Source organism: Pseudomonas sp. Soil_N_39, from assembly GCF_057655955.1.
On sequence record NZ_JBDGLI010000012.1, the window covers coordinates 1 to 56,430 of the forward strand.

Here is a 56,430-nt window from a genome sequence, read left to right on the forward strand (position 1 = left end):
TGGGAGCAAAGCTTGCTCGCGATAGCGTCAGGTCAGCCAACATTGAGGTGACTGACACGACGCCTTCGCGAGCAAGCTCGCTCCCACAGGGGTATCTGCGGTGGCATGCCGATCTGGTGAACACCCCAAAACAACTGTGGGAGCGAGCTTGCTCGCGATGGCGTCAGTTCAGCCAACATTGAAGTGACTGACACTACGCCTTCGCGAGCAAGCCCGCTCCCACAGAGGGTTTGCGGTGGAATTCCGACCTTGCTCCCACAGACTCCTACAGACTCCCACAGGTTCAATGCAGGGTTTCAGAGTTCGCCGAGGGCGTCGATCAGGGCCTGGTTCTGCTCCGGTGTACCGATGCTGATCCGCAGGAACTGGGCAATCCGCTCCTGCTTGAAGTGCCGCACGATCACACCCTGTTCCCGCAGTTTTGCCGCCAACCCTGCCGCATCGTGGCGGGGGTGGCGGGCGAAGATGAAGTTGGCCGCTGAGGGCAGGACTTCAAAACCCTTGGCTTGCAACTGGGCCACCACCCATTCACGGTGCTCGATGACTAACCGGCAGGTCTGGTCGAAATGCTCACGATCATCGAACGCCGCCGCGCCGCCGACGTTCGCCAGGCGATCCAGCGGGTAGGAGTTGAAGCTGTTCTTGATCCGCTCCAGCGCTTCGATCAGGTCCGGATGGCCCACCGCCAGGCCCGCGCGCAGCCCCGCCAGCGAGCGGGACTTGGACAATGTCTGGGTCACCAGCAGGTTCGGATAACGGTCCACCAGGCTGATGGCCGTTTCACCGCCGAAGTCGATGTAGGCCTCGTCGACCACCACTACCGAATCCGGGCTGGCCTTGAGGATCTGTTCGACCTCGTCCAGCGCCAGCAGGCAGCCAGTCGGTGCGTTCGGGTTGGGGAAGATGATCCCGCCGTTGGGTTTGGCGTAGTCGGCCGGGTCGATCTGGAATTGCTCATCCAGCGGCACCGCCTCGAACTGGATGCCGTACAACCCGCAATACACCGGATAGAAGCTGTAGCTGATGTCCGGAAACAACAGCGGCTGGTCGTGCTGCAACAGGCCGTGAAAAATGTGCGCCAGCACTTCATCCGAACCGTTACCCAGGAACACCTGGTTGCTCTGCACGCCGTAGTAGCGGGCCACGGCGCCTTTGAGCAGGTCGCTGTTAGGGTCCGGATACAGGCGCAGGTTGTCGTTCAGTTCGGTCTGCATCGCCGCCAGGGCCTTGGGCGATGGGCCGTAGGGGTTCTCGTTGGTGTTGAGCTTGACCAACCGGGTCAGCTTCGGCTGTTCGCCCGGCACGTAGGGCACCAGGTTCTTGACGAACGGGCTCCAGAATTTACTCATTTCAGTTCCCCTGCCCTTTAATGGAATTCTCGTCAAGAATACGGTACTCGGCGCTGCGGGCGTGGGCGCTCAGCGATTCGCCACGGGCCAGCACCGAGGCGGTCTTGCCCAGTTCGGAAGCACCCTGCTCGGAGCAGAAAATGATCGACGAACGTTTCTGGAAGTCATACACCCCCAGCGGCGACGAGAAGCGCGCGGTGCCGGAAGTCGGCAACACGTGGTTGGGACCTGCGCAGTAGTCACCCAGGGCTTCGCTGGTGTGGCGGCCCATGAAGATCGCACCGGCGTGGCGGATCTGCGGCAACCAGGCCTGCGGATCGGCGACCGACAATTCCAGGTGCTCCGGCGCGATGCGGTTGGCGACCTCGATGGCCTGCGCCATGTCGTCGACCTTGATCAGCGCCCCACGACCATTGATCGAGGTGTTGATGATCTCGGCGCGGTCCATGGTCGGCAGCAGCTTGTCGATGCTGGCGGCGACCTTGTCGAGGAACTCGGCGTCCGGGCTGACCAGGATCGCCTGGGCGTCTTCGTCGTGCTCGGCCTGGGAAAACAGGTCCATGGCGATCCAGTCCGGATCGGTCTGGCCGTCGCACACCACGAGAATTTCCGACGGGCCGGCGATCATGTCGATACCGACCTGGCCGAACACGTGGCGCTTGGCAGTGGCGACATAGATGTTGCCCGGGCCGACCACTTTGTCGACCCTCGGCACGCTTTCCGTGCCATAAGCCAGCGCGGCAACGGCCTGGGCGCCACCGATGGTGAACACCCGGTCCACGCCAGCGATGCAGGCGGCGGCCAGCACCAGTTCGTTGATTTCACCCCGCGGGGTCGGGACGACCATGACCACCTCGGTCACGCCAGCAACCTTGGCCGGGATGGCGTTCATCAGCACCGAGGACGGATAGGACGCCTTGCCGCCCGGTACGTACAGACCGGCGCGGTCCAGCGGTGTGACTTTCTGGCCCAGCACCGTGCCGTCGGCCTCGGTGTAGCTCCAGGAATCCTGTTTCTGCCTTTCGTGATAATCACGCACCCGCGACGCGGCCTTTTCCAGGGCTTCGCGCTGGGGTACGGTGATCCGGGTCAGGGCCAGTTCCAGGCGCTCGCGCGGCAGGATCAGATCGGCCATGGACGCCACTTGCAGGCCATCGAATTTCTGGGTGAATTCCACCAGGGCGGCGTCGCCACGCTCGCGCACGGCCTTGATGATGTCCAGCACCCGCTGATTGACCGAGTCGTCAGACACACTTTCCCAGCTCAGCAGATGATCCAGATGATGTGCGAAATCCGGGTCGGCAGCGTTGAGTCGGCGAATCGAAGTGGGAGCGGTCATAGCGAGGGCCTCATTAATGGCAAATGCTCAGGCGCCCTAAGCTACCAGTCCATTCGCGTGGGCACCTGAGAAAATTGGCTATGACACGGATAGACGGGCGCGACTCAAGGTCGCGCAGGTGGATCAGCCGCGGTGTCGCGATTCCACTGCCTTGCGCAGGGTATCGATCAAAGCCTGGATACGGGCATGCTGCATTTTCATCGACGCCTTGTTGACGACCAGCCGGGAGGTGATGTCAGCGATGAAATCCTGGGGCTCCAGGCCGTTGGCCCGCAGGGTGTTGCCGGTGTCGACCACGTCGATGATCTTGTCCGCCAGGCCGATCAGCGGCGCCAGCTCCATCGAACCGTACAACTTGATGATGTCGACCTGACGGCCCTGCTCGGCGTAATAACGCTTGGCAATGTTGACGAACTTGGTCGCCACCCGCAGACGCCCCTTGGGCTCCGGCGCGCCGACTTTACCGGCGGTCATCAGCTTGCAGCGGGCGATCCGCAGGTCCAGGGGCTCGTACAGGCCCTGGCCGCCGTATTCCATCAGCACGTCTTTACCGGCGACGCCCAGGTCGGCGGCGCCATGTTCCACGTAGGTCGGCACGTCGGTGGCACGCACGATCAGCAAGCGCACGTCGGCCTGGGTCGTGGGGATGATCAGCTTGCGGCTCTTGTCCGGATTCTCGGTCGGCACGATGCCCGCTTCAGCCAGAAGCGGCAGGGTGTCGTCAAGGATGCGGCCCTTGGACAGTGCGATGGTCAACATGGGAAACGTCAGTCCTTATCAAGGTACTCATGCCCGGTCGCAAGCGGCGCCGGACACACATCGAGGGCACAAACACCCTCGACCTGAAACGAAATCAACGGGCACATCCTTATGCCCATGCAGCCGGAACTAGCCCGGCACGCGGCGGATCTTGGCGCCGAGCATCTGCAGTTTTTCTTCGATGCACTCGTAACCACGGTCGATGTGGTAGATGCGGTCGATGAGGGTATCGCCTTCGGCAACCAGGGCCGAGATCACCAGGCTGGCCGAAGCCCGCAGGTCGGTGGCCATCACTGGCGCGCCCTTGAGCTTCTCGGTGCCGGTGACGATGGCTGTGTTGCCTTCGACCTGGATCTTGGCGCCCATGCGGTGCAGTTCGTAGACGTGCATGAAGCGGTTTTCAAAGATCGTCTCGATCACTGCGCCGGTGCCTTCGGCAATGGCGTTGAGGGAGATGAACTGCGCCTGCATGTCGGTCGGGAACGCCGGGTACGGAGCGGTCCGCACGTTGACGGCCTTGGGCCGTTTGCCGTGCATGTTCACTTCGATCCAGTCTTCGCCACAGGTGACTTCGGCACCGGCTTCCTTGAGTTTTTCCAGGACGGCTTCGAGGATGGTCGGATCGGTGTCCTTGACCTTGACGCGGCCACCGGTGACGGCAGCAGCCACCAGGTAGGTGCCGGTTTCGATCCGGTCCGGCATCACTTTGTAGGTGGCCGAGTGCAGGCGCTCGACGCCATCGATGGTGATGGTGTCGGTGCCGGCGCCGCTGATCTTGGCACCCATGGCGATCAGGAAGTTCGCCAGGTCGACCACTTCAGGCTCGCGGGCGGCGTTTTGCAGCACGCTGCGGCCCTTGGCCAGTGCAGCGGCCATCATGATGTTCTCGGTACCGGTCACGCTGACGGTATCGAAGAAGAAGTGCGCGCCGCGCAAGCCGCCTTTCGGCGCCTTGGCCTTGATGTAGCCGCCTTCGACGTCGATTACCGCGCCCATGGCTTCCAGGCCGCGGATGTGCAGGTCCACCGGACGCGAGCCAATGGCGCAACCGCCAGGCAAGGCGACTTCGGCTTCACCGAAACGGGCGACCATCGGGCCCAGTACCAGGATCGACGCACGCATGGTCTTCACCAGCTCGTACGGGGCGATCAGGGTCTTGATGGTGCGTGGGTCGATTTCGACGCTGAGCTTCTCGTCGATCACAGGCTCAATGCCCATGCGGCCGAACAGCTCAATCATCGTGGTGATGTCGTGCAGGTGCGGCAGGTTGGCCACGGTCACAGGACCATCGCACAGCAGGGTCGCAGCCAGGATGGGCAGGGCGGAGTTCTTTGCCCCGGAAATACGGATTTCGCCATCAAGACGAACGCCGCCGGTAATAATCAGTTTATCCATAAGAATCTCGAGGCCCTTGGGCTCAGGTGCGCTCGGCCCAGGCCGCGCTGCTGAAAAATTTCATCGTGACCGCGTGGATGCTGCCATCGGCAATCCATGGGTTCAAATGGGCATAGATGCTCTGCTGACGCTTCACTGGGCTCAATGCCGCCAGTTCATCGCTGATTACGTTCAGCTGGAAGTTGCAGCCTTCGCCTTCAACTTCCACCTGCGTACCAGGCAGCTTTCCTTCAAGGAAGCTCTTCACTTCTACAGCCTGCATGCTCAACCTCAATCGGCGCCCTGTGCGCGCGGGTCGCACATCATACAAAAAAGCCCCGCGCCTGCGAACCCCGCGAAGCAGGACTCTGACGGGGGGACTTTTCCAACGATGTGGGTCAGGAGTGCGCCAACAGCTCGGTCAGCTCGCTGACCTGGGCTATTTCGCGCATGTCTTCGGGCATCCCACGGATGCTCCACGTTTTGCCGGCCGCCTTGGCGTCCCGCATGAAGCACAGCAGCAGCGACAAGCCGACACTGCTGGACTTGCGCACCGCCGAGCAGTCAATGACCACCTCGGCGGCGCCGACGGACTTGATCAGCGCCTGGCCCTGCTTGCGCAAGGCCGGGCCGGTGCGGTAGTCCAGCACGCCACTGAGCAGCAGCTCACCGGTCCCGCCCAGACGAACGGCCGACTCACTCACCGACTCGATCATTGTTCCTGGTTCTCTTTGGCTTCTTCGGTCACTTCCTTGGCCTTGGCGACCTCACCGGCCCAACCGTTGATGGTCTTGTCCAGGTCGTTGCCGTTGCGCTGCATCGCGTCGGCGAACTGATCGCGGAACAGCTTGCCAATGTTGATGCCATTGATGATCACGTTGCGCACCTTCCACTCGCCGTTGATTTTCTCGAGTGTGTAGGACACAGGGTAGACCGCGCCGTTGTTGCCCTTGACCTGCATGTCGACGCTGGTGCGGGTGCCGCTTTCGTCCTTGGCCGGGGAAACGGTGATGCCCTGGTTGTTGTATTCCAGCAAGGCGTTGCCATAGAACTGCATCAGGCTGCGTTTGAAGTTCTCCTGGAAGCGGGTCATCTGCGCCGGGCTTGCCTTGCGCGAGTACTTGACGGTCATGATGCTCTTGGAGATGCCATCGGCGTCCACCACCGGGCCGACGATGCCGTTCAGCGCGTCATAGAAGGCGCTGGGGTCCTGCTTGTATTTCTCTTTATTGGCGGCAAGGTCCGCCAACAACCGGGTGGTCGTGTCCTGGATGATGTCATGGGCCGAAGGCGCGGCCACGGCGTTGGCCATCAACGGCAGCGCCGCGAGCAGCACCAACAGGCTACGTCGCAAGATAGAGATCATTCAAAAGCTCCTCATTTGGCGTCTTTGCTAACGGTATTGAGCAGGAATTTACCGATCAGGTCCTCGAGCACCAGGGACGACTGCGTGTCATGGATGACGCCGCCGTCCTTGAGCACGGTGTCTTCCCCACCCACGCTGATGCCAATGTATTTCTCGCCCAGCAGCCCGGCCGTGAGGATAGATGCAGTGGAGTCAGTCGGCAGGTTGTCCACGCGCTTTTCCAGCTGCAGCGTCACCCGACCGGTGAAGTCCTCGCGGTTAAGATCGATTGCCGTGACCTTGCCGATGGTCACACCGGCCATGGTCACCTTGGCTCTGACCGTCAAACCGGCGATATTGTCAAAGTTTGCATAAAGTTTATAAGTATCGGTGCTTGCCGTCGGCGCCAATCCACTGACCCGCAGGGCCAGCAGCAGCAAAGCCAGGATGCCAGCCAGCAAGAAAAGGCCGACACCGATTTCCAGGGTGCGGTTTTGCATCAGAAATCTCCAAACATCAAGGCGGTCAGAATAAAGTCGAGGCCCAGGACCGCCAGCGAGGCGTACACCACGGTCTTGGTTGTGGCACGGCTGATCCCCTCTGAAGTGGGCTCACAGTCATAGCCTTGAAACACGGCGATCCAGGTCACGACGAACGCGAACACGGCACTTTTGATCACGCCATTGAGGACATCGTCGAGGAAATCGACGCTGTTTTGCATGTTGGCCCAATAGGAACCCTCATAGACCCCCAGCCAGTCGACGGCCACCCAGGAGCCGCCCCAGATCCCCACGACGCTGAAAATCATCGCCAGCACCGGCAGGGAAATGAAGCCGGCCCACAGGCGCGGGGCAATGATGTACTTGAGCGGGTCGACACCGATCATTTCCAGGCTGGACAGCTGTTCGGTGGACTTCATGTTACCGATTTCAGCCGTCAGCGCCGAGCCGGCCCGCCCGGCGAACAGCAACGCGGTCACCACGGGGCCGAGCTCGCGCAGCAGTGTCAGGGCAACCATCTGCCCCACCGCCTGCTCCGAACCGTAGCTGGACAAAATGCTGAAGCCCTGCAGCGCCAGCACCATGCCGATGAAAATCCCGGAGACCACGATGATCACCAGGGACATCACGCCCACCGAGTGCAACTGCTTGACCAGCAGGCCAAAACCGCCGCCCGTCGAGTTGCGACCGAGCAAGGCGTGCATCAAAAACAGCGAGGAACGGCCCAGTACTGCCACCACGTCGATGCCGGAGCGGCCGAACAGGCGAATTCTTTCCAATAGTGATTTCTTGCGCATCAGCGCTTCCCCAGCAGATCGGTACGGTAATCCGTGGCCGGAAAATGGAACGCCACTGGCCCGTCCGGATCACCCTTCATGAATTGGCGAATGCGCGGGTTGTCCGAATCCGCCAGCTCCTGCGGTGTGCCCTGCCCCAGCACCTGGCCGTCGCCAACCACATAGATGTAGTCGGCAATGCTGGCGGTTTCGGCCAGGTCGTGGGAGACCACGATACTGGTGATGCCCAGCGCATCGTTGAGCAGGCGGATCAGGCGCACGAGCACGCCCATGGCGATCGGGTCCTGGCCGACGAAGGGCTCGTCGTACATAAGGATCTTCGGATCGAGGGCAATCGCCCGCGCCAAGGCGACGCGACGCTTCATGCCGCCGGACAGTTCGTCCGGCATCAGGTCGATGGCCCCGCGCAGCCCGACGGCCTGCAACTTGAGCAGGACGATGTCGCGAATCATCTCTTCCGGCAGGTCGGTATGGACTCGCAGTGGGAACGCCACGTTCTCGAACACATCAAGGTCGGTAAACAGCGCGCCGCTCTGGAACAGTACGCCCATGTGCTTGCGCGCATCGAACAGGTCGCTGCGAGACAATTGGGGAAGATTCTGGCCATTGACCCAGACTTCGCCGGCGCTGGGGCGCAGTTGTGCCCCCATCAGCCGCAGCAACGTGGTCTTGCCACACCCGGACGGCCCCATGATGCCGGTGACCTTGCCCCGTGGTATGCGAATATCGATGTCATTGAAAATGCTGCGCGTCCCTCGCTTGAAGGACAGTCCCTTCAGCTCGACCGCGTAGGCGTTGTCGGCACTCATCTAAACTCCTTGCGATGCAGCCTCACATTCGAATGCCCCGGGCAGCCGACAAGCGCCGGTACCGCCGGGCACGCGAACCGGCGGCGAACTATATCACTGCAACAGCCAAGCGCCCAAGGCCAACGCCCCGCCCGTTAAGCCTGGCTTAAGGAAAAAGCCACATTTTATGTCAATCGTTGCGGCCCCTCGAACAAAGCATGACGAACTTACGTGAGGGAATTGTTCATTGCCGCTATAATCGCCGCCTTTTCATCGGGCTATACGATTTCTGACATGAGCCAATCCAGCGACCTGATTCAATCGGCACAACGTACCATCCGCCTAGAGCTCGAAGCCGTGCAAGGCTTGCTGCCCCATATCGACGCTGATTTCGTACGCGCCTGCGAGATGATTCTGGCCAGCAAGGGCCGCGTGGTCGTGGTCGGCATGGGTAAGTCCGGGCACATCGGCAACAAGATCGCCGCCACCCTCGCCAGCACCGGCACCACGGCTTTTTTCGTCCATCCGGCCGAAGCCAGCCACGGGGACATGGGCATGATTACCCGGGACGACGTCATCCTGGCCCTGTCCAACTCCGGCTCCACCAATGAGATCATCACCCTGCTGCCGCTGATCAAGCGCCTGGGCATCCAGTTGATCAGCGTGACCGGCAACCCCGCCTCGCCGCTGGCCAAGGCCGCCGAAGTGAACCTCAACGTCCATGTCGAACACGAAGCCTGCCCGCTGAACCTGGCGCCGACCTCCTCCACCACCGCGGCGCTGGTCATGGGCGATGCACTGGCCGTGGCGCTGCTGGAAGCCCGGGGTTTCACCGCCGAAGATTTCGCCTTTTCCCACCCCGGTGGCGCCCTTGGCCGTCGCCTGTTGCTGAAAGTCGAAAACGTGATGCACGCCGGCCAGGAATTGCCACAGGTACTGCGCGGCACGCTGCTCAAGGACGCGTTGATGGAAATGACCCGCAAGGGACTGGGCATGACCGTAGTCCTGGAGACCGACGGCAAGCTCGCCGGGATCTTTACCGACGGCGACCTGCGCCGCACCCTGGACCGCACCATCGACATTCATAGCGCGACCATCGAGCAAGTCATGACGCCTCACGGCAAGACTGCCCGCGCCGAGATGCTCGCCGCCGAGGCCCTGAAAATCATGGAAGACCACAAGATCAGCGCCCTGGTGGTCGTCGACGACGACGACCGTCCGGTGGGCGCCCTGAACATGCACGATTTGCTGCGTGCGGGAGTCATGTAAATGAACACAGACCTGTTGCAACGGGGCAAAGCCATCAAGCTGGCCGTGTTCGATGTGGACGGCGTGCTGACTGACGGTCGCCTGTACTTCCTCGAAGACGGTAGCGAATTCAAGACCTTCAACACCCTCGATGGCCAGGGCATCAAGATGCTGATGGCCGCCGGCGTACAGACCGCTATCATCAGCGGCCGAAAGACCCCGGTGGTCGAGCGGCGCGCGAAGAACCTCGGCATCCCGCACCTTTACCAAGGGCGCGAGGACAAACTGGTGGTGCTGGACGAGCTTCTGGGTCAACTCAACCTAAGCTATGAACAGGTGGCCTACCTCGGTGACGACCTGCCGGACCTGCCGGTAATTCGCCGGGTCGGCCTGGGCATGGCGGTCGCCAATGCGGCCAGCTTCGTCCGCGAGCACGCCCACGGCGTCACCACGGCGCGAGGCGGCGAAGGTGCGGCCCGCGAGTTCTGTGAACTGATCCTGCGCGCCCAGGGCCGCCTCGAAGCGGCCAACGCCGCGTACCTGTGAGCCATTTATGCTGAGCAAAAAGATTCGCACCATTGTGGTGTTTGCCTGTATCGCGGCGATTTTCGCCGCGGTGGGCTATTGGAACATCAGCCCCGAACGGTTTCTCGACCAAACTACACCCCAGGTCGAGGAGCGGATCGACTGGTACGCGACCAACACCCATACCCTGCAGTACCTGCCCGACGGCAAAGTGCAATATGAGATGACGTCCGACAAGGTCGACCACGTAAAGGCCACTGACATTACGCTGGTCACCAAACCGGACCTGAACATGTTCCGCGGCACCGAATTCCCGTGGCATGTGCAGAGCGAGCACGCCGAAGTCAATTCCGGCGGCACCGAAGTGGAACTGATCGACTCGGTACGCGTTGCCCGAACCGACGAGAAAAACCGCACGACCATCATCACCAGCACACGCATGACCGTATTCCCACAGCAAGAATATGCGCAGACCGAGCAACCCGTTAGAATCGACGGCGCCGGGGGTGTATCGACCGGCACGGGAATGAAAGCGTATTTGAAGGAAAGCAGGATACACCTGCTATCGAACGTAAGAGGACAGTATGAAGCTCGCTAAAACCCTCCCTATTTTGCTCAGTCTGGGCGCAGCACTGGGAAGCGCGAGCGCCTGGGCTCTTCCCAACGACCGCGACCAGCCTATCCGCATCCAGGCCGACGACGCCCAACTCGACGACAAGAATGGCGTCGCCACCTATAAAGGTGACGTGATCATCACCCAGGGCTCGATGAAGGTCACCGGCAACACCGTGACCATCACCCGCACCCCGGCTGGCGATATCGATGTGGTGACCTCGGTGGGCAACCTGGCCTATTTCGAGCAGATGCAAACCGTGGGCGACACTAAGCCCGTCCAGGGCTACGGGGTGACCATCCAGTACCACGCCTCCCAGGATCGCGTGGTCCTGATCGACCGCGCCAAGGTCGTCGACAAGGACAACAACGTTACCCAGGGCGAGAAAATCGTCTACGACACGGTCAAGAAGCTGGCCAGTGCCGGTCGCGCCACCGGTAGCAAGGTGACCGAGTCGCGTCCGCGCATCGACATGGTGATCCAGCCGAAAAAGAAAACCGACGAGCAGAAGGCCCAGTAATGGCAACTCTGAAAGCTCAGCACTTGGCCAAGAGCTACAAGAGCCGTCAAGTCGTGCGTGATGTCAGCCTGTCCATCGACAGCGGCCAGATCGTTGGCCTGCTCGGCCCTAACGGCGCGGGCAAGACCACTTGCTTCTACATGATCGTCGGCCTGGTCCAGGCCGATCAGGGGCGCGTGTTGATCGACGACCTGGATGTCAGCCACCAGCCGATGCACGGCCGGGCGAAGGCGGGTATCGGCTATTTGCCGCAAGAAGCGTCGATCTTCCGCAAACTGTCGGTAGCCGACAACATCATGGCGATCCTCGAGACCCGCAAGGAACTCGACAAGGCCGGCCGTCGCCAGGAACTGGAAAGCCTGCTACAGGAATTCCACATCAGCCACATTCGCGACAACCTAGGCATGAGCCTGTCGGGTGGTGAACGGCGTCGTGTGGAAATCGCCCGCGCCCTGGCCACCGCACCGAAGTTCATCCTGCTCGACGAACCGTTCGCCGGCGTGGACCCGATTTCGGTGGGCGACATCAAGCAGATCATCCATCACCTCAAGGCCAAGGGTATCGGTGTGCTGATCACCGACCACAACGTGCGCGAGACCCTGGACATCTGCGAAACCGCCTACATTGTCAATGACGGCCAATTGATCGCCGAAGGTGACTCCGCCGCGATCCTGGCCAATGACCTGGTCAAGGAAGTGTACCTGGGCCATGAGTTCCGCCTGTAAGCACACGTGTCTGGCGAATTGCCCGGGCGTCGTTTAATTTTATTATGGCGACGCTCTAGGCAAACACTTCAGTTTCAGGCATATAATTTGCTTAAGTTTGGCGCTCCGGCGCCCTGTAGTGGATGGCGCATGTGCGCCGGCGAATAAGGTGTTAAGCCCCTGCCATGAAACCATCGCTAGTCTTGAGAATGGGCCAGCAGCTGACGATGACACCGCAGCTGCAACAGGCCATCCGCCTGCTCCAATTGTCGACCCTGGACCTGCAACAGGAAATCCAGGAGGCCCTGGAGTCCAATCCGATGCTCGAACGCCAGGAAGAAGGCGACGACTTCGATAACACAGACCCGCTGGCCGACAACGTCGAGCAGAAGCCCAACACCGAGATCCCGGAACCGTCCTACCAGGAAGCCGCCCCGACGGTGGACAACCTCGAGGATGGCGAATGGAACGAACGCATTCCCAACGAGCTGCCCGTGGACACGGCCTGGGAAGATGTCTACCAGACCAGCGCCAGCAGCCTGCCCAGCAGCGATGACGACGAGTGGGACTTCACCACCCGCACCTCTGCCGGTGAGAGCCTGCAAAGCCACCTGTTGTGGCAACTGAACCTGGCGCCGATGTCCGACACCGATCGCCTGATCGCCGTGACGCTGATCGATTGCATCAACAACCAGGGCTACCTGGACGAGACCCTCGAGGAAATCCTCGAAGCCTTCGACCCCGAGCTCGACATCGAGCTGGACGAGATCGAAGCCGTTCTCCATCGCATCCAGCAATTCGAACCGGCCGGCATCGGCGCCCGCAACCTGGGCGAGTGCCTGTTGCTGCAATTGCGCCAGTTATCCGCCAAGACGCCATGGCTGGCCGAAGCCAAGCGACTGGTCACCGATTACATCGACCTGCTGGGCGGTCGCGACTACAGCCAATTGATGCGTCGCATGAAGCTCAAGGAAGATGAACTGCGCCAGGTCATCGAGCTGGTGCAGAGCCTCAACCCCCGCCCCGGCTCGCAGATCGAATCCACCGAGCCTGAGTACGTGGTCCCCGACGTGATCGTGCGCAAGCACAACGATCGCTGGCTGGTGGAGCTCAACCAGGAGTCGGTGCCCAAGCTGCGGGTCAATGCCCAGTACGCCGGTTTCGTCAAGCGCGCCGACACCAGCGCCGATAACACCTTCATGCGCAACCAGTTGCAGGAAGCCCGCTGGTTCATCAAGAGCCTGCAAAGCCGCAACGAAACCCTGATGAAAGTAGCCACCCAGATCGTCGAGCACCAGCGAGGCTTCCTGGAGTACGGCGATGAAGCGATGAAACCATTGGTCCTGCATGACATTGCCGAAGCGGTGGGCATGCACGAATCGACGATTTCCCGGGTGACCACCCAGAAATTCATGCATACCCCCCGGGGCATCTATGAATTGAAATACTTTTTCTCCAGCCATGTCAGCACCTCCGAAGGCGGCGAATGCTCGTCCACGGCCATCCGCGCGATCATCAAAAAACTGGTGGCCGCGGAAAATCAGAAAAAGCCGTTGAGTGACAGCAAGATCGCTGGTTTACTGGAGGCACAAGGCATTCAGGTGGCCCGCCGTACCGTCGCCAAGTACCGCGAATCCCTCGGGATCGCGCCTTCGAGCGAACGCAAGCGGCTGATGTAACAGGCCACGCCACAGCGTTCCAGTGGCAGGCATTTCTGCCTGCCGCTTTATGCACTGGCAACGAAGGAGAAGCTGTATGCAAGTCAACATCAGTGGACACCAACTGGAAGTGACCGAACCCCTGCGCACCTACATCGGCGAAAAACTCGACCGATTGGAGAGGCATTTCGACAAGATCACCAACGTGCAAGTCACGATGAACGTCGAGAAGCTGCTGCAGAAAATCGAAGCCACGCTGCATATCCCCGGCGGAGAAGTGGTTGCCAACGCAGAGCACACAGACATGTATGCCGCGATTGACCTGCTGACCGACAAGCTGGATCGCCAACTCAAAAAGCATAAGGAAAAGACCCAGAGCCTCCTCCAGGGCGCGACCGGTCGTTAACCCCCCCAATCCATGATCCGACTAGAAACCATCCTGACCCCCGGCCGTTCCCAAGTGAACGCGCCGGGCGGCAGTAAAAAGAAAGCCCTCGAACAAATTGCCAACCTGATCCACCGCGAGGTGCCGGATCTGGGAATGCAAGACGTCTTCGAGGCCCTGGTTGCCCGTGAAAAACTCGGTTCCACCGGTTTTGGCAACGGCATCGCCATTCCTCACTGCCGTCTCAAGGGTTGTGCCGCGCCGATCAGCGCGTTGTTGCACCTTGATACCCCCATAGATTTCGACGCCATCGACGGCGCTCCGGTCGACCTGCTGTTTGTATTGCTGGTTCCGGAAGCGGCGACCGATGCGCATCTTGAGCTGCTGCGCCAGATAGCCAGCATGCTGGACCGCAAGGAAGTGCGCGAAAAACTGCGCAGCGCGCCGAGTAACGAAGCTTTGTACCAGGTGGTCCTGGACGAGCAGAACGGTCATTAAACATGCGCATGATCATCGTCAGTGGCCGCTCCGGCTCCGGTAAAAGCACGGCCCTCAACGTGCTTGAGGACAGCGGCTACTATTGCATCGACAACCTGCCCGCCGGCCTGCTGCCGGAACTGGCCGAACGTGCCCTGATCCACACCGAGCTGGCGCAGCCGCTGGTGGCGGTGTCCATCGATGCGCGCAACCTGCCGAGCCACCTGTCGCGTTTTCCTGAACTGCTCGAAGAAGTGCGCAGCCGGCATATCCAGTGCGACGTGCTGTACCTGGATGCCGATGAGGAGACGCTGCTCAAGCGTTTTTCCGAAACCCGTCGGCGTCACCCCCTGAGCAACGCCAACCGCTCCCTGGCCGAAGCCATCGAGGATGAAAGCCAGCTGTTGGGGCCGATCGCCGACCTGGCGGACCTGAAGGTCAACACCACGCACCTGAACCTGTACCAGTTGCGTGACACGATCAAGCTGCGCCTGCTGAACCAACCGGAGCCGGGCACGGCGTTCCTGGTGGAATCGTTCGGCTTCAAGCGTGGCATGCCGGTAGACGCCGACCTGGTGTTCGATGTGCGTTGCCTGCCCAACCCGTATTGGAAACCGGAATTGCGTGAGCAGTCCGGGCTTGATCAACCGGTGATCGACTACCTGGCCGCACAGCCGGATGTCGAGGAAATGTACCAGGACATCTCCAGCTACCTGCTCAAATGGCTCCCCCGCTTTGCCGCGAGCAACCGCGCCTATGTCACGATCGCCATCGGCTGTACCGGCGGTCATCACCGCTCCGTCTACCTGACCGAACGCCTGGGTCAGCTCCTGCAACAATCCCTGAAGAATGTCCAGGTTCGCCACCGCGACCTCAGCTAAAGGATTCACATCGCGATGCCTGCTCAGGAAATTGAAATCATCAACAAGCTGGGTTTGCATGCCCGGGCGTCGGCAAAATTTGTAGGTGTGGCGGGGAGTTTTCCGGATACCACGATCAGGGTTGGGCGTACGCCAGAGTCCACGGTCGACGGTAAAAGCATCATGGCAATGATGATGCTCGCGGCCGGCAAGGGCACCAAGATTCACCTGAGCACTGAAGGGGAGAAAGCGCAGGAAGCGATGGAGGCCCTGGTTGACCTGATCAACAGATACTTCGACGAAGGCGAATAACGGCCCCAAGACTCGAGTCGAGCCAGTTGTGGCAAAGGGATTTTTTGTGGGAGCAAAGCTTGCTCGCGATGAACGATAACGCGGATAACCTGCACAATCGCGGCGCCTGCATCGCGGGCAAGCCTTGCTCCCACAGATAAATCTCACTACAGGTGTGGATTCGCGCCCTTCGCCGTCAGCCCAACGCCGTATCCAGCACCATCATCAGACAGAACCCCACCAACAACCCCAGGCTCGCCAGTTTCTCGTGACCATTGCGGCGGGATTCGGGAATGACCTCGTGGGTCACCACCAGCAACATCGCCCCGGCCGCCAACGCCAGGCCCAGGGGCAAGAGCATCTCGGCCAGGCTCACCAACCAGGCGCACAACAGCGCGAACACCGGCTCGACCAGCCCTGACGCCGCGCCAATCAGGAACGCCTTGACCCGCGACATGCCCGCCGCGGCCAGCACCAGCGCGATCACCAACCCTTCGGGGACATCCTGCAAAGCGATGCCCATCGCCAGGCTGTCGGCATCCGGCATGCCGCCACCCGCCGATACGCCCACCGCCATGCCTTCCGGAATGTTGTGGGCGATGATGGCAAACACGAACAACCAGATCCGCGGCGCAATGATCGGACGTCCTGGTGCCACCACCATCCTTTCGGGGCTGGCCGAGACCTTGCGGTCCACCAGATACAGCCCGAACGCCCCCGACATAATCCCGACACAGATAAGGCCGCTGGCGGCCCAAGGCGTGAGCCCCAACTGCTCGGCCGCGGCAATGCCCGGCACGATCAACGAAAACGCCGTGGCGGCAAGCATCACCCCGGCACCGAAGCCCAGCAGCGAATCGCTCACGGCCTGGGGCATGCGCCGGATGACCAGCACCGGCACCGCCCCCAACGCGGTGCCCAAGGCACAAAGCCCGCCGCCCTGAAGGGCACGCAACAACCTGGGCTCCAGGTCCAGCCACGCCAGGCCCTGGGCCGCCAACAACGTCATCCCGGCCAACAGCAGCAACGACCCCAAGGCATAGCGGAACATCCGTCCGCTTCCAATCGCCAGTGTTTGAGTATCCATAGTCAGCCTTGGCGGGTGTTCATGAAGGACTCGAAGCCAGCGCCGCCTGATAGCGTCGGGCGACTTCAGGCCAATTGATCACGTTGTAGAACGCATTGATGTATTCCGGACGACGGTTCTGGTAGCGCAGGTAATAGGCGTGCTCCCAGACGTCCAGGCCAAGAATCGGCGTGTTGCCATTCATCAGCGGACTGTCCTGGTTGCCGCTGCTTTCCACCACCAGGGTCTTTTGCGGGGTCACACTCAACCAGGCCCAGCCGCTGCCGAAACGGGTCAGCGCCGCTTTGGTGAAAGCCTCCTTGAAACGCTCGATACCGCCCAGTTGCGCATCGATCGCCGCCGCCAGGGCGCCCTCGGGCAGACCGCCGCCCTGGGGCGTCATCACCTCCCAGAACAACGAATGATTGGCATGGCCACCGCCCTGGTTGATCACCGCAGCCTTCAGGCTTGGCGGCAACTGCTCCACGCTGGACACCAGTTTTTCGACGGGCCACCCGGCGTATTCGGTGCCGTCCACCGCCGCGTTGAGGTTATTGATATAGGTCTGGTGGTGCTTGGTGTAGTGGATCTCCATGGTTTGCGCATCGATGTGCGGTTCCAGGGCATCGTAGGCGTAGGGCAATGCAGGCAAGGTAAAGGCCATGTTCAATGAACTCCATGATGAAGAGGGGCATTGCGCTGCCGGGACGTAGCGGCATTGCAATGCAGCAGGCGTTGGGTGCGGGGGTACTCACCGTGCTCGCTGATGAAATTCAGCAGTTCGACGTAGGTCTTGTGGCTCTGGCGCTGCGCGGCGGCGCGCAGGGCCGGTGTCAGGCGTTCGTCCTGCATCGTCTGCAACAACCGTTGGTGGATCGCACACAAGTATTCGGCGCTCTCCTCCGGCTGGTTCAAGCGCAAGTGCAGGTCCGCCAGGTTGTGATGGGAGACGACGCAAGCGGCGACCGCTTCGTCGGCATCCGCCCAGCGCTCGAATAACACCTGGGCCAGCGCCAGGGCTTGCAGGTAGGCTTCGCGGGCATCCACCAGCTCGCCCAGCATGAAACAGCGATTGGCTCGTTCGATCGTACGTTTCCAGTGTTCCATGATGAGTCCTCCACACAGGTGTCGGGGTTACACGCCGCCGGCGGTGAGCTTCTCCGGGTCCAGCAGGACTTCGAGCTCGCTGCGAGACAGGTCGGTGTGTTCCAGGGCGACATCGATGACCGGTCGGCCTTGCTGGTAAGCCTTCTTGGCGATTTCAGCGGCCTTCTGGTAACCGATGATCGGGTTCAGCGCGGTCACCAGGATCGGGTTGCGCGACAACGCTTCCTTGAGCCTGGCTTCGTTGACCTTGAACGTGGCGATGGCCTTGTCCGCGAGCAAGCGGCTGGCGGTGGACATCAGGGTGATGCTGCTGAGCAGGTTCTGGGCGATGATCGGGAGCATCACGTTCAATTCGAAGTTGCCCGATTGACCGGCGATGGTGATTACCGTGTCGTTGCCGATCACCTGGGCCGCCACCATGGCGGTGGCCTCGGGAATGACCGGATTGACCTTGCCGGGCATGATCGAGGAGCCCGGTTGCAAGCCCTCGAGTTCGATCTCTCCCAGGCCTGCCAGCGGACCGGAATTCATCCAGCGCAGGTCGTTGGCGATTTTCATCAGCGACACCGCCGTGGTCTTGAGCTGCCCGGAAACTGCCACGGCAGTGTCCTGGGAGCCAATCAGCGCGAACAGGTTCTTGCCCGGGGTGAATTGCACTTGGGTCAGTTGCGTCAGTTGCTGGCTGAACAATTCGGCGAAACGTGGATGGGCATTGACCCCGGTGCCGACCGCCGTACCACCCTGGGCCAGGGATTGCAGGCTCGGCAACAGGTCCTGCAAGTGGCCGATATTGGCCTTGAGCTGTTGCGCCCAACCGTCGAGCACCTGGCTCAGGCGCACCGGCATGGCGTCCATCAGGTGGGTGCGGCCGGTTTTGATGAACGGGTGGACGTCTTCGGCCTTGCGCTCGATCACCTGCACCAGGTGCAACAACGCCGGCAGCAGTTGCTCATGCAAGGCCAGCGCGGCACTGACATGAATGCTGGTGGGGATGATGTCGTTGCTGCTCTGACCGCAGTTGACGTGGTCATTCGGGTTGACCGTCTCCCCCAGCAGGCCGCTGGCGAGGGTGGCGATCACTTCGTTGGCGTTCATGTTGGAGCTGGTGCCGGAGCCGGTCTGGAAGATATCCACCGGGAAATGGTCCATGAAACGGCCTTCGAGCAGTCCCATGGCGGCATCGACGATGGCCTTGCCCTGGGCCGCGCTGATTTGTTCCAGCTCTACGTTGGCCCGAGCGGCCGCGGCCTTGGCCAGGATCAGCGCGCGGATGAACGGCGCTGGCATGCGCTGGCCGCTGACCGGGAAGTTATCCACGGCACGCTGGGTCTGGGCGCCATAGAGGGCGTCCACTGGGACGTGCAGCTCGCCCATGCTGTCGCGTTCGATACGGGTATTACTCATCGGGAGATCCTTGCACCAGTTCAATAAGAGGAATCGATGGCGCCAGGGCGCAGGTCGCCAGCGCCCAGGCATGGCTCTGCCAGCGCTTGAGGCGGCAGCGGCACAATGATTGGCGTTCGAGGTCACGCAGGGGGCGCCAGGCCTGGTCGAGGCAGAGGCTGCGCCAATGCCAGGGCAGCGCGACGTCCGAAGCGGTGTCGAGCAGCAGGCGGAAGGCGGTTTCGGAGATCATCCACGGCGAGGTGGCCGTGCAACAAGCCAGGTAGCGGCCCTCGGCCAGGTAGTGCTCGATCAACCGCGGCTCGTCCGGATTCATCGCGCAACGGATCTGGCGGCTCATCCAGCGCCAGCTTTCAAGGTAGGGTTGTTCGTGCAGGGCAGAACTCATGACCGGGGCTCACTCGGCGAATGAGATTCATTATTAGATGATAATAAGAAGCAACACAAGTCTTGCGAGGGACACTTTGTGGCGAGGGGATTTATCCCCGCTGGGGTGCGAAGCAGCCCCCAACAATCTTCCAGACGCACCGCAGTGTCAGTTTTTTAGGGGCACTTCGCACCCCAACGGGGATAAATCCCCTCGCCACAAGGATTTCTGCGGATACAAAAAAGGCGCGTCACCCAGCGGATGACGCGCCTTTTTTTACGCGATGAGTATCAGCTACCCGCCACCATCATCCGCTCGATCAGCACCGAGCCGGTGCGGATGTTGCTGCGCAATTCCAGGTCGTTGCCCACGGCCACGATCTGCTTGAACATGTCGCGCATGTTGCCGGCGATGGTCACTTCCTGGACCGGGAACTGGATCTCGCCGTTCTCGACCCAGAAACCCGCCGCACCACGGGAATAGTCGCCGGTGACCATGTTCAAGCCATGGCCCATCAGTTCGGTCACCAGCAGGCCCCGGCCCATGCGCCGCAGCAAGGCGGCCTGGTCTTCTTCGCCATGGGTCACGAACAGGTTATGCACGCCACCGGCATTGGCGGTGCTCGGCATGCCGAGTTTGCGGCCCGAATAGGTGCCGAGGATGTAGGACACCAGCTCGCCCTTTTCCACGAAGGGCTTGGCGTAGGTGGCCAGGCCATCGCCGTCGAACGCTGAGCTGCCCATGGCCTGCATCAGGTGCGGACGCTCGTCGATGGTCATCCATTCCGGGAACAGTTTCTGGCCCAGCGCGCCCTCGAGGAACGACGACTTGCGGTACAGGTTGCCGCCGGATACCGCAGACAGGAAGCTGCCGAACAGGCCACCGGCCAGCTCGGCAGAAAACAGTACCGGCACTTCGCAGGTCGGCACCGGCCGCGCGCCCAGGCGGCTGGCCGCCCGTTGCGCGGCTTTCTGGCCGATGCTCACCGGGTCCGCCAGCAAGGTGCCCTGGCGGCTCACGTCGTACCAGTAATCGCGCTGCATCTGGCCGTTGGCTTCGGCGATCATCACGCAGCTAAGGCTGTGGCGGGTCGATGCATAACCGCCGATGAAACCGTGGCTGTTGCCGTAGACGCGGCAGCCCTGGTGGGTATTGAGCGTCGTACCGTCGGCATTCTTGATCCGCGAGTCGGCATCGAACGCCGCCGCTTCGCAACGCAGTGCCTGCTCGATGGCCTGCTCGGGGGTGATGTCCCAGGCGTGGAACAGGTCGAAATCCCGCAGTTCCTTGCACATCAGCGCGGCATCGGCCAGGCCCGAGGCTTCGTCTTCGGAGGTGTGCTGGGCAATCGCCAGTGCCGCAGCGACGGTTTCGCGGATGGCGTCCGGGCCACTGGCCGACGTACTGGCCGAACCCTTGCGCTGGCCTACGTACAAGGTGATGCCAAAGCCCTGGTCGCGATTGAATTCGACGGTTTCCACCTCGCGCTGGCGTACCGAGGTCGACAGGCCCTGTTCCAGGGACACCGCCACCTCACACGCACTGGCGCCCTGCCGCTTGGCCTCGGCGAGGATCTGCTCGACTTGTTCCTGTAGTGCCGGCAATGCTTGCGGGCCGACGCTCTGAACTGCACTCATGGTGTTCTCCACTCAAATTCTGTTTTCGGGATGGCCTTCGAGCGACCGGGCCGGACAAGCGGCCCCCGACTGGTTATCATGGCGGCGTTTCTTTGCGGACTGCCACCATGGTTGATTCTTACGACGACTCCCTCTACGAGGGTGAAAAAAGCAAATCCCAGGTCAAACGCGAGCTGCATGCTCTGGTTGACCTCGGCGAGCGCCTGACAACACTCAAGCCTGACTTGCTGGCCAAACTGCCTTTGACCGACGCCTTGCGCCGGGCCCTGGCCGATGCGCCCAAGCACACCGCGAATATCGCGCGTAAACGGCACCTGCAATTCATCGGCAAACTGATGCGCGATCAGGACACTGACGCCATCCTGGTGCTGCTCGATCAACTCGATGCCTCCACCCGGCAGTACAACGAACGCTTCCACAACCTGGAACGCTGGCGCGATCGCTTGATCGCAGGCGACGACGGCGTGCTGGAAAAATTCGTCATCGACTACCCGGAGGCTGATCGCCAGCAACTGCGCTCCTTGATCCGTCAAGCCCAGCACGAGTTGGCGCAAAACAAGCCACCGGCCTCGAGCCGTAAAATCTTCAAGTACATCCGTGAGCTGGACGAGACTCAACGCGGCCTGCGCTGATCGCTAACAGCTTTACCCTCCTGCAAGAGGTTTCCGTGGCGAGGGAGCTTGCTCCCGCTCGGTTGCGCAGCAACCGCATCGGGGCTACTGCGTAGCCCAGCGGGAGCAAGCTCCCTCGCCACGATGACTCATGCAAGCCCCAGAGCACTCTCATGCGCCCGTGCCACCCACGGTAATCGCATCGATCTTCAGGGTCGGTTGACCGACGCCTACCGGCACCGATTGCCCATCCTTGCCACACGTCCCGACGCCACTGTCCAGCGCCAGGTCGTTACCGACCATCGACACCTTGCTCATCGCCTCCGGCCCGTTGCCGATCAGGGTCGCGCCCTTGACCGGTGCGGTGATCTTGCCGTCTTCGATCAGGTAGGCCTCACTGGTGGAGAACACGAACTTGCCGCTGGTGATGTCCACCTGGCCACCGCCGAGGTTGGCGCAATAGATGCCCTTCTTCACCGAGGCGATGATTTCCGCCGGATCGCTTTGGCCACCGAGCATGTAGGTGTTGGTCATGCGCGGCATCGGCAGGTGCGCGTAGGATTCACGACGGCCGTTGCCGGTGCGGGCCACGCCCATCAGCCGGGCATTGAGCTTGTCCTGCATGTAGCCCTTGAGCACGCCGTTCTCGATCAGCGTGGTGCATTCGGTCGGTGTGCCTTCATCGTCGACGCTCAGGGAGCCGCGACGCCCGGCCAGGGTGCCGTCATCGACAATGGTGCAGAGTTTCGAAGCAACCATTTCCCCCATGCGTCCGCTGTAGGCCGAACTGCCCTTGCGGTTGAAATCGCCTTCCAGGCCGTGGCCCACCGCTTCGTGCAATAGCACGCCGGACCAGCCGGAGCCCAGCACCACTGGCAACGTGCCGGCCGGGGCCGGGATCGCCTCAAGGTTGACCAGCGCCTGGCGCAACGCTTCGCGGGCGTAGCCCATGGCGCGGTCTTCGCTGAGGAAATAACGGTAGTCTGTGCGCCCGCCGCCGCCATGGCCGCCACGCTCACGCCGACCGTTCTGCTCGACGATCACGCTGACATTGAACCGCACCAGCGGTCGAACGTCCGCCGCCAGGCCACCGTCGGTGGAGGCCACCAGAATGCGCTCCCAGACCCCGGCCATGCTCACCGTCACTTGCTGGATGCGCGGGTCCAAGGCACGGGTGGCGACGTCGATGCGCTTGAGCAACTCGACTTTTTCGGCGCGGCTCATGACTTCCAGCGGATTGTCCGGCGCATACAGCTGCGCCACGTCCTGGCTGCTGAACGCCTGGACCGTGCCATTCTGCCCGGCGCGGGAAATCGAGCGGGCGGCACGGGCCGCAGCGCCGAGGGCTTCGAGGGTGATGGCGTTGCTGTAGGCAAAACCGGTCTTTTCCCCGGACTGGGCGCGCACGCCCACGCCCTGGTCGAGGTTGAAACTACCTTCCTTGACGATGCCGTCTTCCAGCGACCAGGACTCGGAGATCTGGCCCTGGAAATACAGGTCGGCCGCATCGATGCCCGGGCCGGCCAAGTCGCCCAGCACGCCTTGCAGGCTTTCGAGGGTCACGCCGCCGGGGGCTAAAAGGTGTTCACTGACTGAGGACAACAACCCGCTCATATGTTTTACGCCTTGAATTCGTCGTCTTGGACAGGCCGCTGTCGAGCGCCCTGCGAGAAAAAGCGCCGATGGCTGGCCACCGGCATGCGCGCCCGGATGGACGCTTGTTCGCTGCTGTCGCGCTCGGCCACCAGCACGGCCTCGCCTTGATCCTGTTGTGCCAGCACGCGACCCCACGGGTCGACAATCGCCGCATGGCCAAAGGTTTCCCGAGGCCCCGGATGCACGCCGCCCTGGGCGGCCGCCAGCACGTAGCACTGGGTCTCGATGGCCCGGGCGCGGATCAGCACATCCCAATGGGCCGCGCCGGTCACCGCGGTAAACGCCGACGGCGCCGTGATCAGTTCGGCCCCGGCCGCCCGCAGCTCGCTGTAGAGCTCCGGGAACCGCAAGTCATAACAAACCGTCAGGCCCACCCGGCCGACGGGAGTATCGGCAACCACCACGTTGGAACCATAAGCATAGTCATCCGACTCGCGATAGCGCCCGCGATTGTCCGCCACATCCACATCGAACAGGTGCAGCTTGTCGTAGCGCGCCACGATCTGACCCTGGTCGTCCACCAGCAACGAACAGGCATGGGACCTGGCCTCGGGCTGGTCCACCGGCGGCAACGGCAACGTGCCGGCCACAATCCATAACTTGAGGTCACGGGCGACCTGTTTCAACCACGGCAGGATCGGTCCCTGACCAAAGGCTTCGGCACGGCCGATATCGGCAACGTCCCGCCGCCCCATCGCCGCGAAATTCTCCGGCAGCACCGCCAGCCTCGCACCGCCGGCAGCAGCCTGCTCCAGCAGCACCCGGGCACGGGCCAGGTTGGCGAGCACATCGCTTTGGCTGACCATTTGGATCACGGCGACTGGCATGGTGTCTCCCTCATTTTCATCCTCGCCCAAGGCGGCTGTGGGAGCAAAGCTTGCTCGCGATGAGGCAGGTACATCCAACATAGAGGCTGGTTGATACACCGCAATCGCGAGCAAGCTTTGCTCCCACAGGCCCGCCCCCACAAGGGGGTTGGCGTCGAACTGTCAAAACGGCTTGTCAAAGGTGATCTTCGGCTCTTTCCACGGCCCCTTGACGTCGTATCTTACGCTGGCAAAGCGCGCCACGCGGTCGCCGATCAGTTTGTCGATCAGAAACAGCGCCCCACCCACCGCCGGTGCGCCAACGATCAGCGCGGCAATCGGCAGGTTGTTGGTCACCGGCAGCGTCACCAGCAGCTTGGCGTCGACCCGATCGGCCACCATGTCCAGCGTGCCGTTGAGTTCCAGGTTGCTCGACGGCCCGGTCAGGGTAATGGGTTCGCGGGTCACATACACCCCGTCGCTCGCCACCAACAGCCCTTTGACCCGGTCGTAGCTCAGGCCCTTGCTGAACAGGTCGGAGAAGTCCAGGCGCAAGCGTCGGCCGATGGAGTTGAAGTTCAGCAGGCCAAATACCCGCAACGCCTGGGCACTGCCTTCGACTTCAACGAACTGGCCCTTGCTCAGCGACGCGTCGAGGCTGCCGGAAAAGCGCTTAGTGGCGACCCACGCCGGCGAACCGGGCCAACGCCCATCGACATCCAGGCGGAATGTCTGGCTGGTCACGCTTGGCGCAAAGCCCCAGCCCTTGAGCACATCGCCCAGGTTCTTGCCGCCGATCCGGCCCTTGTACCAACTACTGGTGGCACCGGGCGCGCCTTCCCAGCCGCCGCTGCCGTTCAACACCATGCCCTTGAGGCCCATGTCCAGGTTGTTCAGCGCGATGCCCTTGGCGGTCGGTCGCACTTTCAACGACCACGCGCCGATGAGATCGGGGCCCTGGAACAATTGGTCGATGGCGATATCCATGGCCGGGATCTTGCCGGGATCGACCGACGCCAGCGGGTCCGGTGCGTTTTCATCCGCCTGGACGCTCGGGTCCGCGGCCGGCAGGCGAACATAGTCGAGCTTGATACCAATCGGGGCGGCCTTGGCGTCCGGCAGGTTGACATTGCCCTTGGCCTGCTGGCTGTCGAGCCTCAAGGCCCAGGCGTCCGGCTTGCGATCCAGTTGCACCGACGCCTGGTCCAGGGTGGTGCCCATGGCCGTAAGTTTGCCAACGTTCAGATCGACGCTGCTGAGCAGTTGCTTGGCACTGCCGCCCGGATCCTGGCCCGCGTATTTGTTCACCAGGTCCTGCCAAGGACTGACATCCAGTTCCGCCAACGTGCCGCGCAGTCGCAGCCCCTTGCCGCCAGGCAGCACCGCATCGCCGGCCCCCAGCAGCAATTCGCCGCGACCGTCAGCGACTTTCCCGCTCGGCGCGGCGTAAGTGAAGCTGGCCAGGTCGCCATAATCGACCCAATAACGCCGTTCCGCCCCTTGCAGGGTCATGCGAAACACCGTGTCGCGCCCGACCTCGGCGGCCATTCCGAAGGGAGCCGGCAGGTCGATGGCCACGCCCTTGAGGCTGGAACTGACCGACAACTGGCTGTCGGCGCCGTCGAGGATCACTTGCAACTGGTAGGGCACGACGCCCGATACCGGCAACGGTTGGGTGACATTCAGCCAACGGGTGAGCTTGTTGATTTCCACCTGCCCGGAGGCGGCGACCCGCGTGTTGAGGGCTCCGGCACGGCCCTCGGCGAAAATCTGCGCGGTTACGGGCCGGTCGAATGCCCGGGCACTGATGCCTTTGCCGCTCAAGCCCTTGTTGCTGTCAAAGCGGAAATCGCCCTTGAGCTGGGTCAGTTCCAGCGCCGGCTCGCTGAGTTTGAGACGAGCCTGGTCGGTGGCGAAGTCCACCAGGATCTTCGGTTGCTCGCCTTTGACCAGCGGGATATCCAGCTTCACGCTGCCTTTGAGGTCGCCCTCGCCTTCCCAGCCGGCGAACGTCTCGGCGGTCCCGATCGGCGCGGTCTGGAGAATTTTCAGACCGTCGCCCAGCCCACCGGCGAACCCGCCGTCCAGCAGCAGATGAGAGCTCTGGCCGGTCGGGACATGGGGAATGTTCACCGAAACATCCTTGACCTGGGTCTCGAGCAATTGCCCTTGGCTGGCATAGATGCGCACGCCGCTGTCTTCGACGAAGACATCGCCGCTGACCTTGCTGACCGAAGGCCAACCCGGCTGGAACGCCAATTCGGCGTCATGCACCTTGAAAAACAGGCTGATGCTGCGATCCGCGTCCCCGGCACCTTTATTCAGTGAGCCTTGGTACTGGAAAAAGCCCTCGTCCACCGCGCCCTTGACGATGGCCGTGCGCAGCCACTCATCCAGCGCTGGGCTGAGGACCGCCGGCAGGTACTTGGCGGTGTAGCGTCCATCACCGTCCACCAGGCCGACCCGCAGGTCCATGTAGTCTTCCTGGCTGTGGTCGAAGTGCAGGCGGATCAGGAAGTCGCCGGCAATCCGGCCCTCCTCGCCCAGCACCTTCAGGTACGGCGCGATCAGGGTGAAACCTTGCTTGTCGAGCTTCCAGGTCAGCCGGGCGTTGGCCTGCAGGTACTGCCAGGGCTTGGCGAAGATCGGGTCCAGGTGCAGAGAAAAGTCCTTGCTGTCCATGCGCAGCTCGCCGCCGCCCAGGTCGCCGCTCAGGCTCCCGGAGACATTGCGCGCCGCCGGGGCGCCGCGATAGGCATCAAAGCCCACGGTGTCCAGGTTGGTGGCGAAGCTGACTTTCTGATCTCCGGTGTTTTGCGGCCGGTAGTCCAGCAGCACGTTGCGCAGGGCACCGGTCACCTTGAGCCGGTCAATCGTCGTGGCGAGGCCTTCGGGCAATGGCGCCAGGGCATTGAGCAAAGGCGTGAGCGGGGTCAGGTCGAGGCGGTCGGCCTGCAGGTGCCAGCGCTCCTCGGCCTGCTCGGTGGCAGCAGTTTGTTGCAGTTGCAGGTGCGACTCCCAGCGGGTCTCGCCCAGGTTCATCGCCAGGGAGTCGAAGGTCGCGGTGAAGCCTTGGCTACCACGCTGGAAATAAGCGTTGAGGGCCAGGTTGTGGATCTGTACCGGCTTGCGTTCGCCATAGGCGCCCTGGAGCTGCGGCGCGTTCAGGCGCATGGTCGCGCTTTGCAGCGTGCCCTCGGCCCAACTGAGCCAGAACTCACCGCCGGCCTTGATCTGGGAGAAATTCCATTGCTGGGTCAGGCGTTTCGGCAGCCATTTGGACCAGTCGCTTTGCGGCAGGCTCAAGTAGGCATCGGCCTGGCCGTTCTTCCAGTCGCTGGCGCGCAGGCGGGTGCGCAGGTTGATCGCCACCGGCTGCCCGTCAGGCAGAGTCAGGCGTGCGTCCAGGCGCTGGCGGGTGGCGCCGGTGCGCAGGCTCAAGCCGACGTAGGTGAGGGTCAGTGGCGGTTGTTCGATGGGCTGCAAGGTCACCTGGCTATCGAGCACCGAGAGCTTGGAGACCATTTGCATGCGTTCGAGCAACTGCTGCGGATCGAGGGGCTGCTCGTCCTTCACCGGCAGGCCTTCCAAAGCCCACTTGCCGTCGGCGCCTTCCTTGAGGCTGATCTTCAGGCCACTGACTTCCAGGTGGGCGATACGCACCTGACGCGCCAGCAGGCTGTCCCACAGGTCAGGCACGGCCCGCACCTGATCCAGGTGCAAGGCATTGGGGCCCTCGCCGACCACCACGTCGCGCGCCGCCAGGATCGGCGCCAAGCCGCTCCAGCTGCCGTCGAGGCTGCCGATGTGCACGGGCATGCCCAGGGCGGCACCGGCGCGGGTCTCGACCTCGGCGCGGTATTCGGCCACCAGCGGGACCAACTCTCGACCGAGGCTGACGTACAACGCCAGCAACACCAACAGCAGGGCGCAAAGCCCCAGCCCCCAACGGGTCAGCGTCGCGATCATGCGTGTCAGACGCTCCATGTCAGTGGGCTCCCCTGGCTAAGACAATCAAATCCGCGGGCCCGCCGCTTCCCAAGCTCTTCAGAGCAGCACCACGTCGTATTGTTCCTGGGAATACATGGTTTCAACCTGGAAGCGAATCGTGCGTCCGATAAACGCTTCCAACTCCGCGACATTGCCTGACTCTTCGTCGAGCAGGCGATCCACCACTTTCTGGTTCGCCAACACTCTATAACCGGTCGCCTGGTAGGCGCGCGCCTCCCGGAGGATTTCCCGGAAGATTTCGTAACACACGGTTTCCGGGGTCTTCAGCTTGCCACGCCCCTGGCAACTGCTGCATGGCTCGCACAGCACCTGCTCTAGGCTTTCGCGGGTGCGCTTGCGGGTCATTTGCACCAGGCCCAGTTCGGTGATACCAATGATGTTGGTCTTGGCGTGATCGCGTTCGAGTTGTTTTTCCAGCGTCCGCAGCACCTGGCGCTGGTGCTCCTCATCCTCCATGTCGATGAAGTCGATGATGATGATCCCGCCCAGGTTGCGCAGGCGCAGCTGCCGGGCAATCGCCGTGGCGGCCTCCAGGTTGGTCTTGAAGATGGTTTCTTCCAGGTTGCGATGGCCGACGAACGCTCCGGTGTTGACGTCGATGGTGCTCATGGCTTCGGCCGGATCGACCACCAGGTAACCGCCGGACTTGAGCGGTACCTTGCGTTCCAAGGCTTTCTGGATTTCGTCCTCGACCCCGTACAGATCGAAAATCGGCCGCTCGCCAGGGTAATGCTCCAGACGGTCGGCAATTTCCGGCATCAGCTCGGCGACGAACTGGGTGGTCTTTTGGAAGGTTTCCCGGGAGTCGATGCGAATCTTCTCGATCTTGGGGCTGACCAAGTCGCGCAAGGTCCGCAGCGCCAGGCCCAGGTCTTCATAGATCACGCTGGGGGTGGCGATGGTCTTGATCTGCGCGGCGATCTGGTCCCAGAGGCGGCGCAGGTAGCGGATGTCCATGAGGATCTCATCGGCCCCGGCCCCTTCGGCGGCGGTGCGCAGGATGAACCCACCGGTTTCCTTGATGCCTTCTTTTTCCACGCAATCGCTGACCACCTGCTTGAGGCGCTCGCGCTCGGCTTCGTCTTCGATCTTCAGGGAAATGCCAACGTGGGCGGTACGCGGCATGTACACCAGGTAGCGCGACGGGATCGACAGTTGCGTGGTCAGGCGTGCGCCCTTGGAGCCGATGGGGTCCTTGGTGACCTGCACCACCAGGCTCTGGCCTTCATGCACCAGCGCGCTGATGCTCTCCACGGCCGGTCCTTCGCGCATGGAGATTTCCGACGCATGGATGAACGCCGCGCGGTCCAGGCCGATGTCGACGAAGGCCGCCTGCATGCCCGGCAGCACCCGTACCACCTTGCCTTTATAGATATTGCCGACGATGCCACGCTTTTGCGTACGCTCGACGTGGACCTCTTGCAGCACACCGTTTTCAACCACCGCCACGCGCGACTCCATCGGCGTGATGTTGATCAGGATCTCTTCACTCATGGCAGGGTCTCGCTCAGGCATGTTCACGATAATGGCCGCATCAAGTCAGACGGCGCTCAGCGCGCGTTCAAGGTTTGCCAACAGGGTATGCCGAAATGGCCCAGTAGTTCTGCGGTTTCGCACAGCGGCAGGCCGACAACGGCTGAGTAACTGCCTTCAAGCCCGGCGACGAACACCGCGCCCAGCCCTTGGATACCATAGCTGCCAGCCTTGTCCCGGGGTTCGCCGCTGGCCCAATAGGCCATTGCTTCCGGTTCGGTGATGGGGCGAAAACGCACCCGGCTGCGCACCACCCGTGATTCGCAGCGCGAGCCGTCCAGTACGGCGATGGCGGTCAACACCTCATGGTCGCGACCGGACAGGCTCAGGAGCATCGACAAGGCGTCAGCCTGGTCCACGGGTTTGCCAAGAATCCGCCCCTCCAGCACCACGGCGGTGTCCGCCCCGAGCACGCAGCCCTCCACACCGGCGTCCAGGCCTCGTCGCCCAGCCTCGGCCTTGCCGCGCGCCAGGCGCTCGACATAGGCCGATGGGGTTTCATGATCCAGGGGCGTTTCGTCGATGTCCGCGCCGATGGCGGTAAAGGGCACGCCGATCTGCGTGAGCAGTTCACGCCGACGCGGCGAACCTGAGGCGAGGTAAAGCGGTTTCATCAAGACATCTCCCTAACGCGACCGGCTTTTGTGGCGAGGGGATTTATCCCCGTTGGGCTGCGCTGCAGCCCTAAAGCAGTGAACTCAATCTTCCTGGCACACCGAGTTGCCTGGCTTGGGGCTGCTGCGCAGCCCAGCGGGGATAAATCCCCTCGCCACTGGGATGTGAGTCATCAAAAAAGTGTAGATAGCCTGACCGAATCAGTTGATTTTGAAACGCAGGCGCAGGCCACGCAAACCGAAGCTGACCCATGGCCAGAGCAAGGCACTGACCAGGGCTGGCAAGACCAGCGCCAGGGTCGGCTGGCGATTGCCGGTCAGCGCGCTGAGCCACAACTGCACCAGTTGCGCCAGGCCGAAGATCACCAGGATCACCAGGCACTGTTGCCACATGGGGAACATCCGCAGGCGTTGTTGCAGCGACAGCACCAGGAAGGTGATCAGGGTCAGGATCAACGCGTTCTGTCCCAACAGCGTGCCGTAAAGCACGTCCTCGGCCAGGCCCAGGCACCAGGCGGTGACCATGCCGACCTTGTGGGGCAAGGCCAGCGCCCAGAAGGCCAGCAACAGGGCCAGCCACAGGGGACGCAGGATTTCCATGAACTGCGGCAGCGGCGAAACGCTGAGCAACAGGCCGATGGCGAAGGTCAGCCAGACCATCCAGCCGTTACCGGATTGGGTACTGCTCATTCTTCTCGTGCTCCCCTGGTCGCCGGTGTAGCGGCGGGTGTCGAGGCCGGTGGTCGAGCCGCAGGCCTCGCAGGCTGGGACGCCGGCGCATGGTTGGCCGGTCGGGCGGGTGTCGCGGCAGGCGTGGCGGGTGCGGTCGACGGCGTGGTGGCCGGGGCAGTCGCAGCGGGTGTTGCCGCTGGAGGCTTGGGCACCGTGGCCGGTGCTGCGGGTGCGGTCGGGGCAGCCGACTCACCGCCCTGGCGGTCCTGGGCTTCCTGGGCCACGGCGGCGTCGTTGGCACGCTCTTCCGGTGTGCGGTTGTCACTGAAGACCAGCAGCAGGTAGCGGCTGCGATTCAGCGCCGCCGTCGGCACCGCGCGGACAATGGCGAACGGCTGGCCGGAGTCATGGATGACTTCCTTGACCGTTGCCACCGGATACCCGGCCGGGAAGCGCTGGCCGAGGCCGGAGCTGACCAGCAAGTCGCCTTCCTTGATGTCGGCGGTATCGGCCACGTGCCGCAGTTCCAGGCGCTCCGGGTTGCCGGTGCCGCTGGCAATCGCCCGCAGGCCGTTGCGGTTGACCTGCACCGGAATGCTGTGGGTGGTATCGGTCAGCAACAGCACGCGGGAGGTATAGGGCATCAACTCCACCACCTGGCCCATCAGGCCCCGGGCATCGAGCACCGGCTGGCCGAGGACCACGCCATCGCGCTCGCCCTTGTTGATCAGGATGCGGTGGGTGAAGGGGTTGGGGTCCATGCCGATCAACTCGGCCACTTCGACCTTCTCGTTGACCAGTGCGGAGGAGTTGAGCAACTCGCGCAGCCGCACGTTCTGCTCGGTGAGGGCCGCCAACTTCTGCATGCGCCCCTGCAACAGCAGGTTTTCGGTCTTGAGTTTTTCGTTTTCGGCGACCAGTTCGGTCCGGCTGCCAAATTGGCTGGCGACACCTTGCCATAAGCGCTGCGGCAGGTCGGTGATCCAATAGGATTCCATCAACACCAGCGACATCTGGCTGCGTACAGGCTTGAGCAGCGTGAAGCGGGCATCGACCACCATCAGCGCGACCGATAGCACGGTCAGCACCAGCAGGCGCACGCCCAATGAGGGGCCTTTGGCGAAAAGCGGTTTAATAGGCCGCTCCTCCCAGGCAAATGTTTTCTTTATTCATACGGCATCAAACCGGCCTGGATACGAATGACAGAAGATAAACGCCAACGGGCAGCACTGCAAAGTGCTGCCCGGGAGCGAACAACATAGACCACTCAGCCAGACTTATTCGCTGGAGAGCAGGTCCATGGTGTGCTTGTCCATCATTTCCAATGCACGGCCACCGCCGCGGGCAACGCAGGTCAACGGGTCTTCGGCCACGATCACCGGCAGGCCGGTTTCCTGGGCCAGCAGCTTGTCGAGGTCACGCAACAGCGCACCACCACCGGTCAGCACCAGGCCGCGCTCGGCGATGTCCGAGGCCAGCTCCGGCGGCGACTGCTCCAGGGCGCTCTTGACGGCCTGGACGATGGTCGCCAGCGATTCCTGCAACGCTTCGAGCACTTCGTTGGAGTTGAGGGTAAAGGCCCGTGGAACGCCTTCGGCCAGGTTGCGACCGCGTACGTCGACTTCACGCACTTCACCGCCCGGATAGGCCGTGCCGATTTCCTGCTTGATGCGCTCGGCGGTGGATTCGCCGATCAGGCTGCCGTAGTTGCGACGCACATAAGTGATGATCGCTTCGTCGAAACGGTCGCCGCCCACACGTACGGATTCGGCGTAGACCACACCGTTGAGAGAGATCAGTGCGATTTCAGTGGTACCGCCACCGATGTCGACGACCATCGAGCCGCGGGCTTCTTCCACCGGCAGGCCGGCACCGATGGCAGCGGCCATGGGCTCTTCGATCAGGAACACTTCACGGGCACCGGCACCGAGGGCCGATTCACGGATGGCGCGACGCTCTACCTGGGTGGACTTGCATGGCACGCAGATCAGCACACGAGGGCTGGGCTGCAGGAAACTGTTTTCGTGAACCTTGTTGATGAAGTACTGCAGCATCTTCTCGCAGACGCTGAAGTCGGCGATCACGCCGTCCTTCATGGGGCGAATGGCCGCGATGTTGCCCGGTGTACGGCCCAGCATGCGCTTGGCTTCCGTACCGACAGCCACGACACTCTTCTGGTTACCATGGGTGCGGATGGCCACGACCGAGGGTTCATTCAGGACGATACCGCGCTCGCGCACGTAAATAAGGGTGTTGGCAGTGCCCAGGTCGATGGAAAGATCGCTGGAAAACATGCCACGCAGTTTCTTGAACATGGGAAAGGGACCCTAGGCAACGCGTGGGTAAAAAAGTGCGGCAAACTCTAACAACGACAGGGATTTTGGGCAAGGCGCCAATATGTTAAATTGGCCGCTTTTCTGTGCACCAAACCCCGAAATCGCGGCCGTAGGGCCGTAGAAATGCGGTAGTGTTCCGACAATCTAACACACGGACAGACTGCGTCCGTTTTGTTTTCCACTGGAGAATCCCATGGCGCTTGAACGCTCCGACGTGGAAAAAATCGCTCATCTGGCCTGTCTGGGCCTCAATGAAGCCGATCTTCCACACATTACTTCTGCCCTGAACAGCATTCTGGGGCTGGTCGACGAGATGCAGGCGGTCAACACCGACGGTATCGAACCCCTGGCCCACCCACTGGAAGCCAGCCAGCGCCTGCGCGCCGACGTCGTGACCGAGTCCAATCACCGCGAGGCCTACCAGTCCATCGCACCAGCGGTCGAAAACGGCCTGTACCTGGTTCCGAAAGTCATCGACTAAAGGGAAAGAGCCTCTCATGCATCACATGACCCTGGCCGAGATCGCCCGCGGACTCGCCGATAAAAAGTTTTCCTCCGAAGAACTGACCCAGGTCCTGCTGGCGCGCATCGCCCAGCTCGACCCGCAGCTCAACAGCTTCATCAGCCTCACCCAGGAGCTGGCCCTGAACCAGGCCAAGACCGCCGACGCCCGTCGCGCCAAGGGTGAGACCGGCGCCCTGCTCGGTGCGCCGATTGCCCACAAGGACCTGTTCTGCACCCAGGGCATCCGCACCAGTTGCGGCTCGAAGATGCTCGACAACTTCAAGGCCCCGTACGATGCCACCGTGGTCGCCAAGCTGGCCGCCGCTGGCACCGTGACCCTGGGCAAGACCAACATGGACGAATTCGCCATGGGCTCGGCCAACGAGTCGAGCTACTACGGCGCGGTGAAGAACCCGTGGAACCTGGAACACGTACCGGGCGGCTCGTCCGGCGGTTCCGCCGCCGCCGTGGCCGCGCGCCTGTTGCCGGCCGCCACCGCCACCGATACCGGTGGCTCGATTCGCCAGCCAGCAGCGTTCACCAACCTCACCGGCCTAAAGCCGACCTACGGTCGCGTTTCGCGCTGGGGCATGATCGCCTACGCCTCCAGCCTCGACCAGGGTGGCCCGTTGGCGCGCACCGCCGAAGACTGCGCGATCCTGCTGCAAGGCATGGCCGGCTTCGACCCGAACGACTCCACCAGCATCGATGAGCCCGTTCCGGACTACAGCGCCAGCCTCAACGGTTCGCTGCAAGGTTTGCGCATCGGCGTGCCGAAGGAATACTTCAGCGCCGGTCTCGACCCGCGCATCGCCGAGCTGATCCACAACAGCGTCAAGGAGCTGGAGAAGCTCGGCGCGGTCATCAAGGAAATCAGCCTGCCGAACATGCAGCACGCGATTCCTGCGTACTACGTGATCGCCCCGGCGGAAGCGTCCTCGAACCTGTCGCGCTTCGACGGCGTGCGCTTCGGCTATCGCTGCGAGAACCCGGAAAACCTGGTCGACCTGTACAAGCGCTCCCGTGGCGAAGGCTTCGGTGCCGAAGTGCAGCGCCGGATCATGGTCGGCGCCTATGCGCTGTCCGCCGGCTACTACGATGCCTACTACCTCAAGGCGCAGAAAATCCGCCGCCTGGTGAAGAACGACTTCATGGCCGCCTTCAACGAGGTCGACATCATCCTCGGCCCGACCACGCCGAACCCGGCCTGGAAACTCGGCGCCAAGAACAGCGACCCGGTCGCCGAGTACCTGGAAGACGTCTACACCATCACCGCCAACCTCGCCGGCTTGCCGGGCCTGTCCATGCCGGCCGGCTTCGTCGATGGCTTGCCGGTGGGCGTGCAATTGCTCGCGCCGTATTTCCAGGAAGGCCGCCTGTTGAACGTTGCCCATCAGTATCAGTTGAACACTGACTGGCACACCCGCACCCCAACCGGCTTCTGAGGAGAAACACATGCAATGGGAAGTCGTGATCGGGCTGGAGATTCATACCCAGCTCACCACCCGGTCGAAAATCTTTTCCGGTAGCTCCACCACATTCGGTTCCGAGCCCAACACCCAGGCCAGCCTGGTGGACCTGGGCATGCCCGGCGTCTTGCCGGTGCTGAACCAGGAAGCGGTGCGCATGGCGGTGATGTTCGGCCTGGCGATTGACGCCGAGATCGGCCAACACAACGTGTTCGCCCGCAAGAACTACTTCTACCCGGACCTGCCCAAGGGCTACCAGATCAGCCAGATGGAATTGCCGATCGTCGGCAAGGGCCACCTGGACATCGCCCTGGAAGACGGCACGGTCAAGCGCGTCGGCATCACCCGGGCGCACCTGGAAGAAGACGCCGGCAAGAGCCTGCACGAAGAATTCAACGGTGCCACCGGCATCGACCTGAACCGTGCCGGCACGCCGCTGCTGGAAATCGTCTCCGAGCCGGACATGCGCAGCGCCAAGGAAGCCGTGGCCTACGTCAAGGCGATCCACGCGCTGGTGCGCTACCTGGGCATCTGCGACGGCAACATGGCCGAAGGTTCGCTGCGCTGCGACTGCAACGTGTCGATCCGGCCCAAGGGCCAGGTTGAATTCGGCACCCGCTGCGAGATCAAGAACGTCAACTCGTTCCGCTTCATCGAGAAGGCGATCAACAGCGAGATCCAGCGCCAGATCGAACTGATCGAGGACGGCGGCAAGGTTATCCAGCAGACCCGCCTGTACGACCCGAACAAGGACGAGACCCGTCCGATGCGCAGCAAGGAAGAAGCCAACGACTACCGTTACTTCCCCGACCCGGACCTGCTGCCGGTGGTCATCGAGGATTCGTTCCTCAATGACGTGCGCGCCACCCTGCCGGAACTGCCACCGCAGAAACGCGAGCGCTTCCAGGCACAGTTCGGCCTGTCGAGCTATGACGCCAACGTCCTGGCCACCAGCCGCGAACAGGCCGATTACTTCGAGAAAGTCGTGAGCATTGGCGGCGACGCCAAGCTGGCGGCCAACTGGGTGATGGTCGAGTTGGGCAGCCTGTTGAACAAACAGGGCCTGGAAATCGATGAGTCGCCGGTCTCGGCCGAGCAACTGGGCGGCATGCTGGTGCGGATCAAGGACAACACCATTTCCGGCAAGATCGCCAAGATGGTGTTCGAAGCCATGGCCAATGGTGAAGGCAGCGCCGACGAGATCATCGAGAAGCGCGGCTTGAAGCAGGTCACCGACACCGGGGCGATCAGCGCCGTGCTCGATGAAATGCTCGCGGCCAACGCCGAGCAGGTCGAACAGTACCGTGCGGCAGACGAAGCCAAGCGCGGCAAGATGTTCGGCTTCTTTGTCGGCCAGGCCATGAAGGCCTCCAAGGGCAAGGCCAACCCGCAACAGGTCAACGAACTGCTCAAAAGCAAGCTCGAGGGCTGATAGCCATGGAGCCAGATTTCAAGCCTGGCTCCCTTCGCCCTTACGGGAGCGAGCCCGTGGGAGCAAAGCTTGCTCGCGATGAAGACACGTCGATCCATCAGTGGACCGCGTTATCGTTCATCGCGAGCAAGCTTTGCTCCCACAGGCTTTACTCCCACAAGCTTTGCTCCCACAGGCCAGTTCCCCTATCTGTAGTTGGAAAACCCTACATGAAGCGTCTCCTCGGCGCCTGCGCCCTGCTGTCCCTGCTGGCCGGTTGCGCCAGCCAGAGCGGGACGGTCGATCCACACGGCTACGACCAGACCGGCGTCGCCTCTTATTACGGTGCCAGGCACCATGGCAAGCGCACCGCCAGCGGCGAGCGTTTCAACCAGCACGGCCTGACTGCCGCCCATCGCCAGTTGCCGTTTGGCACCCGGGTGAAAGTCACCAACCTGAAAAACAACGACAGCGTCGTGGTCCGCATCAACGACCGCGGCCCGTATACTCGTGGCCGTTTGATCGACATATCCCGCGAAGCCGCCGAGCAACTGGGCATGTTGCGCAGCGGCACCGCGCGGGTGCGCGTGCAAGCCCTCGACGATTGATAGACGGAGCCCGGCCATTTCCCTAATCACCGCCCTACCGCTGCTCAGCCTGATCGAATTGTTCGGCGCCCTGCTGTTGCTGATCGGCGGCGCCGAACTGCTGGTGCGCGCCGCCGTGGGCCTGGCGGCACGCTTGCAGGTACGGCCGCTGATCATCGGCCTGACCGTCGTCGCCTTCGGCAGCAGCGCGCCGCAAATGGCCGTCAGCCTGCAAGCGACCCTGGCGCAGAACGCCGACATCGCCGTGGGCAGCGTGATCGGCAGCGGCATCTTCAACATCCTCGTCACCCTCGGGCTGTCGGCGCTGATCATTCCGTTGCGCGTCTCGCGCCAACTGGTGCGCCTGGACATCCCGCTGATGATCGGTGCCAGCCTGCTGGTGTTCGTGCTGGCATTGAATGAAGAACTGACCCGATTGGACGGCGCCTGGCTGCTGCTGGCCCTGGCGGTGTACCTCGGGTTGTTGCTGCGCCAGTCGCGGCATTCGGCGCGTCCGCACCCGGTGGGGGGCGAGGTGGCCCACCTGTCCTGGTTCAAGAGTGTGCTGATGATTGCGTCGGGCCTGGCGATGCTGGTATTCGCCGGGCACTTGTTGCTGGGTGCGGCAGTGGAAGTGGCGACGGACCTCGGGCTCTCGGAACGCATCATCGGCCTGACCATCGTCGCCGTCAGCACCTCGCTGCCTGAACTCGCCACTTCGCTGATCGCCGCCTTGCGGGGCCAGCGGGACATTGCCGTGGGCAACGTGATCGGCAGTAATCTGTTCAACCTGCTGGGCGTGCTGGGGGTCACCGCCCTCGCCGCACCCACGCCACTGTCGGTCTCGCCGAACGCCCTGGATTTCGACCTGCCGGTGATGCTCGGCGTGGCGGTGCTGTGCCTGCCGGTGTTCTATTCCGGTTATCGCGTCACCCGTGCCGAAGGCCTGCTGTTCCTGGGTTTGTACCTGGCCTATGGGCTGCACGTGGTGTCGTTCACCACCGGCATGCCCCTGGCCGGCCAACTGGAACGGCTGATGCTGTTCTATGTGCTGCCGGCCCTGCTCGCGTTTTTGCTGTTCACCTCCCTGCGCGCCTGGCGCCGCCAACACCACAAGAGGGATTTGCCATGACCGACACTCCAAAGACCGGCCTGGACATGCGTCGCCAGGTCATGGGCGACGCGTTCGTCGACCGCGCCCTGGGCAACGCCACCGACTTCACCCAGCCGTTGCAGGACTTCGTCAACGAACACGCCTGGGGCAGCGTCTGGAGCCGCGACGGCCTGCCGCTGAAGACTCGCAGCCTGATCACCCTCGCCGCCCTCACCGCCCTCAAGTGCCCGCAGGAGCTCAAGGGTCATGTGCGTGGTGCACTGAACAATGGTTGCACGGTGGAAGAGATTCGCGAGGCGTTGCTGCATTGCGCGGTGTACGCGGGCGTGCCGGCGGCGATTGATGCGTTTCGGGCGGCGCAGGAAGTGATCGATAGTTATCAGAAATCTGAGTGAGCGTTAGATCGCTATCGCGAGCAAGCTCGCTCCCACAGGTGATCGTGGGTGTATGGGGTATTTGAATGCACCTAAAAACCACTGTGGGAGCGAGCTTGCTCGCGATTGGACCTCAAGAACACCGCAAGCCCAAGCCTAGATCCAGCCACCCCACTGCAACACAAAGATCCCCAGGTTGGTGGTAATCGCCGCCATCAAGGTGGTGATGACGATGATCGCCGCCGCCAGTTCATGGTTGCCATCGGCCGCCCGGGCCATGACATAGCTCGCGGCGGCGGTGGGGCTGCCGAAGTACAGGAACAGAATCCCCAGTTCCGCCCCGCGAAAGCCCCAGAGCCAGGCACCGAGGGTGGTCACCAGCGGCAGGCCGACCATTTTCACCAGGCTCGAACTCAAGGCCATTTTGCCGCTCTTGCGCAGGGCCGCCAGCGACAGCGTGCCGCCGATGCAGATCAGCGCCAGGGGCAAGGTCATTTGCGACAAGTATTTGGCCGAGGTCTCGAACCAGTTCGGCAGGCCGATCTGCCAATAGGCGAACGGCGCGGCGACGATCACGCTGATGATCAGCGGGTTGCTGATCACGCTTTTGCAGATGCTCCACGGATCGGACTTGATCACCGGGCTGTAGACCGCCAGCACGATGGTCGACAAGGTGTTGTAGAACAGGATCACCAACGCCGCGAGAATCGACCCCAGGGAAATCCCGTAGTCGCCATACATGCTCGCCGCCAGCGCCAGGCCGATCACCCCGTTGTTGCCGCGAAACGCACCCTGGGTGTAGATGCCGCGATCCTCCCGCGGGCAACGCCAGATCGCCCAACCCCAAGCCATCGCAAAGCTCACCAGGGTGGCGATAGAGAAATAGATCAACAGGTCAGGCTGCAAAGCCGAGTGCAGGTCGGCGTGCAGGATGCCGAGGAACAACAGCGCCGGCATGGTGACGTTGAACACCAGGGACGAGGCGATGTGGATGAAGTTGTCGTTGATCCAGTTGATGCGCTTGAGCAACACCCCCAGAAACAGCATGGCGAACACCGGCGCGGTGACGTTCAGGGTTTCGAGGAAAATTGCCAGCATGCCGGAGGACCTTGAGAGGGGTGTCGTTAGGTGGCTAATGATAAGCCACTCACGGCATTGGCGTCTGGTAGAGCGTTATCGCGAGCAAGCTCGCTCCCACATTTTTTTGGGGCGCTCACAGAAACTGAATTCACTCCATTCCCTGTGGGAGCGAGCTTGCTCGCGATGGAGGCGGCACATTCAAAATCAACTCAAGCTGAACCAGCGCTATCGCGAGCAAGCTCGCTCCCACACACTCCTTCTTGGGTGAACTCAGAATCTACATTCACCAAAAACCCCCTGTGGGAGCGAGCTTGCTCGCGATGGCGGCGGCACATTCAAAATCAACTCAAGCTGAACCATCGCTATCGCGAGCAAGCTCGCTCCCACATTGGATCTCCCACACTGGATCTCCAGCGATCACAAGTACATCAGGTAATCGGCGCAGGGTTGAACAAGGTGATGTCGTTGTACAGCTTGTGCCGCTCGGCCCAGGTCTGTTTCTTGCCGCTGGCCACGTCCAGGTAGTAGTGGAACAGCTCCCAGCCCAACTCTTCGATGGTCGCCCGTCCGGTGGCGATCCGGCCGGCGTCGATGTCGATCAGGTCCGGCCAGCGCTGGGCCAGTTCGGTGCGGGTCGAGACCTTCACCACCGGGGCCATGGCCAAGCCGTACGGCGTGCCGCGGCCGGTAGTGAACACGTGCAGGTTCATCCCCGCCGCCAGTTGCAGCGTGCCGCAGACAAAATCACTGGCCGGTGTGGCGCAGAAGATCAGGCCCTTTTGCTTGAAGCGCTCGCCCGGGCCGAGCACGCCGTTGATCGCGCTGCTGCCGGACTTGACGATCGAGCCCAGGGATTTTTCGACGATGTTCGACAGCCCGCCCTTCTTGTTGCCCGGCGTGGTGTTGGCACTGCGATCGGCTTCGCCCTTGGCCAGGTAGCGGTCGTACCAGTCCATTTCCCGCACCAGCTCCTGGGCGACTTCCTGGGTTTGCGCCCGGGAGGTCAGCAGGTAAATCGCATCGCGCACTTCGGTGACTTCAGAGAACATCACCGTCGCCCCCGCCCGCAGCAACAGATCCGAGGCATAGCCCAGCGCCGGGTTGGCGGTGATGCCGGAAAACGCATCGCTGCCGCCGCACTGCATGCCCAGGATCAGCTCCGAGGCCGGCACGGTTTCGCGACGGCGCTGGTCGAGTTTCTTCAGGCGCGTTTCAGCCAACTCCATGATCTGCTCGATCATTTCGGTAAAGCCGTGACTGGAATCCTGCAAGCGATACAACCACGGCTCGCTGAGGTCCACCGAACTGTCGCCTTCATGCATCACCTGCCCGGCCTGCAATTTCTCGCAGCCCAGGCTGATCACCAGTGCCTCGCCCCCCAGGTTCGGGTTGCGTGCCAGGTTGCGCACGGTGCGGATCGGGATGTAGGCGTCGGTGGCGGTGATCGCCACGCCACAGCCATAACTGTGGGTCAGCGCCACCACGTCATCGACGTTCGGGTACTTGGGCAACAGCTCGTCCTTGATGCGCTTGACCGCGTGGTCCAACACGCCAGTCACGCACTGCACCGTGGTGGTGATACCCAGAATGTTGCGCGTGCCGACAGTCCCGTCGGCGTTGCGATAACCCTCGAAGGTGTAGCCCTCCAGCGGCGCATCGGCCAACGGCACGTCGGTGGACAACGGCAGGCTGTCCAACGGCGGCGCGGTGGGCATGCGCAGTTGGTCTTCCTTGACCCAGCTGCCACGAGGGATCGGTTGCAGCGCGTAGCCAATGACCTGGCCGTAGCGAATCACCTCGCCTCCCTCGGGAATGTCCACCAGGGTGACCTTGTGGCTCTGGGGTACGAAGTCGACGGTGACCAGCCCGTCCGGGAACTCGGTCCCGGCCGGCACGCCCTGGTCATTGACGACGATCACCACGTTGTCCCGCTCATGCAAGCGGATGTAACGGGGCGAATCGGCATGTTCAATCAGTTGCATCGATGCCGCTCCTTCAGGATTTAGCTTCAGACAGGCTGGAAAGGTCGGCATCCTTGGCCGTGGGTTCCTTGAGTACCACACGCTTGATCGGCCCTACGATGACCAGGTAGCTGAACACCGCCACCAGCGCGTTGCAACCGACAAACACCAGTGCCCACTTGAACGAACCCGTGGCGCTGATGATGTAGCCGATGACGATTGGCGTGGTAATCGATGCCAGGTTGCCGAAGGTGTTGAACAGGCCACCGCTCAAGCCGGCGATCTGTTTTGGCGACGTGTCGGACACCACGGCCCAGCCCAGTGCGCCGACGCCTTTACCGAAGAAGGCCAGGGCCATGAAGCCCACCACCATCCATTCGATGTCCACGTAGTTGCACGCCACGATGCTGCTGGACACCAGCAGGCCGGCGATGATCGGCGTCTTGCGGGCGAAGGTCAGCGAGTGGCCCTTGCGCAGCAGGTAATCGGAAATCACCCCGCCGAGCACGCCGCCGATGAAGCCGCAGATCGCCGGCAAGGACGCGATGAAACCAGCCTTGAGGATGGTCATTCCGCGTTCCTGCACCAGGTACACCGGGAACCAGGTCAGGAAGAAGTACGTGATGCCGTTGATGCAGTACTGGCCCAGGTATACGCCGAGCATCATGCGGTTGGTCAGCAGTTGGCGGATGTAATCCCACTTCGGACCGTCGGCTTTCTTTTCCTTGCCCTTGTCCTGGTCCATATCGACCATTGCGCCATTGGCGGCAATGTGATTGAACTCGGCCTCGTTGATCATCGGGTGCTGACGCGGGCTGTAGATCACTTTCAGCCAAACCAGCGAGAACACGATGCCGATCACGCCCATCACGATGAACACGTGCTGCCAACCGAAACGGTAGACGATCCAGCCCATCAGCGGTGCGAACAACACCGTGGCGAAATACTGCGCCGAATTGAAGATCGCCGAGGCGGTGCCACGTTCTGCGGTGGGGAACCAGGCGGCGACGATCCGTGCGTTGCCCGGGAAGGACGGCGCTTCGGCCAGCCCGACCAGGAAGCGCAGCATGAACAGCGCAACCACGGCCGTGGACATGCCGAATTCACCCACATAGCCTTGCAGCACGGTGAACAGCGACCAGGTAAAAATGCTCAACGCATAGATTTTTTTCGACCCGAAACGGTCGAGCAGCCAGCCGCCGGGAATCTGCCCGGCCACATAGGCCCAGCCGAAAGCGGAGAAGATATAACCGAGGGTGACGGCATCGATGCCGAGGTCTTTTTGCAGGCTGGAGCCTGCGATGGCGATGGTCGCGCGGTCGGCATAGTTGATCGTCGTCACCAAAAACAGCATGAGCAGGATCAAATAGCGGACGTGTGTCGGCTTGGTCTCTTGCATGTAATCTACTTCCACTATTTATTTTTATACGGGAAATCAATTTGTGCGGTCGGCGCCGGGACTCGGCGCCGACCGGTGTTGCGTATTACGAACCGATGTAGGAGGTCTTCACCACGGTGTAGAACTCTTGCGCGTAGCGACCTTGCTCACGCGACCCATAGGACGAACCTTTGCGTCCGCCGAACGGCACGTGGTAATCCACGCCGGCGGTCGGCAGGTTGACCATCACCATGCCCGCCTGGGAATGGCGCTTGAAGTGGTTGGCATACTTCAGCGAGGTGGTGGCGATACCGGCCGACAGACCGAACTCGGTGTCGTTGGCCATCGCCAGCGCCGCCTCGTAGTCGGCCACGCGCACGACGTTGGCCACCGGGCCGAAGATCTCTTCGCGGCTGATGCGCATCGACGCTTCGCTGTCGGCGAACAGGGTCGGCGCCAGGAAGTAACCTTCAGTGTCGCACGTCACCAGACCGCCACCGCTGACCAGCCGCGCGCCTTCGCTCTGGCCGATGTCGATGTACTTCAAGTCCTGGCTGAGCTGGGCTTCGGAAACCACCGGGCCGATGTCGGTGCCGGCCTTCAACGCATGACCGACCTTGATCGACTGCATGCGCTCGGCCATCGCCGCGACGAACTTATCGTGGATGCCGGCGGTGACGATCAGGCGGCTCGAGGCCGTGCAACGTTGACCAGTGGAGTAGAACGCGCTCTGCACCGCCAGTTCGACGGCCTGCTTGAGGTCGGCGTCGTCGAGGATGATCTGCGGGTTCTTGCCGCCCATCTCCAACTGCACCTTGGCCTGGCGCGACACGCAATTGACCGCGATCTGCCGGCCCACGCCCACGGAGCCTGTGAAACTGATACCGTCGACTTTCGGGCTGTTGACCAACACTTCGCCGACCACCCGGCCGCTGCCCATCACCAGGTTGAACGCACCGGCCGGGAAACCGGCGCGGGAGATAATTTCAGCCAGGGCCCAGGCGCAGCCCGGTACCAGCTCGGCGGGCTTGATCACCACACAGTTGCCGTAGGCCAGGGCCGGGGCGATTTTCCACGCGGGGATGGCGATCGGGAAGTTCCACGGGGTGATCAGGCCGACCACACCGAGGGCTTCACGGGTCACTTCGACGTTGACGCCTGGGCGCACCGACGGCACGTAATCGCCCGACAGGCGCAGGCATTCACCGGCGAAGAACTTGAAGATGTTACCGGCGCGGGTCACTTCGCCGATGGCTTCGGGCAGGGTCTTGCCCTCTTCCCGGGCCAGCAGTTGACCGAGTTCTTCACGGCGGGCGAGGATCTCGGTGCCGACTTTGTCCAGCGCATCGTGACGGGCCTGGATGCCCGAGGTCGACCAGGCCGGGAAGGCGGCGCGGGCGGCTTCGATGGCGGCATTGACTTGCGCTGCGTCAGCCTTGGCGTATTCACCGATGACATCGGACAAGTCAGACGGGTTGATGTTGGTGCAATAGTCGGCACCGGCCACCCACTGACCGTTGATGTAGTTATCGAAACGCTTTGAATCTGCCACGGAGCTACTCCTTCTACAAAAGCTGTCTAGGGACGCAAAGCGTCCCTGGTGGCATTCCCACGTGGAGCGTGGGAATGAACAAGCCTTACGCAAAAAGCCGCTGATTACTCAGCGGCTTCATCGGTCTGTTACTGCTTGCCTTGCTTGTCGATCAGCGCGGCCAGGGCTTCGTATTCTTCTGGCAGCAGGTCGGTCAGCGGCGTACGCACAGGGCCTGCGTCATAGCCAACGATCTTCGCGCCAGCCTTGACGATGCTCACCGCGTAACCGGCCTTGCGGTTGCGGATGTCCAGGTAAGGCAGGAAGAAGTCGTCGATGATCTTGCCGACAGTCTCGTGATCGTCACGGGCAATGGCGTGGTAGAAGTCCATCGCGGTTTTCGGGATGAAGTTGAACACCGCCGAGGAGTAGACCGGCACGCCCAGGGCCTTGTAGGCCGCGGCGTAGACTTCAGCGGTCGGCAGGCCGCCCAGGTAGCTGAAACGATCGCCGAGGCGACGACGGATCGACACCATCAGTTCGATATCGCCCAAGCCATCCTTGTAGCCGATCAGGTTCGGGCAGCGCTCGGCCAGTTGTTCCAGCTGGGTGGCGTTCAGGCGGCAGACGTTGCGGTTGTACACCACCACGCCGATCTTCACCGATTTGCACACGGCTTCAACGTGGGCGGCAACGCCGTCCTGGCTGGCTTCGGTCAGGTAATGCGGCAACAGCAACAAGCCCTTGGCGCCCAGGCGCTCGGCTTCTTGAGCGTATTCGATGGCTTGGCGGGTGGCACCGCCGACACCGGCAAGGATTGGCACGCTGGTGGCGCAGGTATCGACGGCGGTCTTGATGACCTGGGAATACTCGCTGGCGGCCAGGGAGAAGAATTCACCGGTGCCGCCCGCTGCGAACAATGCAGAGGCGCCATACGGGGCCAGCCACTCGAGGCGCTTGATGTAGCTGTCGCGATTGAAATCGCCTTGGGCAGTGAAATCGGTGACCGGGAACGACAGCAGGCCAGACGAGAGGATGGACTTCAGTTCTTGTGGATTCATTATTCGAACACCCTGGACGCAAATGATGTGTTGTAGGAAACGGTTAGCTTCGCTGAGAAGTTGTAGGTCATCGTACAACTTAAAATATGAACGTCAACTGCATTTCGTCTTTTGTCGGGTGTTGGGTTGAGGTGTTTGGCGTGAAGCCTTGTAAATCGGGGCTTTGGGCGCGATGGGAAGACGGATGAAACTTGCCGGAAAAGCGCCCAGGACCGCTCGTCGCCACTGTCAACTCTGCCAGTAGGCGCCGTTACGGCGAGGGGGCATAACCCACGTATGGCCGTGCTGGGCACGGCCGTAGTCCCTTTCACAATCTTTTAAGTGAGTCGCCCGCGCGCAACGAGCAGGGCTGTCTCACTGGGAGTGACATCATGGCGAAGACGTATGTGAAACCGACGCTAAAGGGTTTTCAACCCTCTGAGGAAGTCGCGATCAGTTTGTCAAATACAGAGACGTTAACAGTGGAGATTCCGGATGCAGCTTTCGAAGCGTACTCGAACGCCCGCCTAACTCTGGGCGAGGGCTCGACGCGTCCAACTCCCGTAGGCGTGTTTACGCCTCTGAGCGAGGGCGAGGAAGGTACGCCACTCAAGGATGTGACAATGCCTCTAACCAATGCCGACTTGAAAAATTACATCGACAAATATTTGACAGATTACATCGACAAATTGGTTGAGCTTCGTTACGAGGTTAGTTACGAGAGCAGGGATCCCGATACATCCGAGCCGCAGATGTTGCGGATCAAGGCGTAGGACTACGCGCCTACGATTCGTCAGACGGGCATACGGATCTAAAGCCGGACACCGCTCCCCTGTGGCGAGGGGATTTATCCCCGCTGGGTTGCGCAGCAACCCCAAAGGCAGCGACTCAATCCGATCAGACACACAGACGCGTCAGTTCCGGGGTTGCTGCGCAACCCAACGGGGATAAATCCCCTCGCCACAGGATGCGTCCGACATGTCCGCGCGTCTCAGCCCTGCGCCTGTGCCTCTTCATGGGCCTGGCGCAGCCTTTCGCGGCTGTTGGTCAGGTGCAAACGCATGGCCGCCCGGGCCGCGTCGGAGTCTTGGCGGGCGATGGCTTCGTAGATTTCCTCGTGCTCGCGGCTCAGGCGATCCATGTAGTGCTGGTGGTCGTCGTGGGCCAGGCGCGCCGAGTTCAGCCGGGTGCGCGGGATGATGCTGGTGCCCAGGTGGGTCATGATGTCGGTGAAGTAGCGATTGCCGGTGGACAGGGCGATTTCCAGGTGGAAGGCGAAGTCCGAGGCCACCGCGTCACTGGCGTGGGCGGCGCTTTCCTTCAAGGCGTCGAGGGCGGCGCGCATCGTCGCCAGTTGCTCGTCGCTGCGGCGCTGCGCCGCCAGCCCGGCGGATTCCACTTCCAGGCTGATGCGCAACTCCAGGATCGCCAGCACGTCGCGCAAGGTGACCACCGTGGCCGGGTCGATGCGGAAACCGCTCGGGCTGGGCGTGTCCAGCACGAAGGTGCCGATGCCATGGCGGGTTTCCACCTGGCCGGCGGCCTGCAAGCGGGAAATCGCCTCACGCACCACGGTGCGGCTGACGCCATGGGCTTCCATGATCGCCGACTCGGTGGGCAATTTATCACCGCGCTTGAGCAGGCCGTCGCGAATCTGCTCGGTCAGCACCGTCACCAGCTCCTGCGCCAGGCTGCGGCGCTTGCGGGGAAGGCGGGGTACGTCGATCGGGTTTTCCATTGTGTCTGTGTCTCGGCAAGCGGCTGAATGACAACATCATAGCGCAACGTGGTTGTACGATCACCGTGGGGCACTGATATCCGGGGCTGGCGGTTAAACCGAGTCGCCTTCATCGCGAGCAAGCTCGCTCCCACATTGGATCGGTTGTGCACCTAGATATCATGATCAACACAAACCCGTGTGGGAGCGAGCTTGCTCGCGATGGCGGCGGGTCAGCCACAGCGACATCAACTGATACATCGCTATCGCGAGCAAGCCCGCTCCCACAGGTTTGGGGGTGGTCAGGCGGTTACGGTGCGCTCCACCAGTTGGCCATTTTCGATACGTACATGTCGCGGATGGAACCGTTTCAAACTGCTTCGGTGGCCGACGCTGACGATGCTCAAGCCCGGCAACTGGTCGATCAGCGCCTGGTACAGCGTCGCCTCGTCTTCTTCGTCCATCGCCGACGTAGCTTCGTCCATGTACAACCATTGCGGTGCATAAAGCAATGCACGGGCAAAGGCCAGGCGTTGTTGCTCGCCAGGCGAGAGCATGCGCTGCCAGTGGTTGCTTTCATCCAGCCGCGCAATCAGGTGCGGCAGGCGGCAGGTTTCCAGCACCTGTGCATAACGTTCGTTGGGGTACACGTCGCCAGCCTGTGGATAACTCAACACCTCCCGCAGGCTGCCAATGGGCAGATAGGGCTTCTGCGGCAGGAACAGGTAACGCGCCGCCGGAAGCCGGATCGTCCCGTGCCCCGCAGGCCACAAATGCCCCATCGCGCGAAACAGAGTGGATTTACCACTGCCGGAACGACCGCTGAGCATGACCCGCTCGCCCGGCGCCACGCTCATATCGGCGTTGTCGAGCAGATGACGACCGTCGGCCAGATCCAACCCGAGGTTATGAACCGCCAACGCGCTGCCCTGGTTCTGCACATCGATGGCCGGCACGCGGTCTTCGTTGTCGCTCATGGCCTGGCGGAAGCTCAGCAGACGATCACAGGTGGCGCGCCAAGCGGCGAGGTCGGCATAGGCACTGATGAACCAACTGAAATTTTCCTGCACATTGCCGAAGGCCGAGTTGATCTGCATCAGCTCGCCCAGTTGGATCTTGCCGGCGAAGTAGCGCGGCGCGGCAACGATGAACGGGAAGATGATCGCGATCTGGCCGTAGCCGGAGGTGAAGAACGTCAGGCGCTTGGACACCCGCATGATGTCCCAGAAGTTATGCCAGACCAGACCGAAACGCCCGCTCAGGCGGCGGTTCTCGTTCGGTTCGCCGTTGTACAGCGCAATGCTCTCGGCGTTTTCACGCACCCGCACCATGGAGAAACGCAGGTCGGCTTCGAAGCGTTGCTGGTTGTTGTTCAGCCCGATCAGGCGTCGGCCGATCAGATGCGTCAACCAACTGCCCACTGCCGCATACACCAGGGCGCACCAGAACATGTAGCCGGGGATGGTGTAGCCGAACACCTCGATGCTGCCGGACACGCCCCACAAAATGATCGAGAACGACACCAGGCTGACGACGGTGCGCAGCAATCCCAGCCCCAGGCCCAAGGTGTTGGTGGTGAAACTGTTAAGGTCTTCGGAAATCCGCTGGTCCGGGTTATCGGTGTAGCCGCCCTGCTCCAGTCGGTAGTAATTCTTGTTGCCCAGCCAGCGGGCGAAGTGCTGCTCGGTGAGCCAGGCCCGCCAACGAATGGTGAGCATCTGGGTGAGGTACAAGCGATAGACGGCGCCGAGAATCGCCACCGCGGCGATGCCGCAGAAATACAGGATCAACTGCCAGAACGCCGCGCTGTCCTTCTCTTGCAGGGCGTTGTAGAAATCCTTGTACCAACTGTTGATCCACACCGAAATTGCCACGCTGAACAGCGACAACGCGATGACAGCGATCAACAACGTCCAGGCCTTGCCCTTCTCCTCACTGCGCCAGTACGGCGTGGTCATTTGCCAGACACGGCGGAAAAACTGCCCGCGCACCGCGTCATTGACCGCGGAATATTCAGCGTTCTGATTCATGGTTAAGGCTCAAATAAAGAAAAGACTCGGGCCGATCATAGAACAACGGCCCGATGTGTCGCGAGGGTGGACAGCATTCGTTCAGCGCAGGTTCAGCGACGCACGGGACGTTTCTGCAATTTGCGCTGCAAGGTCCGCCGGTGCATGCCCAGGGCGCGGGCGGTGGCGGAGATATTGCCTTCGTGCTCGGTCAGCACCCGCTGGATGTGTTCCCATTGCAAGCGATCCACCGACATGGGGTTTTCCGGCACCAGGGTGTCGAGGTCGGCGTGCTCGGACAACAGCGCCGCCAGTACGTCATCGGCATCCGCCGGTTTGCACAGGTAATTGCAGGCACCGCGCTTGATGGCCTCGACCGCGGTGGCGATGCTCGAATAACCGGTGAGGATCACCACGCGCATCTCCGGGTCCAGCTCCAGCAATTTGGGCAACAGCACCAGGCCCGAATCGCCGTCCATTTTCAGGTCCAGGGCGGCATAGTCCGGCAGGTCGGCCTGGGCGATGGTCAGGCCTTCCTCGGCGGAACCTGCGGTACTCACGCGAAAGCCGCGGCGGGACATGGCCCGGGCCATGACGCGGGTGAAGGTGGCGTCGTCATCCACCAGCAACAGGTGCGGCAGTTCTTCGCCGTCGACTTGGATCTCGTCACTCATGTTTCGTCTCCTCGGTCGGCATGGGGCAGGCGCAGCTCGGTGAGCGTGCCGCCTTCCTCATGGGGGTAGAGTTTCACCGAGCCGCCGGCGCGTGTCACGCTGGCTTTGCTCAAGAACAGGCCCAGGCCGAAACCTTTGCCTTTGGTGGTATAGAACGGCTTGCCGATCTGCTCGGCAATCGCCAGGGGCACACCGGCGCCGTGGTCGCGAATGCAGATGGTCAGTTCATAGGCGTTCCAGTCCAACGCCACTTCCAGGTTGTCGGGACAGGCATCGGCGGCATTGTTCAGCAGGTTCAACAGGGCCTGGGTCAGGTCCGGCGGCGGCGCCATGCGCGGCACCACGCCCTTGCCCAGGCACTGGAAGCGATAACTGGCTTCCGGGCGCATCAGGTGCCAGCGGTTCAGGGCATCGTCGAGCCAGAAGGTGACCGCCTGCATGTCGATGTCCAGCCGGCGATTGGCCTCGGCGGCGCGCACCAGGTATTGCAGGGTTTCCTTGCAGAGCTTGACCTGGTCCTGGAGCACGCTGAGATCGTCCTGCAGCGCCGGGTCGTGATGGTCCTGGCGCATTTCCTTGAGCAGCACGCTCATGGTCGCCAGCGGTGTGCCCAGTTCATGGGCGGCGCCAGCGGCCTGGGTCGCTACGGCCAGCAATTGCTCGTCCCGCAGGCCTTCTTCACGACGGATCGCCCGCAGCTCTTCCTGGCGGCGCAGCTCCTCGGCCATGCGCGCGGCAAAAAACGTGATGACCGCCGCGGCCAGGGCGAAGCTCAGCCACATCCCATAGATCTGCAGGTTTTCCCGAGCGATGGGGAAGGTTTCCAGTGGGTAGAAGCGCGCCAGCAGCAAGGTGTACAGCGCCAGGGCGATGCCGGACAGGATCAGCGAATACCGCCAGGGCAAGGTCACGGCGGCGATGGTCAGCGGCACCAGGTAATAGGAGACGAAGGGGTTGGTGGAACCGCCGGAGAAATACAGCAGCGCGCTGTGGATAAACAAGTCCCCGGCCAGCTGCACCGCATATTCCAGCTCGGTCACCGGCCACGAGGCACGCAGGCGAATCGCCGTCAGCGCGCAGAGCACGCTGGAACAGACCAGGGTGATCGCCAGTTGCAGCCAGGGCAGTGGCAGCAGGTCGAACCAATAGGCAAGCCCCACGGAACCGGCCTGGGCCGCGAGGACCAGGATACGGATGAATGTCAGGCGCCAGAGGTTCTGGCGAGAGGCGGAAGTCATTTGCAAAGGGGCGAGCATGAGCTCTCCTGATGAGCGCTCCAGGCGAATCGCACGGAGTATAACCAAGGCGCGGGTTGCCGCGGCAGATATGCGGCAAAGCGCCACAGCTTCCAGCCTCGCTGCATGACCTTGTGGCGAGGGGATACTGTGGGAGCAAGGCTTGCCCGCGATGAAGGCGCTGCGATCTTTCATAGATGGAGGTGCCTGTTTCGCGAGCAAGCTTTGCTCCCACAGCGGGGCGGGGCGACGTTTCGCTAAATCCCCTCGCCACAAAAAGCCTCTCACCCGCAATCTGTATAGAAGTTGTAACTGTGCGAACCCGCCCATAAAAGCTAGAGTCTTATCCTTCACGCAGGCCCGGACCTTACCCCTGCGCCTCATCCCAAGGAGCTTTCATGCACACGTTCAGTCGCCCCGCCGCCCTGCTCGCCCTCAGCCTCGGCACCGTCGCCAGCCTGCCGGCCCTGGCCGCCGACGAGCTTCACTACAACCAGATTTCCCTGCGCGCCGAAGTCAACAAGGACGTGGCCCGTGACCTGATGATCGTCACCCTCTACACGGAGGAGCAAAACACCGACCCGGCCAAACTCGCCGCGACCGTCAGCACTACGCTGAACAAAGCCATCGGCCAGGTCAAAGAGGTCAAGGACATCACCCTGCGCCAGGGCAGCCGCAGCAGCTACCCGATCTACGACAACAAAGGCCAGAAAATCACCGGCTGGCGCGAACGCGCCGAACTGCGCCTGGAAAGCGCCGACTTCGCCGCCCTGTCCAAACTCACCGGCGAACTGCTGGGCGACCTGAAAATGGGCGGCATGGACTTCGCCATCGCCACCGCCACCCGCCAGAGCAGCGAAGACGCCCTGCTCAAAGACGCCGTCAACGCCTTCAAGGCCCGCGCCCAACTCGCCACCGAAGCCTTGGGCGGCAAGGGCTACAAAATCGTCAACCTGAACTTCAACACCAATGGTTATCCACAACCGTACATGCGCCCGCAGATGATGATGAAAGCGGCGTCGATGGATGCCGAGTCGGTCACACCCGAAGTCGTACCTGGCACCAGCCAGGTGACGATGACGGCGGATGGGGTGGTTGAGGTGTTGATGCAGTAATGATCGGCGGTGGTTCAGCCAGTTTCACTGACTCAACCACCGAAGCCGAGCGACAACACTCCCGTGGCGAGGGAGCTTGCTCCCGCTGGGTTGCGCAGCAGACCCGAACCTGACATCTCGGTGTATCAGATGGATGCAGTCGCTGCTGTTGGGGCCGCTTCGCGCCCAGCGGGAGCAAGCTCCCTCGCCACGGGGGATCACGGTACAGGGCTGGCCGGTGCCTCAAGCTGATCCAGCGCCTTGTCCACCAGCAACTGGCACAACTCCACCAACTGATGAATCCCCAGCGCCACACTGCGCCGCGTACCCTCCACTTCAAAGGCCAGGTCCTCGGCCATGGCTTTGATTGAGGCCAAGTTTCGGAGGTGCTGGTCAATAGCGTGTCGGCGTCGGCTTTGGCGGTGACGGAAAACAGGCTGTCGATGCGCTGATCGGTGCTTGCTCTGAAGGCTTTGGGTTGAGGTAGTGATTGAGGGCGCCCTCGGCGGCGGCGCGGTCTTTGAGTAGGTCTTCGGTGGAATCGAAGCCGGAAAGAGGGTTGGTTTTGTTGAAGGGTGGATCGGGGACTGACTTATCCATATTCAATTCTCCTGCTTAAAGTTGGAGCCATCCCTGTGTCGTTTCCACGCGACAATAGGTGGCAGCGGTACGTGGGGTGGAAATACCGGTTAGCAGGACCCGGCCAGACCGAAGTCTGCCCACGCACAGCCGCCAAGACGCAGTTTGCAGACGAAACCAGACGTCGGCAACACGATGTTCAGCCATGCCACTGCTAAAGGTTCAGGTTTCCACACCCGGTCGCTGATTAGGCAGCGACGTTCAAAGGTTAGAGAGCCCACTTCCGAGGGACAACCCTAAAAAGCTGTGGGATGTTTCGTTTCGGGGCCGGTGATCCTTCCGACACAAATGAATGACTCATCACACTTCTCAGGCCGCTGCAAAACCCGTGGCGAGGGAGCTTGCTCCCGCTGGGCTGCGCAGCAGCCCCAAACCTGACACCTCGGCATGTCAGATGAATGGAGTCGCTGTTTTTAGGGCCGCTTCGCGCCCCAGCGGGAGCAAGCTCCCTCGCCACGATTTTGTGGTCGGCCAGCAATTCGAGGTTGGCCCTCAGGCCGCCATCGCGAGCAAGCTCGCTCCCACAAATGGATCAGGGTATGGCCGGAGAAACAGGTCGGCTGTTAGGCCGCCTTCGCGAGCAAGCCCGCTCCCACAGGGTAAACGCGATCCCACCAAGAACCAGGTCGGCTATCAGGCCGCCTCGTGGTGGGGTGGACGTTGATCTCGGCGCCCCGTTAACCACGATGGCCGAACGCAGGCATTGTGGAGTGGGCATCCCGGCATGGATGCCGGGATAGCCGCGCTGGACCATGGATGGTCCTTCGCGGCGGGCCCACGGAGCAATGCCGGAGTGAGGGCATGCCGAGCCTAAGCGAGGCACCGAGTGGTGGGGCAAAAGCGCTTTGGTTACTTTCGCGCTTTTCGAAAGTGACCCGCCGTAAGGGCGGAACCCTAAGTAGCCGTTACCGCAGCAATGGATATGTACTCAGCCAACAACATTCTGGCCGGCTGTCAGGCCGCCATCGCGAGCAAGCTTTGCTCCCACAAACCTGACAGGTGTACACCCGGAGGAAACAGGTCGGCTGCAAGGCTGCCTCGCGAGCAAGCTTTGCTCCCACAAACCTGACAGGTGTACACCCGGAGGAAACAGGTCGGCTGCAAGGCTGCCTCGCGAGCAAGCTTTGCTCCCACAAACCTGACAGGTGTACACCCGGAGGAAACAGGTCGGCTATAAGGCTGCCTCGCAAGCAAGCTTTGCTCCCACAAACCTGACAGGTGTACACCCGGAAGAAACAGGCCGGCTATAAGGCCGCCTCGTCCAAAGCACTATGCCCAAACCCAACAGTCCCCCTCACTTTTCGATATTTCCAACACCCCCACCCACAACGCTACTCTCCTGAAAACCGTCGCCACCCCCAAGGGATTTCATGGACAGAACCACCTTCAAACCACTTCTACTCACCCTAGCCCTGATCAGCAGCGCCCCAATGGCCCAGGCCGCCACCACCCTGGTCTACTGCTCCGAAGCCAGCCCCGCCGGATTCGACCCCAGCCAATACACCAGCGGCACCGACTTCGACGCCTCGGCCGAAACCGTCTTCAACCGCCTCACCCAATTCAAACGCGGCGGCACCGAGGTCGAACCTGGATTAGCCACGAGCTGGGACGTGTCGCCCGACGGCCTGGCCTACACCTTCCACCTGCGCGACGGCGTGAAGTTCCACACCACCGACTACTTCACCCCCTCCCGCGATTTCAACGCCGACGACGTGCTGTTCACCTTCCAGCGCCTGCTCGACCCACAACACCCGTTCCGCCAGGCCTACCCCACCGAATCGCCGTACTTCACCGACATGGGCCTTAACACCACGATCAAGAGCGTCGAGAAAGTCGACGAGCACACCGTGCGTTTCAACCTGAACAACGTCGATGCCGCCTTCGTGCAAAACCTGGCGATGAGTTTCGCCTCCGTGCAGTCCGCCGAATACGCAGCGCAGTTGTTGAAGGAAGGCCAGGCCGGCGACCTCAACCAGAAACCCGTCGGCACCGGGCCGTTCGTGTTCAAGCGCTACCAGAAGGACTCGCAGATCCGCTACGCCGCCAACACCGCGTACTGGAAACCCGAGGACGTGAAGCTCGACAACCTGATTTTCTCCATCACCCCGGACGCCGCCGTGCGCCTGCAAAAGCTCAAGCGCGGCGAATGCCAGGTCAGTGGCTACCCACGCCCGGCCGACATCGAAGTGATCGAACAGGATCCGAACCTGCAAGTGCTCAAGCAGCCCGGTTTCAACCTGGGCTTCCTCGCCTACAACGTCACCCACCCGCCCCTGGACCAGCTCAAGGTCCGCCAGGCGCTGGACATGGCCATCGACAAGCCGGCGATCATCAAGGCTGTGTACCAGAGCGCCGGGCAACTGGCGCAGAACGCCCTGCCACCGGCCCAGTGGTCGTTCGACCCGAGCATCCAGGACGCGCCCCACGACGTGACCAAGGCCAAGGCGCTACTGAAGGAGGCCGGGGTTGCGCCCGGTACAACCATCAATTTATGGGCGATGACGGTGCAGCGCGCCTCCAACCCCAATGCGCGAATGTCTGCGCAGATGATCCAGCAGGATTGGGCCAAGATCGGGATCAAGGCCAACATCGTCAGTTATGAATGGGGCGAGTACATCAAGCGTGCAAAAAATGGCGAGCATGATGCAATGATTTACGGCTGGACCGGTGACAACGGCGACCCCGACAACTGGCTGGGGGTGCTGTACAGCTGCGCGGCGGTCAAGGGCAGCAACTACGCCAAGTGGTGCGACCCGGCGTATGACCGCTTGATCCAGCAGGCCAAAGTCTCGACAGACCGCCAGAAACGGATCGATTTGTACCAACAAGCGCAGAAAATCCTCAAGCAACAGGTGCCGATCACCCCGATCGCCAACTCCACGGTATTTCAGCCGATAAACAGACAAGTGGTGGACTTCAAACTCAGCCCATTCGGCCTCACACCCTTCTACGGCGTGGGTTTGAAGAAGTAACACCCGCCCATTTCCGGTGCGTTACAACCACATAGCGCACCGGGAAAGGGCGCTATTTGCCCCGAAAAAACACGCGCAAACGATCAAATGCGCCGAAAGTTACACAGATGCGACATTAAGGTACGTTCGTGCCACTGTTTCGGACTTGTGACCGCTCTGGATCTTGCATTGGGTATGGGGCCTGCATAAGTATCCGCAGGACGACTCACGAGGTCGCCCTCAAATCCAAAAATGACAACAAATCATGAGGCCAACATGCTTAAACAAGCGGTCATTCCGTTTTTAGTCG

Annotated in this window: 56 protein-coding genes (1 of these 56 only partly in view); 21 read left to right on the top strand and 35 right to left on the bottom strand. The window is 62.0% G+C overall.

Features of this window, described 5'->3' with window-relative positions:
• Positions 1–296 precede the first annotated feature (296 nt).
• The 10 genes from hisC to AC3A5O_RS18300 all read right to left on the bottom strand — a co-directional run bounded on the left by hisC (position 297) and on the right by AC3A5O_RS18300 (position 8,272).
• Positions 297–1,349, bottom strand: a complete 1,053-nt coding sequence (hisC, locus tag AC3A5O_RS18255; protein ID WP_487753527.1) for a histidinol-phosphate transaminase — start codon at positions 1,347–1,349, stop codon at positions 297–299.
• 1 nt (position 1,350) lies between these two features.
• Positions 1,351–2,688, bottom strand: coding sequence for a histidinol dehydrogenase (gene hisD / locus AC3A5O_RS18260; protein ID WP_122568868.1), 1,338 nt, complete (start codon positions 2,686–2,688; stop codon positions 1,351–1,353).
• A 123-nt stretch (positions 2,689–2,811) separates the two neighbouring features.
• Positions 2,812–3,447, bottom strand: coding sequence for an ATP phosphoribosyltransferase (hisG, locus tag AC3A5O_RS18265; protein ID WP_053118502.1), 636 nt, complete (start codon positions 3,445–3,447; stop codon positions 2,812–2,814).
• A gap of 129 nt (positions 3,448–3,576) precedes the next feature.
• Positions 3,577–4,842: a UDP-N-acetylglucosamine 1-carboxyvinyltransferase gene (murA, locus tag AC3A5O_RS18270; RefSeq protein ID WP_122568869.1), complete on the bottom strand. Its 1,266-nt coding sequence runs from the start codon at positions 4,840–4,842 to the stop codon at positions 3,577–3,579.
• Positions 4,843–4,864: 22 nt separating this feature from the next.
• Positions 4,865–5,104 carry a BolA family protein gene (locus AC3A5O_RS18275; RefSeq protein WP_007953556.1) on the bottom strand — a complete coding sequence of 80 codons (240 nt, stop codon included), beginning with the start codon at positions 5,102–5,104 and terminating at the stop codon, positions 4,865–4,867.
• Between the two features lie 115 nt (positions 5,105–5,219).
• The gene (locus AC3A5O_RS18280) at positions 5,220–5,525 is read right to left on the bottom strand and encodes an STAS domain-containing protein (RefSeq protein WP_487753563.1); all 306 of its coding nucleotides are present in this window, start codon (positions 5,523–5,525) and stop codon (positions 5,220–5,222) included.
• Positions 5,526–5,533: 8 nt separating this feature from the next.
• Entirely contained in the window at positions 5,534–6,187 is a 654-nt protein-coding gene (locus AC3A5O_RS18285) for an MlaC/ttg2D family ABC transporter substrate-binding protein (protein WP_122568870.1), read from the bottom strand.
• A gap of 11 nt (positions 6,188–6,198) precedes the next feature.
• Positions 6,199–6,666 carry an outer membrane lipid asymmetry maintenance protein MlaD gene (gene mlaD / locus AC3A5O_RS18290; RefSeq protein WP_003178020.1) on the bottom strand — a complete coding sequence of 156 codons (468 nt, stop codon included), beginning with the start codon at positions 6,664–6,666 and terminating at the stop codon, positions 6,199–6,201.
• Positions 6,666–7,463, bottom strand: coding sequence for a lipid asymmetry maintenance ABC transporter permease subunit MlaE (mlaE, locus tag AC3A5O_RS18295; protein WP_079302654.1), 798 nt, complete (start codon positions 7,461–7,463; stop codon positions 6,666–6,668). The genes mlaD and mlaE overlap by 1 nt, the downstream gene beginning before the upstream one ends.
• Entirely contained in the window at positions 7,463–8,272 is an 810-nt protein-coding gene (locus tag AC3A5O_RS18300; protein WP_092205009.1) for an ATP-binding cassette domain-containing protein, read from the bottom strand. Before AC3A5O_RS18300 ends, mlaE begins: the two co-directional genes overlap by 1 nt.
• Positions 8,273–8,545: 273 nt before the next feature.
• Here AC3A5O_RS18300 and AC3A5O_RS18305 point away from each other — a divergent pair, with 273 nt between their 5' ends.
• From AC3A5O_RS18305 to AC3A5O_RS18350, 10 genes are all read left to right on the top strand, one after another.
• Positions 8,546–9,520 (top strand): KpsF/GutQ family sugar-phosphate isomerase, encoded by a 975-nt coding sequence (locus AC3A5O_RS18305; RefSeq protein WP_122568872.1) that lies wholly within the window; start codon positions 8,546–8,548, stop codon positions 9,518–9,520.
• Complete coding sequence (locus AC3A5O_RS18310; protein ID WP_109753554.1) at positions 9,521–10,045, top strand: KdsC family phosphatase; 525 nt, start codon at positions 9,521–9,523, stop codon at positions 10,043–10,045. It begins immediately after the preceding gene.
• 7 nt (positions 10,046–10,052) lie between these two features.
• Positions 10,053–10,622, top strand: coding sequence for an LPS export ABC transporter periplasmic protein LptC (lptC, locus tag AC3A5O_RS18315; RefSeq protein WP_122568873.1), 570 nt, complete (start codon positions 10,053–10,055; stop codon positions 10,620–10,622).
• Entirely contained in the window at positions 10,609–11,157 is a 549-nt protein-coding gene (gene lptA / locus AC3A5O_RS18320; RefSeq protein WP_122568874.1) for a lipopolysaccharide transport periplasmic protein LptA, read from the top strand. Before lptC ends, lptA begins: the two co-directional genes overlap by 14 nt.
• Positions 11,157–11,882: an LPS export ABC transporter ATP-binding protein gene (lptB, locus tag AC3A5O_RS18325; RefSeq protein WP_018614004.1), complete on the top strand. Its 726-nt coding sequence runs from the start codon at positions 11,157–11,159 to the stop codon at positions 11,880–11,882. The genes lptA and lptB overlap by 1 nt, the downstream gene beginning before the upstream one ends.
• 164 nt (positions 11,883–12,046) lie before the next feature.
• Entirely contained in the window at positions 12,047–13,540 is a 1,494-nt protein-coding gene (locus AC3A5O_RS18330; RefSeq protein ID WP_487753528.1) for an RNA polymerase factor sigma-54, read from the top strand.
• A 76-nt stretch (positions 13,541–13,616) separates the two neighbouring features.
• Positions 13,617–13,925, top strand: a complete 309-nt coding sequence (hpf, locus tag AC3A5O_RS18335) for a ribosome hibernation-promoting factor, HPF/YfiA family (protein WP_003178005.1) — start codon at positions 13,617–13,619, stop codon at positions 13,923–13,925.
• Positions 13,926–13,937: 12 nt separating this feature from the next.
• Positions 13,938–14,402 (top strand): PTS IIA-like nitrogen regulatory protein PtsN, encoded by a 465-nt coding sequence (gene ptsN / locus AC3A5O_RS18340; protein WP_122568876.1) that lies wholly within the window; start codon positions 13,938–13,940, stop codon positions 14,400–14,402.
• Between the two features lie 2 nt (positions 14,403–14,404).
• On the top strand, positions 14,405–15,262 hold the full coding sequence (gene rapZ / locus AC3A5O_RS18345) for an RNase adapter RapZ (RefSeq protein WP_018613998.1): 858 nt from the start codon (positions 14,405–14,407) through the stop codon (positions 15,260–15,262).
• A 15-nt stretch (positions 15,263–15,277) separates the two neighbouring features.
• On the top strand, positions 15,278–15,553 hold the full coding sequence (locus AC3A5O_RS18350) for an HPr family phosphocarrier protein (RefSeq protein ID WP_122568877.1): 276 nt from the start codon (positions 15,278–15,280) through the stop codon (positions 15,551–15,553).
• A 175-nt stretch (positions 15,554–15,728) separates the two neighbouring features.
• Here AC3A5O_RS18350 and AC3A5O_RS18355 read toward each other — a convergent pair whose 3' ends face one another.
• The 6 genes from AC3A5O_RS18355 to pmbA form a co-directional block, all read right to left on the bottom strand.
• Positions 15,729–16,619: a ZIP family metal transporter gene (locus AC3A5O_RS18355; RefSeq protein ID WP_305469749.1), complete on the bottom strand. Its 891-nt coding sequence runs from the start codon at positions 16,617–16,619 to the stop codon at positions 15,729–15,731.
• A gap of 19 nt (positions 16,620–16,638) precedes the next feature.
• Complete coding sequence (locus tag AC3A5O_RS18360) at positions 16,639–17,262, bottom strand: superoxide dismutase (RefSeq protein WP_122568879.1); 624 nt, start codon at positions 17,260–17,262, stop codon at positions 16,639–16,641.
• Positions 17,263–17,264: 2 nt separating this feature from the next.
• The gene (locus tag AC3A5O_RS18365) at positions 17,265–17,705 is read right to left on the bottom strand and encodes a DUF2753 family protein (protein ID WP_305469747.1); all 441 of its coding nucleotides are present in this window, start codon (positions 17,703–17,705) and stop codon (positions 17,265–17,267) included.
• A 27-nt stretch (positions 17,706–17,732) separates the two neighbouring features.
• The gene (locus AC3A5O_RS18370) at positions 17,733–19,109 is read right to left on the bottom strand and encodes a class II fumarate hydratase (protein WP_122568881.1); all 1,377 of its coding nucleotides are present in this window, start codon (positions 19,107–19,109) and stop codon (positions 17,733–17,735) included.
• Positions 19,102–19,497: a hypothetical protein gene (locus tag AC3A5O_RS18375; RefSeq protein ID WP_053118468.1), complete on the bottom strand. Its 396-nt coding sequence runs from the start codon at positions 19,495–19,497 to the stop codon at positions 19,102–19,104. The genes AC3A5O_RS18370 and AC3A5O_RS18375 overlap by 8 nt, the downstream gene beginning before the upstream one ends.
• Before the next feature lie 269 nt (positions 19,498–19,766).
• On the bottom strand, positions 19,767–21,113 hold the full coding sequence (gene pmbA, locus AC3A5O_RS18380; protein WP_122568882.1) for a metalloprotease PmbA: 1,347 nt from the start codon (positions 21,111–21,113) through the stop codon (positions 19,767–19,769).
• Between the two features lie 107 nt (positions 21,114–21,220).
• Here pmbA and yjgA point away from each other — a divergent pair, with 107 nt between their 5' ends.
• Positions 21,221–21,745, top strand: a complete 525-nt coding sequence (gene yjgA / locus AC3A5O_RS18385) for a ribosome biogenesis factor YjgA (protein WP_003197830.1) — start codon at positions 21,221–21,223, stop codon at positions 21,743–21,745.
• A 150-nt stretch (positions 21,746–21,895) separates the two neighbouring features.
• Here yjgA and tldD read toward each other — a convergent pair whose 3' ends face one another.
• The 8 genes from tldD to mreB all read right to left on the bottom strand — a co-directional run bounded on the left by tldD (position 21,896) and on the right by mreB (position 33,331).
• Positions 21,896–23,338, bottom strand: coding sequence for a metalloprotease TldD (tldD, locus tag AC3A5O_RS18390; protein ID WP_072341241.1), 1,443 nt, complete (start codon positions 23,336–23,338; stop codon positions 21,896–21,898).
• 5 nt (positions 23,339–23,343) lie between these two features.
• Positions 23,344–24,207, bottom strand: coding sequence for a carbon-nitrogen hydrolase family protein (locus tag AC3A5O_RS18395; RefSeq protein ID WP_305482670.1), 864 nt, complete (start codon positions 24,205–24,207; stop codon positions 23,344–23,346).
• 162 nt (positions 24,208–24,369) lie between these two features.
• Positions 24,370–28,173 (bottom strand): YhdP family protein, encoded by a 3,804-nt coding sequence (locus AC3A5O_RS18400; protein ID WP_354337182.1) that lies wholly within the window; start codon positions 28,171–28,173, stop codon positions 24,370–24,372.
• Positions 28,174–28,233: 60 nt separating this feature from the next.
• Positions 28,234–29,691 carry a ribonuclease G gene (rng, locus tag AC3A5O_RS18405; RefSeq protein WP_053118461.1) on the bottom strand — a complete coding sequence of 486 codons (1,458 nt, stop codon included), beginning with the start codon at positions 29,689–29,691 and terminating at the stop codon, positions 28,234–28,236.
• A gap of 56 nt (positions 29,692–29,747) precedes the next feature.
• Positions 29,748–30,344, bottom strand: coding sequence for a Maf family protein (locus AC3A5O_RS18410; RefSeq protein WP_122568885.1), 597 nt, complete (start codon positions 30,342–30,344; stop codon positions 29,748–29,750).
• A gap of 201 nt (positions 30,345–30,545) precedes the next feature.
• Entirely contained in the window at positions 30,546–31,034 is a 489-nt protein-coding gene (gene mreD / locus AC3A5O_RS18415; protein WP_003197820.1) for a rod shape-determining protein MreD, read from the bottom strand.
• Positions 31,031–32,152, bottom strand: coding sequence for a rod shape-determining protein MreC (mreC, locus tag AC3A5O_RS18420; protein WP_487753564.1), 1,122 nt, complete (start codon positions 32,150–32,152; stop codon positions 31,031–31,033). The genes mreD and mreC overlap by 4 nt, the downstream gene beginning before the upstream one ends.
• 141 nt (positions 32,153–32,293) lie before the next feature.
• Positions 32,294–33,331, bottom strand: coding sequence for a rod shape-determining protein MreB (gene mreB, locus AC3A5O_RS18425; RefSeq protein ID WP_002555108.1), 1,038 nt, complete (start codon positions 33,329–33,331; stop codon positions 32,294–32,296).
• Between the two features lie 214 nt (positions 33,332–33,545).
• Here mreB and gatC point away from each other — a divergent pair, with 214 nt between their 5' ends.
• The 6 genes from gatC to AC3A5O_RS18455 all read left to right on the top strand — a co-directional run bounded on the left by gatC (position 33,546) and on the right by AC3A5O_RS18455 (position 38,832).
• Positions 33,546–33,833 carry an Asp-tRNA(Asn)/Glu-tRNA(Gln) amidotransferase subunit GatC gene (gatC, locus tag AC3A5O_RS18430; protein ID WP_003197816.1) on the top strand — a complete coding sequence of 96 codons (288 nt, stop codon included), beginning with the start codon at positions 33,546–33,548 and terminating at the stop codon, positions 33,831–33,833.
• A 16-nt stretch (positions 33,834–33,849) separates the two neighbouring features.
• Positions 33,850–35,301, top strand: coding sequence for an Asp-tRNA(Asn)/Glu-tRNA(Gln) amidotransferase subunit GatA (gene gatA, locus AC3A5O_RS18435; RefSeq protein ID WP_305491699.1), 1,452 nt, complete (start codon positions 33,850–33,852; stop codon positions 35,299–35,301).
• Between the two features lie 10 nt (positions 35,302–35,311).
• Positions 35,312–36,757: an Asp-tRNA(Asn)/Glu-tRNA(Gln) amidotransferase subunit GatB gene (gatB, locus tag AC3A5O_RS18440; protein ID WP_122568888.1), complete on the top strand. Its 1,446-nt coding sequence runs from the start codon at positions 35,312–35,314 to the stop codon at positions 36,755–36,757.
• Between the two features lie 209 nt (positions 36,758–36,966).
• Positions 36,967–37,344, top strand: a complete 378-nt coding sequence (locus AC3A5O_RS18445; RefSeq protein ID WP_487753529.1) for a septal ring lytic transglycosylase RlpA family protein — start codon at positions 36,967–36,969, stop codon at positions 37,342–37,344.
• Between the two features lie 49 nt (positions 37,345–37,393).
• Positions 37,394–38,455 (top strand): calcium/sodium antiporter, encoded by a 1,062-nt coding sequence (locus AC3A5O_RS18450; protein ID WP_122568890.1) that lies wholly within the window; start codon positions 37,394–37,396, stop codon positions 38,453–38,455.
• Positions 38,452–38,832, top strand: coding sequence for a carboxymuconolactone decarboxylase family protein (locus tag AC3A5O_RS18455; protein ID WP_122568891.1), 381 nt, complete (start codon positions 38,452–38,454; stop codon positions 38,830–38,832). The genes AC3A5O_RS18450 and AC3A5O_RS18455 overlap by 4 nt, the downstream gene beginning before the upstream one ends.
• A gap of 135 nt (positions 38,833–38,967) precedes the next feature.
• Here the strand turns inward: AC3A5O_RS18455 and AC3A5O_RS18460 are convergent, their stop codons facing one another.
• The 5 genes from AC3A5O_RS18460 to kdgD form a co-directional block, all read right to left on the bottom strand.
• Entirely contained in the window at positions 38,968–39,909 is a 942-nt protein-coding gene (locus AC3A5O_RS18460) for an AEC family transporter (protein WP_122568892.1), read from the bottom strand.
• A 410-nt stretch (positions 39,910–40,319) separates the two neighbouring features.
• Complete coding sequence (gene garD / locus AC3A5O_RS18465; protein WP_122568893.1) at positions 40,320–41,873, bottom strand: galactarate dehydratase; 1,554 nt, start codon at positions 41,871–41,873, stop codon at positions 40,320–40,322.
• Between the two features lie 13 nt (positions 41,874–41,886).
• On the bottom strand, positions 41,887–43,251 hold the full coding sequence (locus AC3A5O_RS18470) for an MFS transporter (RefSeq protein WP_122568894.1): 1,365 nt from the start codon (positions 43,249–43,251) through the stop codon (positions 41,887–41,889).
• Positions 43,252–43,336: 85 nt separating this feature from the next.
• A complete protein-coding gene (locus AC3A5O_RS18475; RefSeq protein ID WP_122568895.1) occupies positions 43,337–44,782 on the bottom strand; it encodes an aldehyde dehydrogenase family protein in 1,446 nt (481 codons plus the stop codon).
• Positions 44,783–44,910: 128 nt separating this feature from the next.
• The gene (gene kdgD, locus AC3A5O_RS18480) at positions 44,911–45,822 is read right to left on the bottom strand and encodes a 5-dehydro-4-deoxyglucarate dehydratase (RefSeq protein WP_014336610.1); all 912 of its coding nucleotides are present in this window, start codon (positions 45,820–45,822) and stop codon (positions 44,911–44,913) included.
• Between the two features lie 371 nt (positions 45,823–46,193).
• Here kdgD and AC3A5O_RS18485 point away from each other — a divergent pair, with 371 nt between their 5' ends.
• Positions 46,194–46,574, top strand: a complete 381-nt coding sequence (locus AC3A5O_RS18485; protein WP_122568896.1) for a hypothetical protein — start codon at positions 46,194–46,196, stop codon at positions 46,572–46,574.
• Between the two features lie 218 nt (positions 46,575–46,792).
• Here the strand turns inward: AC3A5O_RS18485 and AC3A5O_RS18490 are convergent, their stop codons facing one another.
• The 4 genes from AC3A5O_RS18490 to AC3A5O_RS18505 all read right to left on the bottom strand — a co-directional run bounded on the left by AC3A5O_RS18490 (position 46,793) and on the right by AC3A5O_RS18505 (position 51,457).
• Entirely contained in the window at positions 46,793–47,539 is a 747-nt protein-coding gene (locus AC3A5O_RS18490; RefSeq protein WP_072410832.1) for a FadR/GntR family transcriptional regulator, read from the bottom strand.
• 281 nt (positions 47,540–47,820) lie between these two features.
• Positions 47,821–49,548, bottom strand: coding sequence for an ABC transporter ATP-binding protein/permease (locus AC3A5O_RS18495; protein WP_122568897.1), 1,728 nt, complete (start codon positions 49,546–49,548; stop codon positions 47,821–47,823).
• Between the two features lie 92 nt (positions 49,549–49,640).
• Positions 49,641–50,201, bottom strand: a complete 561-nt coding sequence (locus AC3A5O_RS18500) for a response regulator transcription factor (protein WP_003177957.1) — start codon at positions 50,199–50,201, stop codon at positions 49,641–49,643.
• Positions 50,198–51,457, bottom strand: a complete 1,260-nt coding sequence (locus AC3A5O_RS18505; RefSeq protein ID WP_092171480.1) for an ATP-binding protein — start codon at positions 51,455–51,457, stop codon at positions 50,198–50,200. Before AC3A5O_RS18505 ends, AC3A5O_RS18500 begins: the two co-directional genes overlap by 4 nt.
• 377 nt (positions 51,458–51,834) lie before the next feature.
• Here AC3A5O_RS18505 and AC3A5O_RS18510 point away from each other — a divergent pair, with 377 nt between their 5' ends.
• Positions 51,835–52,551 (top strand): SIMPL domain-containing protein, encoded by a 717-nt coding sequence (locus tag AC3A5O_RS18510; RefSeq protein WP_487753530.1) that lies wholly within the window; start codon positions 51,835–51,837, stop codon positions 52,549–52,551.
• Between the two features lie 197 nt (positions 52,552–52,748).
• Here AC3A5O_RS18510 and AC3A5O_RS18515 read toward each other — a convergent pair whose 3' ends face one another.
• Both AC3A5O_RS18515 and AC3A5O_RS18520 read right to left on the bottom strand, forming a co-directional pair.
• Positions 52,749–52,907 carry a DUF6124 family protein gene (locus AC3A5O_RS18515; RefSeq protein ID WP_487753531.1) on the bottom strand — a complete coding sequence of 53 codons (159 nt, stop codon included), beginning with the start codon at positions 52,905–52,907 and terminating at the stop codon, positions 52,749–52,751.
• Between the two features lie 16 nt (positions 52,908–52,923).
• Positions 52,924–53,130, bottom strand: a complete 207-nt coding sequence (locus tag AC3A5O_RS18520; protein ID WP_487753532.1) for a hypothetical protein — start codon at positions 53,128–53,130, stop codon at positions 52,924–52,926.
• Positions 53,131–54,539: 1,409 nt separating this feature from the next.
• On the opposite strand from AC3A5O_RS18520, the gene AC3A5O_RS18525 reads away from it, so the two are divergent.
• Positions 54,540–56,141: an ABC transporter substrate-binding protein gene (locus AC3A5O_RS18525; protein WP_305469721.1), complete on the top strand. Its 1,602-nt coding sequence runs from the start codon at positions 54,540–54,542 to the stop codon at positions 56,139–56,141.
• A gap of 255 nt (positions 56,142–56,396) precedes the next feature.
• Positions 56,397–56,430 carry the 5' end (the start) of an ABC transporter substrate-binding protein gene (locus AC3A5O_RS18530; protein ID WP_122569173.1) on the top strand. 1,592 nt of this gene lie beyond the right edge of the window, so 34 of the gene's 1,626 nt are visible here — the first part of the coding sequence; its start codon is at positions 56,397–56,399; its stop codon lies off the right edge, out of view.

Excerpts from the sequence above, each read along its gene's own strand:
- hisC (WP_487753527.1), bottom strand. The coding sequence starts at position 1,349 with ATGAGTAAATTCTGGAGCCCGTTCGTCAAGAACCTGGTGCCCTACGTG.
- hisD (WP_122568868.1), bottom strand. The coding sequence starts at position 2,688 with ATGACCGCTCCCACTTCGATTCGCCGACTCAACGCTGCCGACCCGGAT.
- hisG (WP_053118502.1), bottom strand. The coding sequence starts at position 3,447 with ATGTTGACCATCGCACTGTCCAAGGGCCGCATCCTTGACGACACCCTG.
- murA (WP_122568869.1), bottom strand. The coding sequence starts at position 4,842 with ATGGATAAACTGATTATTACCGGCGGCGTTCGTCTTGATGGCGAAATC.
- AC3A5O_RS18275 (WP_007953556.1), bottom strand. The coding sequence starts at position 5,104 with ATGCAGGCTGTAGAAGTGAAGAGCTTCCTTGAAGGAAAGCTGCCTGGT.
- AC3A5O_RS18285 (WP_122568870.1), bottom strand. The coding sequence starts at position 6,187 with ATGATCTCTATCTTGCGACGTAGCCTGTTGGTGCTGCTCGCGGCGCTG.
- mlaD (WP_003178020.1), bottom strand. The coding sequence starts at position 6,666 with ATGCAAAACCGCACCCTGGAAATCGGTGTCGGCCTTTTCTTGCTGGCT.
- mlaE (WP_079302654.1), bottom strand. The coding sequence starts at position 7,463 with ATGCGCAAGAAATCACTATTGGAAAGAATTCGCCTGTTCGGCCGCTCC.
- AC3A5O_RS18300 (WP_092205009.1), bottom strand. The coding sequence starts at position 8,272 with ATGAGTGCCGACAACGCCTACGCGGTCGAGCTGAAGGGACTGTCCTTC.
- AC3A5O_RS18305 (WP_122568872.1), top strand. The coding sequence starts at position 8,546 with ATGAGCCAATCCAGCGACCTGATTCAATCGGCACAACGTACCATCCGC.
- AC3A5O_RS18310 (WP_109753554.1), top strand. The coding sequence starts at position 9,521 with ATGAACACAGACCTGTTGCAACGGGGCAAAGCCATCAAGCTGGCCGTG.
- lptC (WP_122568873.1), top strand. The coding sequence starts at position 10,053 with ATGCTGAGCAAAAAGATTCGCACCATTGTGGTGTTTGCCTGTATCGCG.
- lptA (WP_122568874.1), top strand. The coding sequence starts at position 10,609 with ATGAAGCTCGCTAAAACCCTCCCTATTTTGCTCAGTCTGGGCGCAGCA.
- lptB (WP_018614004.1), top strand. The coding sequence starts at position 11,157 with ATGGCAACTCTGAAAGCTCAGCACTTGGCCAAGAGCTACAAGAGCCGT.
- AC3A5O_RS18330 (WP_487753528.1), top strand. The coding sequence starts at position 12,047 with ATGAAACCATCGCTAGTCTTGAGAATGGGCCAGCAGCTGACGATGACA.
- hpf (WP_003178005.1), top strand. The coding sequence starts at position 13,617 with ATGCAAGTCAACATCAGTGGACACCAACTGGAAGTGACCGAACCCCTG.
- ptsN (WP_122568876.1), top strand. The coding sequence starts at position 13,938 with ATGATCCGACTAGAAACCATCCTGACCCCCGGCCGTTCCCAAGTGAAC.
- rapZ (WP_018613998.1), top strand. The coding sequence starts at position 14,405 with ATGCGCATGATCATCGTCAGTGGCCGCTCCGGCTCCGGTAAAAGCACG.
- AC3A5O_RS18350 (WP_122568877.1), top strand. The coding sequence starts at position 15,278 with ATGCCTGCTCAGGAAATTGAAATCATCAACAAGCTGGGTTTGCATGCC.
- AC3A5O_RS18355 (WP_305469749.1), bottom strand. The coding sequence starts at position 16,619 with ATGGATACTCAAACACTGGCGATTGGAAGCGGACGGATGTTCCGCTAT.
- AC3A5O_RS18360 (WP_122568879.1), bottom strand. The coding sequence starts at position 17,262 with ATGGCCTTTACCTTGCCTGCATTGCCCTACGCCTACGATGCCCTGGAA.
- AC3A5O_RS18365 (WP_305469747.1), bottom strand. The coding sequence starts at position 17,705 with ATGGAACACTGGAAACGTACGATCGAACGAGCCAATCGCTGTTTCATG.
- AC3A5O_RS18370 (WP_122568881.1), bottom strand. The coding sequence starts at position 19,109 with ATGAGTAATACCCGTATCGAACGCGACAGCATGGGCGAGCTGCACGTC.
- AC3A5O_RS18375 (WP_053118468.1), bottom strand. The coding sequence starts at position 19,497 with ATGAGTTCTGCCCTGCACGAACAACCCTACCTTGAAAGCTGGCGCTGG.
- pmbA (WP_122568882.1), bottom strand. The coding sequence starts at position 21,113 with ATGAGTGCAGTTCAGAGCGTCGGCCCGCAAGCATTGCCGGCACTACAG.
- yjgA (WP_003197830.1), top strand. The coding sequence starts at position 21,221 with ATGGTTGATTCTTACGACGACTCCCTCTACGAGGGTGAAAAAAGCAAA.
- tldD (WP_072341241.1), bottom strand. The coding sequence starts at position 23,338 with ATGAGCGGGTTGTTGTCCTCAGTCAGTGAACACCTTTTAGCCCCCGGC.
- AC3A5O_RS18395 (WP_305482670.1), bottom strand. The coding sequence starts at position 24,207 with ATGCCAGTCGCCGTGATCCAAATGGTCAGCCAAAGCGATGTGCTCGCC.
- AC3A5O_RS18400 (WP_354337182.1), bottom strand. The coding sequence starts at position 28,173 with ATGGAGCGTCTGACACGCATGATCGCGACGCTGACCCGTTGGGGGCTG.
- rng (WP_053118461.1), bottom strand. The coding sequence starts at position 29,691 with ATGAGTGAAGAGATCCTGATCAACATCACGCCGATGGAGTCGCGCGTG.
- AC3A5O_RS18410 (WP_122568885.1), bottom strand. The coding sequence starts at position 30,344 with ATGAAACCGCTTTACCTCGCCTCAGGTTCGCCGCGTCGGCGTGAACTG.
- mreD (WP_003197820.1), bottom strand. The coding sequence starts at position 31,034 with ATGAGCAGTACCCAATCCGGTAACGGCTGGATGGTCTGGCTGACCTTC.
- mreB (WP_002555108.1), bottom strand. The coding sequence starts at position 33,331 with ATGTTCAAGAAACTGCGTGGCATGTTTTCCAGCGATCTTTCCATCGAC.
- gatC (WP_003197816.1), top strand. The coding sequence starts at position 33,546 with ATGGCGCTTGAACGCTCCGACGTGGAAAAAATCGCTCATCTGGCCTGT.
- gatA (WP_305491699.1), top strand. The coding sequence starts at position 33,850 with ATGCATCACATGACCCTGGCCGAGATCGCCCGCGGACTCGCCGATAAA.
- gatB (WP_122568888.1), top strand. The coding sequence starts at position 35,312 with ATGCAATGGGAAGTCGTGATCGGGCTGGAGATTCATACCCAGCTCACC.
- AC3A5O_RS18445 (WP_487753529.1), top strand. The coding sequence starts at position 36,967 with ATGAAGCGTCTCCTCGGCGCCTGCGCCCTGCTGTCCCTGCTGGCCGGT.
- AC3A5O_RS18455 (WP_122568891.1), top strand. The coding sequence starts at position 38,452 with ATGACCGACACTCCAAAGACCGGCCTGGACATGCGTCGCCAGGTCATG.
- AC3A5O_RS18460 (WP_122568892.1), bottom strand. The coding sequence starts at position 39,909 with ATGCTGGCAATTTTCCTCGAAACCCTGAACGTCACCGCGCCGGTGTTC.
- garD (WP_122568893.1), bottom strand. The coding sequence starts at position 41,873 with ATGCAACTGATTGAACATGCCGATTCGCCCCGTTACATCCGCTTGCAT.
- AC3A5O_RS18470 (WP_122568894.1), bottom strand. The coding sequence starts at position 43,251 with ATGCAAGAGACCAAGCCGACACACGTCCGCTATTTGATCCTGCTCATG.
- kdgD (WP_014336610.1), bottom strand. The coding sequence starts at position 45,822 with ATGAATCCACAAGAACTGAAGTCCATCCTCTCGTCTGGCCTGCTGTCG.
- AC3A5O_RS18485 (WP_122568896.1), top strand. The coding sequence starts at position 46,194 with ATGGCGAAGACGTATGTGAAACCGACGCTAAAGGGTTTTCAACCCTCT.
- AC3A5O_RS18490 (WP_072410832.1), bottom strand. The coding sequence starts at position 47,539 with ATGGAAAACCCGATCGACGTACCCCGCCTTCCCCGCAAGCGCCGCAGC.
- AC3A5O_RS18495 (WP_122568897.1), bottom strand. The coding sequence starts at position 49,548 with ATGAATCAGAACGCTGAATATTCCGCGGTCAATGACGCGGTGCGCGGG.
- AC3A5O_RS18500 (WP_003177957.1), bottom strand. The coding sequence starts at position 50,201 with ATGAGTGACGAGATCCAAGTCGACGGCGAAGAACTGCCGCACCTGTTG.
- AC3A5O_RS18505 (WP_092171480.1), bottom strand. The coding sequence starts at position 51,457 with ATGCTCGCCCCTTTGCAAATGACTTCCGCCTCTCGCCAGAACCTCTGG.
- AC3A5O_RS18510 (WP_487753530.1), top strand. The coding sequence starts at position 51,835 with ATGCACACGTTCAGTCGCCCCGCCGCCCTGCTCGCCCTCAGCCTCGGC.
- AC3A5O_RS18520 (WP_487753532.1), bottom strand. The coding sequence starts at position 53,130 with ATGGATAAGTCAGTCCCCGATCCACCCTTCAACAAAACCAACCCTCTT.
- AC3A5O_RS18525 (WP_305469721.1), top strand. The coding sequence starts at position 54,540 with ATGGACAGAACCACCTTCAAACCACTTCTACTCACCCTAGCCCTGATC.